This window comes from Tamlana sp. s12 (genome assembly GCF_016767215.1).
Lineage (GTDB): Bacteria > Bacteroidota > Bacteroidia > Flavobacteriales > Flavobacteriaceae > Pseudotamlana > Pseudotamlana agarivorans.
The window spans coordinates 1-57,671 of the sequence record NZ_CP068547.1; the positions used below are offsets into that span (position 1 = coordinate 1).

General features: G+C 35.7%; 50 protein-coding genes and 2 riboswitches (1 of these 52 running past the window's edge). Of the genes, 7 read left to right on the forward strand and 43 right to left on the reverse strand.

Annotation, left to right across the window (positions count from 1 at the left end; translation table 11 throughout):
* Positions 1–454: 454 nt before the first annotated feature.
* From queA to JJL45_RS00060, 12 genes are all read right to left on the reverse strand, one after another.
* Entirely contained in the window at positions 455–1,504 is a 1,050-nt protein-coding gene (queA, locus tag JJL45_RS00005) for a tRNA preQ1(34) S-adenosylmethionine ribosyltransferase-isomerase QueA (RefSeq protein ID WP_068601642.1), read from the reverse strand.
* A gap of 80 nt (positions 1,505–1,584) precedes the next feature.
* On the reverse strand, positions 1,585–2,808 hold the full coding sequence (locus JJL45_RS00010) for a 3-phosphoshikimate 1-carboxyvinyltransferase (RefSeq protein WP_068601640.1): 1,224 nt from the start codon (positions 2,806–2,808) through the stop codon (positions 1,585–1,587).
* A gap of 33 nt (positions 2,809–2,841) precedes the next feature.
* Positions 2,842–3,168, reverse strand: a complete 327-nt coding sequence (locus tag JJL45_RS00015; RefSeq protein WP_067144689.1) for a nucleotide pyrophosphohydrolase — start codon at positions 3,166–3,168, stop codon at positions 2,842–2,844.
* Positions 3,125–3,679, reverse strand: coding sequence for a metal-dependent hydrolase (locus JJL45_RS00020; protein ID WP_068601638.1), 555 nt, complete (start codon positions 3,677–3,679; stop codon positions 3,125–3,127). The genes JJL45_RS00015 and JJL45_RS00020 overlap by 44 nt, the downstream gene beginning before the upstream one ends.
* Complete coding sequence (gene dtd / locus JJL45_RS00025; protein ID WP_068601635.1) at positions 3,679–4,131, reverse strand: D-aminoacyl-tRNA deacylase; 453 nt, start codon at positions 4,129–4,131, stop codon at positions 3,679–3,681. The genes JJL45_RS00020 and dtd overlap by 1 nt, the downstream gene beginning before the upstream one ends.
* A complete protein-coding gene (gene rsgA / locus JJL45_RS00030; protein ID WP_067144698.1) occupies positions 4,128–5,078 on the reverse strand; it encodes a ribosome small subunit-dependent GTPase A in 951 nt (316 codons plus the stop codon). Before rsgA ends, dtd begins: the two co-directional genes overlap by 4 nt.
* 178 nt (positions 5,079–5,256) lie before the next feature.
* Entirely contained in the window at positions 5,257–8,577 is a 3,321-nt protein-coding gene (locus JJL45_RS00035; protein ID WP_068601633.1) for a proline dehydrogenase family protein, read from the reverse strand.
* Between the two features lie 458 nt (positions 8,578–9,035).
* Positions 9,036–9,551 (reverse strand): hypothetical protein, encoded by a 516-nt coding sequence (locus JJL45_RS00040; RefSeq protein WP_068601631.1) that lies wholly within the window; start codon positions 9,549–9,551, stop codon positions 9,036–9,038.
* 146 nt (positions 9,552–9,697) lie between these two features.
* Positions 9,698–10,780 carry a bifunctional 3-deoxy-7-phosphoheptulonate synthase/chorismate mutase type II gene (locus JJL45_RS00045; protein WP_067144705.1) on the reverse strand — a complete coding sequence of 361 codons (1,083 nt, stop codon included), beginning with the start codon at positions 10,778–10,780 and terminating at the stop codon, positions 9,698–9,700.
* 10 nt (positions 10,781–10,790) lie between these two features.
* On the reverse strand, positions 10,791–11,642 hold the full coding sequence (locus JJL45_RS00050) for a prephenate dehydrogenase (RefSeq protein WP_068601630.1): 852 nt from the start codon (positions 11,640–11,642) through the stop codon (positions 10,791–10,793).
* A 2-nt stretch (positions 11,643–11,644) separates the two neighbouring features.
* The gene (locus tag JJL45_RS00055; RefSeq protein ID WP_068601627.1) at positions 11,645–12,790 is read right to left on the reverse strand and encodes a pyridoxal phosphate-dependent aminotransferase; all 1,146 of its coding nucleotides are present in this window, start codon (positions 12,788–12,790) and stop codon (positions 11,645–11,647) included.
* Complete coding sequence (locus JJL45_RS00060; RefSeq protein ID WP_068601625.1) at positions 12,787–13,614, reverse strand: prephenate dehydratase; 828 nt, start codon at positions 13,612–13,614, stop codon at positions 12,787–12,789. Before JJL45_RS00060 ends, JJL45_RS00055 begins: the two co-directional genes overlap by 4 nt.
* A 337-nt stretch (positions 13,615–13,951) precedes the next feature.
* Here JJL45_RS00060 and gldA point away from each other — a divergent pair, with 337 nt between their 5' ends.
* The 4 genes from gldA (at position 13,952) to JJL45_RS00080 (ending at position 19,439) form a co-directional block, all read left to right on the forward strand.
* Positions 13,952–14,848, forward strand: a complete 897-nt coding sequence (gene gldA / locus JJL45_RS00065; RefSeq protein WP_068601623.1) for a gliding motility-associated ABC transporter ATP-binding subunit GldA — start codon at positions 13,952–13,954, stop codon at positions 14,846–14,848.
* A 151-nt stretch (positions 14,849–14,999) separates the two neighbouring features.
* Positions 15,000–17,090, forward strand: a complete 2,091-nt coding sequence (gene pta, locus JJL45_RS00070; RefSeq protein WP_068601621.1) for a phosphate acetyltransferase — start codon at positions 15,000–15,002, stop codon at positions 17,088–17,090.
* A gap of 2 nt (positions 17,091–17,092) precedes the next feature.
* Positions 17,093–18,280, forward strand: coding sequence for an acetate/propionate family kinase (locus JJL45_RS00075; RefSeq protein WP_068601620.1), 1,188 nt, complete (start codon positions 17,093–17,095; stop codon positions 18,278–18,280).
* Positions 18,281–18,842: 562 nt separating this feature from the next.
* Positions 18,843–19,439: a YceI family protein gene (locus tag JJL45_RS00080; RefSeq protein WP_068601618.1), complete on the forward strand. Its 597-nt coding sequence runs from the start codon at positions 18,843–18,845 to the stop codon at positions 19,437–19,439.
* Between the two features lie 90 nt (positions 19,440–19,529).
* On the opposite strand, the gene JJL45_RS00085 is transcribed toward JJL45_RS00080, so the two are convergent.
* The 23 genes from JJL45_RS00085 to JJL45_RS00195 form a co-directional block, all read right to left on the reverse strand.
* The gene (locus tag JJL45_RS00085) at positions 19,530–20,276 is read right to left on the reverse strand and encodes a head GIN domain-containing protein (protein ID WP_068601616.1); all 747 of its coding nucleotides are present in this window, start codon (positions 20,274–20,276) and stop codon (positions 19,530–19,532) included.
* Complete coding sequence (locus JJL45_RS00090) at positions 20,273–21,370, reverse strand: acyloxyacyl hydrolase (RefSeq protein ID WP_068601614.1); 1,098 nt, start codon at positions 21,368–21,370, stop codon at positions 20,273–20,275. Before JJL45_RS00090 ends, JJL45_RS00085 begins: the two co-directional genes overlap by 4 nt.
* A 34-nt stretch (positions 21,371–21,404) precedes the next feature.
* The gene (metF, locus tag JJL45_RS00095) at positions 21,405–22,361 is read right to left on the reverse strand and encodes a methylenetetrahydrofolate reductase [NAD(P)H] (protein ID WP_067144725.1); all 957 of its coding nucleotides are present in this window, start codon (positions 22,359–22,361) and stop codon (positions 21,405–21,407) included.
* Positions 22,362–22,761: 400 nt separating this feature from the next.
* Complete coding sequence (gene metH, locus JJL45_RS00100) at positions 22,762–25,464, reverse strand: methionine synthase (protein ID WP_068601612.1); 2,703 nt, start codon at positions 25,462–25,464, stop codon at positions 22,762–22,764.
* Positions 25,465–25,466: 2 nt separating this feature from the next.
* On the reverse strand, positions 25,467–25,823 hold the full coding sequence (locus JJL45_RS00105) for a four helix bundle protein (RefSeq protein ID WP_068601610.1): 357 nt from the start codon (positions 25,821–25,823) through the stop codon (positions 25,467–25,469).
* A 46-nt stretch (positions 25,824–25,869) separates the two neighbouring features.
* The gene (locus JJL45_RS00110; protein ID WP_068601608.1) at positions 25,870–26,166 is read right to left on the reverse strand and encodes an antibiotic biosynthesis monooxygenase family protein; all 297 of its coding nucleotides are present in this window, start codon (positions 26,164–26,166) and stop codon (positions 25,870–25,872) included.
* 12 nt (positions 26,167–26,178) lie between these two features.
* Positions 26,179–27,192 carry a homocysteine S-methyltransferase family protein gene (locus JJL45_RS00115; RefSeq protein WP_068601606.1) on the reverse strand — a complete coding sequence of 338 codons (1,014 nt, stop codon included), beginning with the start codon at positions 27,190–27,192 and terminating at the stop codon, positions 26,179–26,181.
* A gap of 56 nt (positions 27,193–27,248) precedes the next feature.
* Positions 27,249–27,375, reverse strand: a riboswitch (SAM riboswitch).
* 107 nt (positions 27,376–27,482) lie between these two features.
* The gene (gene cysM, locus JJL45_RS00120; RefSeq protein ID WP_068601604.1) at positions 27,483–28,373 is read right to left on the reverse strand and encodes a cysteine synthase CysM; all 891 of its coding nucleotides are present in this window, start codon (positions 28,371–28,373) and stop codon (positions 27,483–27,485) included.
* Complete coding sequence (gene epsC / locus JJL45_RS00125; protein ID WP_068601602.1) at positions 28,357–29,103, reverse strand: serine O-acetyltransferase EpsC; 747 nt, start codon at positions 29,101–29,103, stop codon at positions 28,357–28,359. The genes cysM and epsC overlap by 17 nt, the downstream gene beginning before the upstream one ends.
* 18 nt (positions 29,104–29,121) lie before the next feature.
* Positions 29,122–30,174: an NAD(P)/FAD-dependent oxidoreductase gene (locus JJL45_RS00130; RefSeq protein ID WP_068601600.1), complete on the reverse strand. Its 1,053-nt coding sequence runs from the start codon at positions 30,172–30,174 to the stop codon at positions 29,122–29,124.
* A gap of 17 nt (positions 30,175–30,191) precedes the next feature.
* Complete coding sequence (locus JJL45_RS00135; RefSeq protein ID WP_068601598.1) at positions 30,192–30,770, reverse strand: bifunctional precorrin-2 dehydrogenase/sirohydrochlorin ferrochelatase; 579 nt, start codon at positions 30,768–30,770, stop codon at positions 30,192–30,194.
* 3 nt (positions 30,771–30,773) lie between these two features.
* Positions 30,774–31,535, reverse strand: a complete 762-nt coding sequence (cobA, locus tag JJL45_RS00140; RefSeq protein ID WP_067144739.1) for a uroporphyrinogen-III C-methyltransferase — start codon at positions 31,533–31,535, stop codon at positions 30,774–30,776.
* 26 nt (positions 31,536–31,561) lie between these two features.
* Entirely contained in the window at positions 31,562–33,652 is a 2,091-nt protein-coding gene (locus tag JJL45_RS00145) for a HEPN domain-containing protein (RefSeq protein ID WP_068601596.1), read from the reverse strand.
* A gap of 197 nt (positions 33,653–33,849) precedes the next feature.
* Positions 33,850–35,097 (reverse strand): sulfate adenylyltransferase subunit 1, encoded by a 1,248-nt coding sequence (locus tag JJL45_RS00150; RefSeq protein WP_068601594.1) that lies wholly within the window; start codon positions 35,095–35,097, stop codon positions 33,850–33,852.
* Between the two features lie 179 nt (positions 35,098–35,276).
* On the reverse strand, positions 35,277–36,200 hold the full coding sequence (cysD, locus tag JJL45_RS00155) for a sulfate adenylyltransferase subunit CysD (RefSeq protein WP_262509410.1): 924 nt from the start codon (positions 36,198–36,200) through the stop codon (positions 35,277–35,279).
* 4 nt (positions 36,201–36,204) lie between these two features.
* Entirely contained in the window at positions 36,205–36,825 is a 621-nt protein-coding gene (locus JJL45_RS00160) for a phosphoadenosine phosphosulfate reductase family protein (RefSeq protein ID WP_068601591.1), read from the reverse strand.
* A gap of 10 nt (positions 36,826–36,835) precedes the next feature.
* Complete coding sequence (locus JJL45_RS00165) at positions 36,836–37,093, reverse strand: DUF2061 domain-containing protein (RefSeq protein ID WP_067144748.1); 258 nt, start codon at positions 37,091–37,093, stop codon at positions 36,836–36,838.
* A gap of 160 nt (positions 37,094–37,253) precedes the next feature.
* Positions 37,254–37,673: an RrF2 family transcriptional regulator gene (locus JJL45_RS00170; protein ID WP_068601589.1), complete on the reverse strand. Its 420-nt coding sequence runs from the start codon at positions 37,671–37,673 to the stop codon at positions 37,254–37,256.
* A 281-nt stretch (positions 37,674–37,954) separates the two neighbouring features.
* On the reverse strand, positions 37,955–38,980 hold the full coding sequence (locus JJL45_RS00175; RefSeq protein WP_242521400.1) for a polysaccharide lyase family 7 protein: 1,026 nt from the start codon (positions 38,978–38,980) through the stop codon (positions 37,955–37,957).
* A 111-nt stretch (positions 38,981–39,091) separates the two neighbouring features.
* Entirely contained in the window at positions 39,092–39,886 is a 795-nt protein-coding gene (locus JJL45_RS00180) for a PhzF family phenazine biosynthesis protein (RefSeq protein ID WP_068601585.1), read from the reverse strand.
* Between the two features lie 12 nt (positions 39,887–39,898).
* Entirely contained in the window at positions 39,899–41,068 is a 1,170-nt protein-coding gene (locus JJL45_RS00185) for a trans-sulfuration enzyme family protein (RefSeq protein ID WP_067144755.1), read from the reverse strand.
* 229 nt (positions 41,069–41,297) lie between these two features.
* Positions 41,298–44,696 carry a bifunctional aspartate kinase/homoserine dehydrogenase I gene (gene thrA / locus JJL45_RS00190; protein WP_202664200.1) on the reverse strand — a complete coding sequence of 1,133 codons (3,399 nt, stop codon included), beginning with the start codon at positions 44,694–44,696 and terminating at the stop codon, positions 41,298–41,300.
* A gap of 220 nt (positions 44,697–44,916) precedes the next feature.
* Positions 44,917–46,191, reverse strand: a complete 1,275-nt coding sequence (locus JJL45_RS00195; RefSeq protein WP_202664201.1) for an O-acetylhomoserine aminocarboxypropyltransferase/cysteine synthase family protein — start codon at positions 46,189–46,191, stop codon at positions 44,917–44,919.
* Positions 46,192–46,380: 189 nt separating this feature from the next.
* A riboswitch (SAM riboswitch) is annotated at positions 46,381–46,480 on the reverse strand.
* A gap of 166 nt (positions 46,481–46,646) precedes the next feature.
* Between JJL45_RS00195 and JJL45_RS00200 the strand changes: the two genes are divergently transcribed.
* Positions 46,647–47,048 (forward strand): hypothetical protein, encoded by a 402-nt coding sequence (locus tag JJL45_RS00200; RefSeq protein WP_202664202.1) that lies wholly within the window; start codon positions 46,647–46,649, stop codon positions 47,046–47,048.
* Positions 47,049–47,052: 4 nt separating this feature from the next.
* Here the strand turns inward: JJL45_RS00200 and JJL45_RS00205 are convergent, their stop codons facing one another.
* Positions 47,053–48,609 carry a hypothetical protein gene (locus tag JJL45_RS00205; protein ID WP_068601577.1) on the reverse strand — a complete coding sequence of 519 codons (1,557 nt, stop codon included), beginning with the start codon at positions 48,607–48,609 and terminating at the stop codon, positions 47,053–47,055.
* 148 nt (positions 48,610–48,757) lie between these two features.
* On the opposite strand from JJL45_RS00205, the gene JJL45_RS00210 reads away from it, so the two are divergent.
* Together JJL45_RS00210 and leuB are read left to right on the forward strand one after the other, a co-directional pair.
* The gene (locus tag JJL45_RS00210; RefSeq protein WP_082935840.1) at positions 48,758–49,933 is read left to right on the forward strand and encodes a 2-isopropylmalate synthase; all 1,176 of its coding nucleotides are present in this window, start codon (positions 48,758–48,760) and stop codon (positions 49,931–49,933) included.
* Between the two features lie 57 nt (positions 49,934–49,990).
* Positions 49,991–51,109, forward strand: a complete 1,119-nt coding sequence (gene leuB / locus JJL45_RS00215; RefSeq protein ID WP_202664203.1) for a 3-isopropylmalate dehydrogenase — start codon at positions 49,991–49,993, stop codon at positions 51,107–51,109.
* A gap of 155 nt (positions 51,110–51,264) precedes the next feature.
* On the opposite strand, the gene JJL45_RS00220 is transcribed toward leuB, so the two are convergent.
* The 7 genes from JJL45_RS00220 to argB all read right to left on the reverse strand — a co-directional run.
* Complete coding sequence (locus tag JJL45_RS00220; RefSeq protein ID WP_068601573.1) at positions 51,265–51,876, reverse strand: MarC family protein; 612 nt, start codon at positions 51,874–51,876, stop codon at positions 51,265–51,267.
* A 1-nt stretch (position 51,877) separates the two neighbouring features.
* Positions 51,878–52,387 carry a DUF3124 domain-containing protein gene (locus tag JJL45_RS00225; RefSeq protein ID WP_068601571.1) on the reverse strand — a complete coding sequence of 170 codons (510 nt, stop codon included), beginning with the start codon at positions 52,385–52,387 and terminating at the stop codon, positions 51,878–51,880.
* Positions 52,388–52,500: 113 nt separating this feature from the next.
* Positions 52,501–53,187: a potassium channel family protein gene (locus JJL45_RS00230; protein ID WP_068601569.1), complete on the reverse strand. Its 687-nt coding sequence runs from the start codon at positions 53,185–53,187 to the stop codon at positions 52,501–52,503.
* A 7-nt stretch (positions 53,188–53,194) separates the two neighbouring features.
* Positions 53,195–54,943, reverse strand: coding sequence for a TrkH family potassium uptake protein (locus JJL45_RS00235; protein ID WP_068601567.1), 1,749 nt, complete (start codon positions 54,941–54,943; stop codon positions 53,195–53,197).
* Between the two features lie 124 nt (positions 54,944–55,067).
* The gene (argH, locus tag JJL45_RS00240; protein ID WP_067144770.1) at positions 55,068–56,342 is read right to left on the reverse strand and encodes an argininosuccinate lyase; all 1,275 of its coding nucleotides are present in this window, start codon (positions 56,340–56,342) and stop codon (positions 55,068–55,070) included.
* 183 nt (positions 56,343–56,525) lie between these two features.
* Positions 56,526–57,596, reverse strand: a complete 1,071-nt coding sequence (locus JJL45_RS00245) for a M20 family metallo-hydrolase (RefSeq protein ID WP_068601565.1) — start codon at positions 57,594–57,596, stop codon at positions 56,526–56,528.
* Positions 57,593–57,671 carry the final stretch of an acetylglutamate kinase gene (gene argB / locus JJL45_RS00250; protein ID WP_068601562.1) on the reverse strand. It continues 704 nt past the right edge of the window, so 79 of the gene's 783 nt are visible here — the last part of the coding sequence; its start codon lies off the right edge, out of view — the gene reads right to left on this strand; its stop codon occupies positions 57,593–57,595. Before argB ends, JJL45_RS00245 begins: the two co-directional genes overlap by 4 nt.

A 57,671-nucleotide genomic window follows, 5' to 3' on the forward strand; every position in this document is an offset into this window, starting at 1 on the left:
TTAGGAGGGAAACTGTTGTGCTTGAGTTTCCCCTCTAGAAAGAGGGTACTAAGGGGGTGTGTCTGCGAAAAGTTTGTTAGTATCGTCATTTAAACAACAATTAAACCTCTAAAAATCTTCGACACGAATACAGAAAGAAATTACCTAACTTAATTAAACATTGTAAATACAATGTCTCTTATTCTTTAGATGAAAATCAAAACACCTCCCTTAATCCCTCCTTGTTAGGAGGGAAACTGTTAGGTTCAAATGCATTTAAATTGAAGCAGTGTGTGGCATTAGGCCTGCCTACCGGCGGGCAGGGATTGAGGCCTTGTTGGAGCTCTTTAATTTAATATAGAAAACAGTGAATAAAGCCCGCCCCTTGGGTAATGCCCTAATCATTAAAATAGAAATATATAGGCACAAAAAAAGCCCCTTAAAAAAGAGGCTTTATCTTTTAATTATTTTTTTATTAGATGATTAACATCGCATCACCGTAACTGTAGAATTTGTACCCTTCTTTTACAGCTTCATCGTAAGCACGTTTCATGAAATCGTGACCTGCAAAGGCAGACACCATCATTAATAATGTCGATTTTGGTGTATGAAAGTTTGTAATCATACTGTTGGCGATACTAAAATCGTAAGGAGGGAAAATAAATTTATTAGTCCAACCTTCAATCTCGTTTAATCTACCGTTTGAAGAAACAGCACTTTCGATAGCACGCATCGCAGTAGTACCAACGGCACAAACACGACGTTTTTCATCGATACCTTTATTTACGATACTTACGGCTTTCTCGTCAATTTTAAGCTCTTCGCTATCCATTTTGTGTTTCGACAAATCTTCAACCTCAACTGGATTAAAAGTTCCTAAACCAACGTGTAAAGTAACTTCTGCAAAATTAACACCTTTAATTTCTAGACGCTTTAATAAGTGTTTTGAAAAGTGAAGTCCGGCAGTTGGAGCCGCTACAGCACCTTCATTTTTAGCAAAAATGGTTTGGTAACGCTCTTCATCTTCTGGTTGTACTTCTCTTTTAATGTATTTTGGAAGTGGTGTTTCACCAAGTTCATTAAGTTTTAAACGGAATTCTCTATAAGATCCATCGTAAAGGAAACGTAAAGTACGTCCTCTAGAAGTTGTATTATCGATAACCTCCGCTACTAATGTATCGTCGTCACCAAAATATAGTTTGTTTCCAATTCTAATTTTACGTGCTGGATCAACCAAAACATCCCAAAGGCGTTGCTCTTCATTTAATTCTCTTAATAAGAAAACTTCAATTCTAGCGCCAGTTTTCTCTTTGTTTCCATATAACCTTGCTGGAAAAACCTTCGTGTTATTTAAGATTAAAACATCGTCCTCGTTAAAGTATTCGATTAAATCTTTAAACATACGGTGCTCAATGGTTTGCTCTTTTCTATTTAAAACCATTAAACGAGATTCGTCTCTATTTTCAGCTGGAAACTCAGCTAATAATTCATCTGGTAAATCGAAACCAAAGTTTGATAATTTCATAGGGGTTCTGTGTTATTTTATATGAGAAAGCTGCAAATATACAATCTGCAGATAGGCGTTGTCAAGTAATTGGATGATTATTATTTAGTTATTTCAAATCCGAGTGTGGTTAAATCGTCCCAAAACGTAGGATATGACTTTGAAACCACCATGGCATCTTCAATAATAATAGGCACTTTTAAAGCTAAAGGTGCAAAGGCCATGGCCATTCTATGATCGTTGTAGGTTGCTATGGACACCAAGCTTTTTGCTTCCGAAGATCCCTTTAAATGTAAAGAATCATCGGTAATTCTAACTTCGCCACCTAGTTTTTCGATTTCGGTTTTTAAAGCCACTAACCTATCAGTTTCCTTAATTTTAAGTGTATGTAACCCAGTTAAATAACATGGCATCCCTAAAGCAAAACAAGATACGGCAATGGTTTGGGCAATATCTGGCGCGTTTCTTAAATCGAGGTGTAAACGGCCATCATCTAAACCTTCTTTTTTTATGGTTAAAGCGTTACCGTTAAATGTTGCCGAAACGCCGAAGCTTTTATAGATATCGATTAATGCCGAATCACCTTGCAGTGAATTTTCTTTATACGATGAAATGGTTACTTCTGTGCCAATGTCGCTTAATGCTACAATACTGAAATAGTATGATGCAGAAGACCAATCGGACTCTACGGTTAAGGTTTTTGGTGTTAAAGCTTTTGTGTTTGGTTGCACTGAAATGACGTTCCCTTCAAAGGATGACTCTACTCCTATTTCGTCTAATAAAGCTAAAGTCATTTTAATATATGGCACCGAAGTTATTTCACCTTCTAAGGTTAACTCAATTCCATTTTCTAACTTAGACGCAATTAATAATAGTGCAGAAATATACTGACTGCTTACATTAGCGTTTAAGGAAACTTTATTTTTTAGGAGTTTTTTTCCTGTAATTTTTATTGGTGGAAAGCCCTCATTTTCAACATAGCTAATTTCTGCTCCTAAACTTTGAAGCGCTTCAACTAGAATTTTAATCGGACGCTCTTTCATACGTTTTGAGCCCGTTAATATGGTTTCACGACCTTCTTGAATTGAAAAATAAGCCGTTAAAAAACGCATGGCCGTTCCGGCGTGATGGATATCTACTATTTCTTCCGAAGCACTTAATGCATTAGTCATTAAGTTACTATCGTCTGAATTTGATACATTTTCCAGTTGAAACTCTGGATATAAAGCTTGTAGCAATAACAACCGGTTCGATTCACTTTTAGAACCTGTAATTTGGATAGAAGATTGTTTTGCTATTTTAGATTGTTGAAGTGTAAAGTGCATACTTAGTCGTTCTTTTTTAAAGAAGTGGCTAATTTACTTTAATTTTTCGTTATTATGATGCCTATCGTGATCTCGTTTTCCTTTCTTGTACATTCTAGCATCGAAAGCTTTTTGTAAATCGACTCCCGTTTGATTAGCCAAACATAAGACTACGAAAAGCACATCGGCTAATTCTTCACCTAAATCTTTATCTTTATCGCTTTCTTTTTCACTCTGCTCGCCGTATCTTCTTGCAATGATACGGGCCACTTCACCAACTTCTTCGGTAAGCTGAGCCATATTGGTTAACTCATTAAAATAACGGACACCGTGTTCGTTAATCCATTCGTCTACTGCTAGTTGTGCGTTTTTTATATCCATTGTATTTTTTTATTGCGTATAAAATTACTAAAATCAAGATACACGGTAAGCCGATATAGAAAAATTCACTATAAATAACTTTAACTCCCCATTCTGAAAAAAAGCGTTCTACTCCAATAGGGGACACTTTTATGGGGCGAATTGGGAAGAAATAACGGCTATTATCTACAGGAATTAAAAAGCCTACGCCCTTACCTCCTGAAGTCATCGCATCTAAAATACCGTGTGATAAGGTGGAAAGAAAAATAACTAGGAACCAAACGATTTTACTTTTTCGTCCCACGGTAAATGTCAATAACAAGGCCCAAAGCACTGCAAAAAGTATAGAATGAGTAAATCCACGATGCCCAAAAGGATCTTCATAGGGAATCCCAAAACGAAAGGCCAACACATCGAAATCAGGTAGAATGGTTGAAAAAATTGCGCACAGCAATAACCATTTCAAATTCTTCTGGTTGATGATTTTGGATAAAGTATATCCCACCATACCGTGTCCAAATATGGAAGCCATTATTCTTTGTTTTTTGAATCGATGATAATAGTAACAGGGCCATCATTAACAAGAGCCACTTTCATATCGGCACCAAACTTACCGGTTTGAACGGTTTTTCCTAAATCGGCATTTAGTTGTTTTACAAAATCTTCATACAGAGAAATTGCAATATCTGGCTTTGCGGCTTTAATGTAGCTGGGGCGATTTCCTTTTTTAGTAGCCGCATGCAGTGTAAACTGACTCACTACAATGGCATCTCCTCCAACGTCCAAAAGCGAAGTATTCATGACGCCTTGGTCATCTTCGAAAATACGCAAATTCACGATTTTATTCGACAACCATTTGATATCGTCTAAAGTATCGTCGTTCACGATACCCAATAAAACTAATACGCCTTGATTTATTGCCGCTACTTTTTCGTTATCAATGGTAACACTGGCTTCAGAAACCCTTTGAATTACTACTTTCATACTTTATCCCAAATATCGGTTCTGTAATGCTCGTCTTCACCTTCAATAATTTGCAAATAACTTCGGTATCGAGAATATTCAATATCGCCATCCTCTAAAGCTTGCTTCACGGCACATTGCGGTTCTTGAACATGCAGACAGTTATTAAACTTACAATCCTGTTTGAGTTTAAAAATTTCAGGAAAATAATCGCCAACCTCTTCTTTGTCCATATCCACAACACCAAAACCTTTAATACCTGGGGTATCTATAATTTTAGCTCCAAAATCTAGGTCAAACATTTCAGCAAAGGTTGTGGTGTGCTGCCCTTGCATATGTTGGGTAGAAATCGCTTTGGTTTTGATATTCAATTCAGGCTCTATGGCATTCACTAGTGTAGATTTTCCCACTCCTGAATGTCCGGAAAACATGCTCACTTTATCTTTCATAAGTGCCTTAACTTTATCGACATTCTTACCCGTTACAGCCGAAACACCAACGCATTCATAACCTATTTTTCTGTAGATATGTGCTAGGTAACGAACTTCGTCTAAAGTCTCTTGATCGTAAACATCAATTTTATTGAAAAGTAAAACTGTTTTAATCGAATAGGCTTCTGCAGTAACTAAAAACCGGTCGATAAAACTACTTAGGGTAGGCGGATTGTTAATGGTAATCATTAGGAAAACCTGATCTAAATTCGCTGCAATGATATGAGTTTGCTTAGATAGGTTTACCGACTTCCGAACAATATAATTACTTCTATCATGGATATTATAAATAACACCCGACTCCTGATTATTATCGGTTTCAATTTCAAAATCTACAATATCACCAACAGCAATGGGATTGGTGCTTTTAATGCCTTTTAAACGGAATTTGCCTTTGATACGACATTCGTAAACATGCCCCAATTCGTTTTTAACTGTGTACCAGCTTCCTGTAGATTTATATACTTGTCCTGTCATTTATTAACTCTATTACTGCAAATTAACAACTTTTAATTTTATGATATAAAATAAAGGGCTTTTCATAAGCCAAAAAAAATTCCCTGAGCGTTTGTCTCAAGGAATTCTTTTCAATTTATATTTATAATTTGGTCACTTAATTGCTTAAGCTAGCCCGAAATTACTTTAAGTTTTATAACTAGTAATATTTTGGTCGCTCTTCAGGGTTATATGCTACACCCATTAAGTTTCCATAACGGTGGTAGTTATGTGAATAACTCTGTTCTATTAAATAATTTAACAACTCAATACGTCCACTATTTCTAGGTTCATTTTGATAAACAGGAATCGCGTTTTGGTGACATCTAATTAAAAAGTGATCCGATAAAACACCTAAAGCTCTAACACAAGTGAAATCTTTTGGATGATGTTTTAATGCGTTTCCACAGGTGTCTTTTATTACAGGGATATCTAAAAACTCAGCAATAAACTCAATTTTATCAATATGTTTTTGAGGTGTGTGTACATCATAAAGTAGTAAAATTTCTTTGTACTTCGTGTAACTACAAATATTAGATTGCCCACGAAGATTTACATAATCGATTTTTTTACTAAACAGTTCATCATACCATTTTTTATAATCGGCTTTCCAATCGGTTACCTTAGAATGGATGTTTGTAAACTGAAGCACATAATTGATACCCCCAGCCTTCATTCCGAAACCGAAACAAGATGCTTTAATACCTCCAAAAGGTTGTCTTTGTACGATAGCCCCTGTTGTAGATCGGTTTACGTATTTGTTTCCAGCTTCAATATGCTCGTTCCAATATTCTATTTCATTATGATCTAAAGACTCTAATCCAGCTGTTAAACCATAGTCCACACTATTAGCGATTTCTACAGCTTCTTTTAAGTCTTTCGCCTTTAATACTGAAAGTATAGGGCCAAATAACTCATTTTGAAACGGGTAATCATCGGTGGTTACATTCCAAATCACACCAGGTGTTAACATGTGATTTCCGTTTAATTTAGGTTTGACTAACCATTGATCGTCCGGCGTGTTTCTAATAACATGCTTTAATTTCTCAGATAATTGAACAGCTAACGGTCCGATTTCCGTGGCATAATCCCAAGGATTTCCAAAAGTTTTACTTTTAGTAGCGTCCTTTAAAAGGGCTTTAAATTCCTTATCGTTAAACACATCTTCCGTTAAAATCAACAATGAAGTTGCCGAACATTTTTGACCTGCATTACCAAAAGCAGATTGCACAATATTGATAGCGGCTTGTTCCTTATCGGCTAAGCTTGTAACAATGGTACTGTTTTTACCACCTGTTTCAGCATATAAATTTAACTGCGGATTTCTCTCTAAAAGGAAATGCGCTGTTTCTGTACCACCTGTTAAAATAACAGCATCAAAAACATTTCCAGTCGTTAAAAAGTCATCAAGAATAGACTCTTCACAAGGTAAGAAGTATAAGGCATCCTTAGGAATACCAGCAGCCCATAGACACTTACAAGTTAAATACGCACAAGCTGAAGCATTCGTTGATGGTTTTAATATCACTTTCTTACCAGCCGCTAACGATGCTAAAGCGCCTCCAATAGGAATCGCAATTGGGAAATTCCATGGAGACAATACTAAGTTAATTCCAACATCTTCACTGGTAAATTCTTTAGCAATGTCCAAGCTACTTTCAGCATAGAAATTCGCAAAATCTATAGCTTCAGAAACCTCAACATCGACCTCTTTAACGGTTTTACCAAGTTCGGCTACAGCCACACCAATTAAATCGGCTCTCTTTTTTTCTATTTCTACAGCTGCTTTCTTTAAAAGCTCTGCTCTTTTTTCAACGCTATAATTTTGCCATTCGGAAGTAACATCAATAGCTTTTTGGTAATCTTCCTTAACAGACATTTCATAATCCCAAGGTGGTGTACCAGACCAGTTACTTACTTTTACAGTATAGCGCTCATTATCATCTAAAACACCAACAACTGGAATGGTTTTTCCAATGATATTTTCTGGAGTTTCCCAGTCGGTTTTAATTTTTTGAGCCCATTCGATATTTTGTGGTAAATTCCAATCGGTATTAGGCACATTATGGAAACCTTCCATAATTTGAGGCACATCGTTATTTCTGTCCTGCTTTCTACTAGGCGTAGTATTTAAATTTTGCATTAAAGACAATGAATGTAAGAACTCATCTTTTAATTCATGCCATTTCTCCGAGCCCACTTGTAAATCATAACCTTCTTTTAAAAAGTTACCTGGTTGGGTTCCTTCATCCAGACGTCTTACTAAATAAGCAATCGCCGCATTATATTGATTCTCCTTTACTGTTGGTGTGTACAATAATAGGTGTACTTTTTCTGCTAATAAATTGTCTACGGTCTGATTGGCCATACCTTCTAGCATTTCAAAATCCACACAATCTTCAAGCTGATTTTCTTTCACCAAATTTAAGGCGTAAGAGATGTCGAAAATATTATGAGACGCCACCCCTACGTTTACAACACGAGCAGAATCGGTTGTTAACATTTCAGACAGAATCTTTTTATAGTTAGCATCGGTTTCAGGCTTTGTACTATATGTAGCTAATGGCCAATCTTCAATAGAAGATTCGGTCATTTCCATTTCCATATTAGCACCTTTTACAAGTCTTACTTTTATGGAAGACCCTCCATTATTCACACGTTTTTGAGCCCAAGTAAAAAGCTTACGATAATAGTGAATCATTTCAGGAATATAAGCCTGAAGCACGATTCCTGCTCTAATGTTCTTATATGCTGGTAAAGACAACGTTTTGATAAAAACATCAAAAGTGATTTGTAAATCCTTGTACTCTTCCATATCAAGATTTACAAATTTTTGTACACCCGTTTCTTTTTCTATGCGTAAGATTTCATCATAAAACATGGCTAATCTAATCGATAGTTTTTCAACGGTATCTTCATGAGCCAGTGATGAGATTTGAGAAAAAATAGTAGAAACTTTAATAGAAATGTAATTAACATCCTTTCTATTAAGCAAAGCCAAATACCCTAAAATTCTTTTTTGAGCATCGTCTTCTCCAATTAAAGCTTCCCCAATAAGGTTAACATTTAAGGTAATATTTTGCTCTTTTCTTTTCTGAGCATGCTTTTTAAACTTTTTACTATTGATAAAAAACACCACATCACTAGAGGTTGCTTGAATTTTTTTAAGCATCACCGACACACTAAGTGAAGGCAATAGTTTACCGGCAACCGCAAAAGATTTTAGCATGGCGTTTTCTACCGGTGTAAACAACGACTCATAATTCTTTTTGGTATTTAAAAGGTAAATAACATGATCGGCAACCTTTTTGTAATTTTTAGAACGAAAGGCAACATCCATCATTTGAATTAAAAAATGCTTACTCTCGGGCTCGTCAATAATTGTTTTGAGGCGATCTGCAAAAGGATTTTTTTTCGCTCCGCTTTGATTGCCCTGTAACTTTTCGGCGAGTTTTAGTGTGTTTTCTACCGCTTTATCCATAGATTTTCAATTTAAACAAATGGCTCCCATAGCCAATTTGGGTGATTAATTTTAAATTTATAAGCAACGTACTATACTCTACAGCAGTAAAATATATTAGCGATACCTATACTATGTAACCTGAATTTCAGTTCGGCAAATTAAAGTCATTTAAAGTGATTTTATTTAGCGGTAAAAAAATATTAACATATTTTTAAATATTTTAAAAAAAATTAAGCTAAATCCTCACAATAACAATTAATTTTAAACCATTACAAGTGCGAAATATAAAAAACTATTATTTGAATTTGAGCCGTATCCATTAAATTTTAAACACATTTACGTTTATTAATTAGATTATTTCCATAAAGTATAAAAACAAAAAAACACCTTAATAATCAGGTGTTTTGAAATTATTATAGGACATCTGGGATAGTATGCCCCTTACTCTTGTAATAAAAAAGAAAGTAATAAACAGATTAGAAACGCTTCCCTAGCCCAACACTGAGCCCCCAGGTCACATACTCTTCTTTAAAATCAAAGTTCAATGCTGGTAATAATAACCAAGATTTGCCCAAATCAATTTTGTATTCTGTTGCAAAACGCATTACAAAGAGGTCCTTATTTTCTTCAAATTCTATAGCTGGACCAGCCATAACTCCCCAATGCTCAGAAAGCTCGTAACCTGCAAGCACGCCTATTAAAAGTGCGCGATTACGCTCTAGGTCTTCCCTGTTGAATTTCACCAAATAATTGGCGAGCTCTAAATCTAAAACAGCTCCTACAACCCATTTTTCATTTAATTCTCGAAAATAGTCTACACCAATAGTTGGCACTAAAACTTCCTTTTCGTATTCACCTTCTTCATATGCACTAGGAATGTGGGTGTAACCAAAAACAAAATTTATTTGATTTCTTTTCTCCTCACCTTCTTGAGCTGAAGTCTGAAATATAATGAGTAAAAAAAATAAAGCGGTAAGTATTGTTCTTTTCATAATTGAGGGATTTATGGATGAAAATCATGACTAATTTAGCCATAATTGATGTAACAGAAAGCCTAAAAACAAAAAAAACACATCGTCTGTAATAAAAAAAGCCTTCCGGAATGGATGGCTTTTTTTATTCGATAATTCTTAAAAGTTTATCCGTTAAGAATCTTTTCTTGATGATTAATAGATTCTTGGTGAATGGCTTTAAACATTTTTAAAATAAACTCTTCACTTAAACCATATTGTTGTCCTTCAAGAACCATTTTTCCTAAAATTTCATTCCAACGCTTAGATTGAAGTACCGCTACGTTTTTGTCCTTTTTTAACTGTCCGATACCATCAGCAGCCTTCATACGTTTTCCTAACAATTCGATGATTTGATTATCCACCACATCGATTTGCGCTCTTAAATTCTCTAAAGAATTATTGTAATCTTCTTCAGCGTTTGATTCTTTTCTAATTTTTAAATCTCTCATGATTTGAACTAAAGTAGATGGCGTTACTTGCTGTGCTGCATCACTCCATGCGTTTTCAGGATCGTAATGCGTTTCTATCATTAATCCGTCGAAATTTAAATCTAAAGCCGATTGAGACACATCAAAAATCATATCTCTTTTTCCAGTAATATGCGACGGGTCGTTAATTAATGGAATATCTGGGAATTTATTTTGAAATTCGATAGCCAATTGCCACTCTGGATTATTTCTATATTTTGTTTTCTCGTAAGTTGAGAACCCTCTATGGATGGCTCCAATATTTTTAACACCAGCTGAATAAATACGCTCAATACCACCTAACCATAAAGCTAAATCTGGATTTACTGGATTTTTAATTAATACAGGCTTGTCTGTACCTTTTAAGGCATCGGCAATTTCTTGCATGATGAACGGGCTAACTGTAGAACGCGCACCAATCCATAACATATCAACGTCGTGCTCTAAAGCTAATTTTACGTGTGCTGCGTTGGCAACCTCCGTACAAATTTTCATACCTGTTTCTTCCTTAACCTTTTGTAACCATTTTAAGCCTAAAGCTCCAACGCCTTCAAACATTCCTGGACGTGTTCTTGGTTTCCAGATGCCTGCTCTAAAATACGTGACATCGGTGTCTTTTAACTCGTGTGCAATTTTTAATACTTGCTCTTCAGTTTCTGCACTACATGGTCCAGCAATTACCAATGGATGATCTAAATTTAAATCATCTAACCATGCTCTCATTTCTTTGTTGTTTTCCATAATTTTAAGCTTAACTTATTCCTTTTAATATCTCTTTAATATAATTGGTGTTTTCCATCTCACTAAAAATCGCATCAAAATCATCTTTTTTCATGAGATCTTTAAATTGCGTGAGATTATTAATATATTCTTCTAATGTTTCAATAACATTGGTTTTATTTTGTTTGAAAATTGGGGTCCACATTTCTGGTGAACTTTTTGCCAAACGTACTGTAGATGCAAAACCACTGCCCGCCATATCAAAAATATCGCGTTCATTTTTTTCCTTTTCTATCACCGTTTTCCCTAACATAAACGAACTGATATGCGATAAATGCGACACATAGGCAATGTGTTTATCATGAGCTTCGGGATTCATATAACGAATACGCATCCCAATATCGGAGAACAGTTTCAAAGCTTTTTCTTGGAGCTTAAAAGTTGTTTTTTCGACTTCACAAACAATATTAGTTTTACCCACAAACAAACCTTCTAAAGCAGCCGTCGGACCAGAGTGCTCTGTACCAGCAATAGGGTGCATCGCTAAAAAGTTTCTACGTCTTGGATGATCTTCAACAGCTTTACAAATATCAACTTTTGTAGATCCAGCATCAACAACCAATGTGTCATCAGATATTTTATCCAAAACGGTTGGCAACAGCTTAACGGTAGCATCAACTGGAATCGAGATAATAACCAAATCGGCATTTTCTAAATCATCTAATGTCGCTTTTTTATCGATAATATTAAGCTCTAATGCTTTTTCTAAAGTGCCATCTTTTCTACTGATACCGTGAATAATCGCATCTGGATTATTCTTTTTGATATCGATAGCCAAACTTCCTCCTATTAAACCAACGCCTATGGCATATATGTTTTTCATAATTATTTTACTCTTGCTATGGTTTCTTTAATGGCTTCGCTTGTAGCGCATAATGAAAACCTAATATATCCTTCACCTTGGGTTCCGAAAACGGTTCCCGGTGTTATAAAAATATTTTTTTCTATTAAAATTTTATCGATAAACGCTTCCGACTTCACACCTTCTGGTAACTTCGCCCAAATAAACAAACCTGAAGCATTTTTATCATAAGTACAATCTAATGCATCGGCTAATTCCCAAACTAATTTTCGGCGTTCTTGGTATACTTTATTCAATTCAGAATACCAGGTATCAGCACAATGTAAAGCCTCGATAGCTCCTTTTTGAATTCCGAAAAACATTCCAGAATCCATATTACTCTTCACTTTTAATATGTGATTGATATGCTCTGCCGATCCCATAACCATACCTACACGCCATCCAGACATGTTGAAAGTTTTACTTAAGGAATTAAGCTCTAAGCACACATCTTTTGCGCCTTCAACGGCTAACAAACTTTTTGGAGCATCGTTTAATATGAAGCTATAAGGATTATCATTTATAATTAAAATATTGTGACGTTTTCCAAAGGCAACCAATTCTTCAAACACGGTTTCTGTTGGTTTTGCTCCTGTTGGCATGTGCGGATAATTCACCCACATAAGCTTCACTTTACTCAAGTCTGATTTTTCTAAAGCCTCAAAATCTGGCATCCAATTGTTTTCCGCATCCAGATTATAAAACACCCCCTTAGCGCCTACCAATTTTGTAACCGATTGGTAAGTTGGGTACCCTGGGTTCGGAATTAAAACGGCATCACCTTCATTTAAGAAAGCCATAGAAATATGCATAATCCCCTCTTTGCTCCCCATTAAAGGTAAAATTTCGGATGTCGGATTTAAATCTACCGCAAATTGGGTTTTATAAAAAGTCGCCATTGCTTCACGCAATTCTGGCAAGCCTTGATAACTCTGATATTTATGCGCATTAGGGTGTGTAAAACTTTCAGAAATCGCTTCTAAAACTTTTGCTGGAGGTGCCAAATCTGGACTCCCAATTCCTAAACTGATAATCGGTTTTCCACTAGCCGCTAGGGCTGCAACTTCCCGTAATTTTTTTGAAAAATAGTATTCTTCAACCGTTTGTAACCGATTTGCTACTTCAATCATAACTTCGCATTTTTATATTCTCCTAACACTTTAAAAGCATCGCCCATAATATCAATAATGGCTTTGGCTTTCTTAAAATCTTCGTAACTCTCAAATGTAACATCTACAAAAAAGGCGTATTTCCAAGGTGTTTCAATGATTGGAAGGGATTGAATTTTAGTTAAATTCAACCTGCAATCACTCATTACATTTAAAATCGTTGCGAGACTCCCGCGTTTGTGGTTGGCTTCAAATTTCACTGAAGCTTTATTTATTTCATGTTCTGGCACAGCCGAATTCTTTCGAGTTACTATAACAAAACGTGTTTCATTATTTTTAATCGTTTGAATACTCTCTGCTAGAATATCTAAATCAAAAATTTCTGCGGCTGCCACACTAGCAATCGCGCCGATACCTTTAAGTTGCTTCTCTTGAATACGTTGTGCCACTTCGGCCGTATCCTTATCTTCAACCAACTTAATATGTGGATATTGTCTGAAAAACTTTTTACATTGCAACAAGGCCATAGGGTGCGAGTACACTTCTTTAATATCATCTATACCCTGCCCTTTTAAAGCCATCAAATTATGCTGGATATCTAAATAATGCTCCCCAACAATGTGTAAAGCATTTTTATCGATTAAAGCATAATTTGGAATTATAGAACCAGCAATCGAGTTCTCTAAAGCCATGACTGCGGCATCACTTTCTTTGGTTAGCAATGAATCTACAACGCTATCGAAGGTCATACATTCGATAGAATTTACTGGATTTTCAAAAAATTGTTGGGTAACAATATGATGAAAAGATCCTTTTACACCTTGTATGGCAACTGTTTTAATCAATGTTCAAATTTTTATTAATATCTAGCAACACTACACTCATTTTTTTGTAATACTTAGACAAAAAAAAGTCTCGATTTTCATCGAGACTCATATCAATAATTTATGTTTATAAATTATACATACAACGCCTCGTTTCTTTTGCTAAAAAAGAAATAGTTGTTAAAATATGTATAATATACTGTTGTTGTCATAATTACGACGCTAAAGTAATTATTATTTCGAGAAATCAAAACGCAAAAAAATATTTTTTACGCAATTATTAAAAGTTTTAAAGATTTTACAGTAAAACTTCCATTACATTATATATTCATTTATTTTTGAATAAATAAATTTAATTATGTCCATTGAAGTCCTCGGTGTTTCAAAACTTTACGGAAATCAGAAAGCGCTTAACAACATTTCATTTCGTGTTGGCAAACCCGAAATCGTAGGTTTCTTAGGCCCTAACGGTGCTGGAAAATCTACTTTAATGAAAATTTTAACCACATATATTGGTGCCAACGACGGACAAGCCATTGTAAATGGTTATAATGTTAATCAAAACCCCAAAGCAGTACAGCAAAGTGTGGGTTACCTCCCCGAACACAACCCTTTATACCTCGAGCAATACGTTAAAGAGTATCTTGCTTTTAATGCGCAAGTTTACAAAGTAAACAAACAACGCATTGAGGAGGTTATTGAGCTTACGGGATTAAGACCAGAGGCTCATAAAAAAATCGGACAATTATCTAAAGGATATCGCCAGCGTGTTGGTTTAGCCAATGCCCTCTTACATGATCCTGACGTTTTAATTTTAGACGAGCCTACCACAGGTTTAGACCCTAATCAACTGATTGATATTAGAAATCTCATTAAATCTATTGGAGAAACTAAAACCGTTTTTCTTTCTACACACATTATGCAGGAAGTAGAAGCCATGTGTGACCGTGTTATCATTATTAATAAAGGTGAAATTGTAGCGGATAAAAAGCTAAAAGACCTTAGAAATGATGCCGAACAAGTGGTTATTGTAGAATTCGATTATCGTGTTGAAAACGCCTTTCTACTAAAGATACCTAAAGTAGAAAGCGTAAAAAACACTTACGATTTTGTTTACGAAATCACCTTTAAAACCACAGAAGACATGCGATCTCATGTTTTTGATTTTGCTCATGATAATGAATTAAAAATTCTTCAGCTTAATCAAAAAAATGCCAGTTTAGAAACACTATTTAGGAATTTAACCTCAAAATAGTTACCTTCATTAGCGATTATGATAAATATCATCTTTATATAAACAACTACCTACTAATTTTGCTTCAGGAAATAATCCTTTAGCAATTTCAATTCATTCATTTAATTTTAAGTGACATAAATTAACTTGTTAAACTAGTAAACAAAAAAAAATGAGTAAAGGAATTTATGTAGCAACTATTGAACCCAATAGCGGAAAATCTGTTGTTGTTCTTGGTTTAATGCGTATGCTACTAGGTAAAACAGCGAAAGTAGGATACTTCAGACCTATTATTGAAGACACTGAAGAAGGCGAAGTAGACAACCATATAAACACGGTGATGTCTTATTTCGAAATCGACATCAATTACAAAAAAACATATGCCTTCAAGCGAAGTGAAGTCCTCGATTTATACAACAAAGGAAAATCGGGAGATGTTATAGATGAAGTTATAAGAAAATATAAATACTTAGAAGAACGCTTTGATTTTATATTAGTTGAAGGCACCGATTTTTCTCATGAAAATTCAAGTTTAGAATTAGACATCAATACGCTTATTGCTAAAAACTTAAGCTTACCAGTCATTCTAGTATCTCGTGGTGATAAGCCTGTCATTTCTGAAATTGCCGACAATGTACAATTGGCTTATGACACTTTTAAACAAGAGGTCGAGGTGATCTCCATTATGGCAAATAAGGTAACACCAAGCTCTGTTACCGAGTTAAAAAAACAACTAAAAGAACGCATTCCAGAAGGTACCGATGTTTCGGTTATTCCTAATATACCAAGTTTAGCCAACCCAACCATCAAGGAAATTATTAACCAAGTGGATGGCGAAGTACTTCTTGGAAAAGACTCGCTAAACAACCAAGTTGATAGCGCTATTTTAGGAACCATGCAGTTACGCAACTTTTTAAAACACATAAAAGATAACTGCTTAATTATTACTTCTGGTGATAGAGCCGACATTCTTTTAGGGGGTATGCAAGCTCATGTTTCCAAAAACTACCCTAAAGTTGCTGGTATTGTGCTTACTGGTGGTTTAATTCCAGAAGACACCATTTTAAAATTAGTAGAAGGTCTTTCTAGTGTGATTCCTATTATTAGTGCTAAAGAAGGGACTTTTAGTACGACCAATAAAATTGGAAAGATTAAAACAAAAATATACGCCGATAATATTGAAAAGATTGAAACAGCCATTGCTTCTTTCGAAAAACACGTTGATACCGACAAATTGGCTAATGATTTAATCACCTTTAAATCTGGAATTTTCACACCAAGAATGTTTCAATACAACTTGCTTCAACGTGCCTTAAAAAACAAAAAACATATTGTTTTACCAGAAGGTTACGACGAGCGTGTATTAAGAGCTGCTGCTCGATTAATTGATGCTCATGTTGTTGACTTAACTTTAATTGGTGAAAAAGATAAAATTCAAGAGATAATTACAAGACAAGATATACCTTTAAATTTAGAGGATGTTAATGTAATTGTCCCTCAAGAATCTGAACATTTTGAAGATTACGTCAACACTTTTTATGAATTAAGAAAGCATAAAAACGTTAACCTTCAAATGGCTAAAGATACCATGTGTGATGTTTCGTATTACGCAACTATGATGATTTATAAAGGACATGCCGATGGTATGGTTTCTGGTGCCGTTCATACTACACAACACACATTAAGACCTGCGCTTCAGTTCATTAAAACCAAACCAGGTGTCAATATTGTGTCTTCAGTATTCTTTATGTGTTTAGAAGACCGTGTATCAATTTTTGGTGACTGTGCCATTAATCCGAACCCGAATGCAGAACAACTAGCTGAAATCGCCGTATCATCCGCACAAACCGCTCAAGACTTTGGTGTAGAACCTAAAGTGGCTTTACTGTCTTACTCATCGGGTTCATCAGGAAAAGGTGAAGAAGTAGATAAAGTAAGAAAAGCAACAGAACTTGCTAAAGAAAAAGCACCTCACATGAAAATTGAAGGCCCTATTCAATATGATGCTGCTGTTGATATGCGTATTGGTAAAAGTAAATTACCAGATTCTGAAGTTGCCGGACAAGCTAGCGTGTTAGTTTTCCCAGATTTAAACACAGGAAACAACACCTACAAAGCCGTACAAAGAGAAACTGGCGCCTTAGCCATCGGCCCAATGTTACAAGGTTTAAACAAACCGGTTAACGATTTAAGTAGAGGTTGTACTGCCGACGATATTTACAGTACAGTAATAATAACAGCTATTCAAGCTCAAGATATATAACAATGCAAGTATTAGTATTAAATTCTGGGAGTTCATCCCTAAAGTATCAATTAATTTCAATGCCAGAAGAAACCATTTTATGTTCAGGAATTATTGAACGTATTGGTTTAGATGATGCCATTTTTAAATATAAAACCGACAAAGATTCTGTAGATCTTGTCACTGCTATTCCTAATCACAAAGTAGGATTAGAGTTAGTAGCAAAACAATTATTAGATGCCGAAACAGGTATTATTAAATCGACCGACGATATTGCTGTAGTAGGACATCGTGTGGTACACGGTGGAAAATATTTTAGTGACACCACTGAAATTACCGCTGAAGTTAAAGAAAAAATAAAAGCTTTAATTTCATTAGCACCGCTTCACAACCCTGCAAATTTAGAGGGTATTGAAGTCGCTGAAGCTATTTTCCCTAACGCAAAACAAGTGGCGGTTTTTGATACGGCTTTCCATCAATCTATTCCTGAGAAAGCGTATTTATATGCGATTCCTAAAGCCTATTCAGACGAACATAGCATCCGTTTATACGGATTCCATGGCACCAGTCATAAATATGTTTCTGAAAAAGCTACCGAATATTTAGGCGAAAAAGCTTCAAATGTCATTACCATTCACTTAGGTAATGGTTGTAGTATGTCGGCTGTAAAAGACGGAAAATGTATCGATCACTCATTAGGCTTCTCCCCTGTTAACGGTTTAATTATGGGAACGCGTTCTGGTGATATCGATCAATCCATCATCTTCTATTTAGCTAAAAAGCTGAATTATTCTTTAGATGAGATCAACACGCTTTTACAAAAGAAAAGTGGTATGCTTGGTTTAACCGGTTATAGCGATTTAAGAGATATTCAAGCTGAAGCTGAAAAGGGCAATAAGGATTGTCAGCTTGCATTAGCCATGAACACCTACCGCATTAAAAAATACATTGGTAGCTACGCTGCGGTGTTAAACGGATTAGATGCTATCGTTTTCACGGCTGGAATTGGTGAAAACTCTGATTTAGTTCGAGAAATGGTATGTGAAGATATGGAGTTCTTCGGTTTAGAATTAAACAAAGAAGAAAATGCAAAACGATCTGGTGAGATTCGTGAGATTAACTTGCCTACATCGAAAGCTAAGATTTTAGTGATTCCAACTAATGAAGAGCTAGAAATCGCAAAACAATCGGTTGATTTATTCGAAAATTAATCATCTCAAACTGAATTTACTTCTTTTTGTAGCATAGATCAATCCTACATAATAAACCCGCAGCTAAAAATTTTAGTTGCGGGTTTCTTTTTTGGGTATAATAGCAATCCTAATGTTACACCAGTTTTTAGTTGAAATTACTGTAAAAGAAAATAGCTGGTTTTATATGAGGAATAAAAATAAAGAATAGCCTTAGTTATAGTTTCTTTTTATTCTGAAAGGAAAATTAAAATATGAGTATTGAACTATACCATAACATTCTGCAAGTGGCGTACTCGATAAACTTTTGCTGCTTGTTGCATTTCAATAACAATACAAAAGCTTTTTTTTAAACCAAATTTAACTTTATAAAAAAGTTATCTGTCATGGTAATAGCTTAGTCTTATAAACCATTAACACACAGGACTTAAGTTAAAAATAGATTTAAAAATTATGCAATTCATAAAAACAAACCAAAAAAACAACCATAAATTACGAATACAATAATTAAAATATGATAAAAATCATAATATAACAATAACAAAGAACTGATATTTGCATCATAATCTAAACCCATTAACTCATGAATACGCAAAATATCATAAAAAGACTAGTAAGCTTAATCGTTGTAGTAGGTTTTACAATGAATCTCTCTCAAGCACAAATGTTACAGCTTGAAAATCAAGAATCACATCTTACTGTATTTGGAAGTTCTAATCTGCATGGCTGGAAAGTAGATGCTAAAACTAAAAATGGTTCTATCGGTTTTAATGATTTAGAATCTTGTGATATTACCCATTTATCACTTGCTGTATCAGCCGAAAGTTTAAAGGGAGTAAAATTAGGAATAACTGAAACAGCAACTGTGACACTAAAATCAGATCAATACAAATACATTTTATTTACTTTAAAGGAAGTGACCAATGTAACTCCTAAAGGAAATGGTCAATTTGCTGTTCAAGCTATAGGCGATTTGGTAATTGCAGGAACCAGTAAAACGATACCATTAGATTTTAATGTAGACATAAAAAAAGGAAATGTAACCCTTGCAGGAAACGCAAAATTAAAACTATCTAGCTTTAACCTAACACCTCCAAAAAGGTTAATGGGAACTATCAAAGCCAAAGATGATATTGTATTAAGATTTGAAACTAACTTCACTGAATCCCCAATATTATAAACCTTAAAAGCCTTTACTTCTGTTATTTGAATTAGTCTATGAAGTAAAGGTTTTTTTATGTCTAAATTTAAGGTCTATCCTCACGATAACCTACTCAAAAATTAATCGGCCTTTATAATCTTCTTCAACATCAACAACAGGAGGTTTATTAATAGAAATTATATCACCCGTACCCACGATCTTTCCTTTAAGTTCTAGGTACGGGTTTACTATGATGTCATTAGAACTTCGATTATAGGCCCATACTTTTTGCGCTACCAATTCCCGACCTTCAAAACGAGAAGTTCCCGAATAAAACGACACACTCAGACTTTCTGTTTTTCCCTTCACATATGCATTTGAAAGATTGTTAAACACAAATTTTAAACTCCTGTTATCAACTTCCAAATAAAACTCACCATTGGTATAGGTGCCTGGAGCACCATAATTTTCAGATAAAAGAGTGAGTTCTGGGTAAGTTAAAACCCCATCAGATTGAATACCTCGCTGGGTAGAACTTCTAATTTCTGTAATATTAGGAGCCGTGACATAAACAATTGTGGTATGATAATCTCGAATAAGATTACAGCTATTGGCATCGGTAAGGGTTAATTGACCATTTTCAACAATAGCACTCACATCGGGCATTAAATTTTTTCCGGTTTCAATAAGGACCTTTTGAGGCGAACCTTCTTTGATGATCAGTTCAATATCTTTGTTTACCAATATGGTTTCAAAAGGATCTACAGATACCTCTTCTTGAATTACCGTTCCTGCTGTTTGAAAACAGTCATTTGCCGATTCGCTATCACAAGCGAAAATCAAAATAAAGCTAATTATATAGAACAGTTTTTTCATAATCTTACTCCCAGTCCAAATTCAACAGCTTCCGCTTTAGCGCCATGTGATTTAATACTTACTTTTCCGAAAAATTTGTTTCCAAAATATTGCTTAATACCTAACCTCAAGTAAACACGACCTTCAAAATCGTATGGATAATAAGCATAATACCCTAGTTGCCCAATAACCGACATCTTATTTACAAATAATTCATGACCGACAAATATACCAACGCGCTTATAATCTTCGTCACCCGAAACATCAACTTCAGGAAAAGCCACGCTGTAATATTCAATTAACTCTTTTAAAGCTTTGGTTATAAATACTTCGGTTCCTAATTGAAAAGCACTTTTTCTAGTGATGCGTTTATCTACAGCAAAGGAGAGGTTATAAAACGGAAATTGTCCACTGCCCACCACATCATTTTCAGAAACCCCGCTACTAAAGGTAATGTTATAGCGGAACGGCTCGGTAAACTTCCTATCATTTTCAGCCAAAGTATGTTGGTATGGCAAAGGTTCCTCGTCAATATTATAGGTAAGACCTACATTGAATAATATAGAATTGGTACTGGTATTTGGCGATTTCACACTACCGTTAGAATAGTGAATTAAGGTCAAACCAGCTTGAACCCCAAAACGATTAAAAAGGCGTTCCTTTCTATAATTAAGCATCACAAAAGTACTGCTTAACAATTTTGAGCCAAAAGCCACATTTCTATAGTTTTCGACTTTATCGTATGGATTTTCGGTATAAGCCACCCCTTGCCCGACACGGAACATGAGATGACGCTTTAAGAAATATAGATTATAATGTGCATATAAGGCTGCTAAACTCCCCAGATACTCATTTTTCATGTTTTGATACGCATAAGTTACCCCAAAATCTGGATAATTATAACGCTGTTCCCAGTCTTCAAAACCGAAAGTTTTTCGATTCCAACTTAACATATAGCCTTCAGGATGCCCAGTAATTAAATGAGCTATATCCGGATTATGTTCAGCAATATTTCCGTAGAAATAATTTAAATCGATCGTAGACGTATGTTTTTTTTCTTGTGAAAATCCAACAGAAAAAATTAAGCAACACAAACAAACATAAAGAAACTTCATTTACAGACCTCTAAAACGACAAATGTAAATGAATTTAAAATAAAGCCGACGCTATAGACTGTATGTTGTCGCTCTTACCCATCGAATAATAATGTAAAAACGGCACACCAGCATCTCTTAATTCTTTAGACTGCTGAATAGCGAATTCAATCCCTACTTCACGTACAGCCTTGTTGTCTTTACAGCCTTCAACAGCCTCAATTAATTCTTCTGGTAAGTCAATTTTAAAAACCTGAGGTAAAATTTGTAAATGGCGTTTTACAGCTATAGGTTTAATTCCCGGAATAATAGGCACCGTAATACCAATTTCACGCGCTTTATCTACAAACTCAAAGTACTTTTTATTATCAAAAAACATTTGGGTCACCACATAATCTGCTCCGGCATCTACCTTAGCTTTTAAGCGTTTTAAATCGGTATTAAGCGACGGAGATTCCATGTGTTTTTCAGGATAACCTGCTACACCCACACAAAAATCATAATTGTGTTCTACCTGAATATCGTCATGTAGATACTGCCCTTTATTTAAATTTGAAATTTGCTGAACCAATTCGCTAGCATAGGCATTTCCGCCTTCAGTTGGTACGAAATACGATTCATCCTTTCTAGCATCACCACGTAAAGCCACCACATTATCAATGCCTAAATAATGGCAATCAACCAACACATATTCGGTTTCTTCTTTAGTAAACCCACCACAAAGCAAGTGCGGAATAGCATCCACCTTATATTTATGCATGATAGACGCACAAATACCGACGGTTCCCGGACGCATACGCGTAATGCGCTTGTCCAATAAACCATTACCTCTATCGACATACACATATTCTTCTCTAGAAGTCGTGACGTCTATAAATGGCGGATTAAACTCCATTAACGGATCGATATTATTGTATAAATCTTGAATGTTTTTTCCTTTTTGAGGCGGAATAACTTCAAAAGAAAATAATGTTTTACCGTTTGCTTTTTTAATGTGATCTGTTACTTTCATTTTACTGAATTACAATATATTATGTGAAATAAGCAATTGTTAAAGCAGTAAGTGTAAGCATCAAAAGTTGAATAAAGAAAACAATCTCTGTTCTAAGTTTTTTCATGTCTATATTTTTACTGCAATATTCTTATTTCATTTATTCTGATTCGTTAGTTTAATTAAAACAAATTGTTAAGTTAAATGCCTTTTCTTTTCCAAAAAGAGACTTCTAAATATCTTTTCATGGGCGTTACCACAAGGGTCGGGCTTTACGTTACAAGTCCTCGCTCGTACCTCGCTGTGGGCTTTCCACTGCAATCCCTAACGCAAGCTGCACGTATTAAAGACCTTTCAGCTTTTTACAGAACCTATCCGCACGCAGCTCCTCCCCTTCGAGGAGGCTAGGTGGGGCCTTTTTTTATTGATCGGCAATATTAGCGTGTAACCACTTTCTAGCTTTCTCCTTAGTAATCCCTTTACGTTCGCAATAATCGGTTACCTGGTCGTCGGTAATTTTACCTAAACCAAAATATTTAGCTTCTGGATTTCCAAAATAGTAACCCGAAACAGCTGCTGCTGGCCACATGGCTAAACTTTCGGTAAGGGTCACACCTATTATTTTTTCAACATCTAACAATTCCCAAATGGTTTCCTTCTCTAAATGATCAGGACATGCTGGGTAACCTGGCGCCGGACGAATACCTTTGTAACTTTCTTTAATTAAATCGTCGTTACTTAAATCTTCATTAGCGGCATAGCCCCAATGTTTCGTTCTTATTTGTTTGTGTAAATATTCCGCGAAAGCTTCCGCAAAACGATCGGCAATAGCTTGTGCCATAATACCGTTATAATCGTCATCTTTTGCTCTATAACTATCCGCCAACTCTTGTGCTCCAAAAATACCCACACAAAAAGCGCCCATATAATCGGTTTTTCCAGATTCTTTAGGCGCTATAAAATCGGCTAAAGCATGATTAGGAATCCCTTCACGTTTCTTTAATTGCTGACGCAAAGTTCTAAAAACAGCGATTTCCTCACCTTTTTTCTGAATAGAAATATCGTCATCATTTATCGAATTCGCTTCAAACAAACCAAAAACAGCTTTTGCTTTTAAAGATTGTTTGGCTATGATTTCTTTAATCATTTCCTGAGCCTCGTTGTACATGATAGTCGCTTGCTCGCCAACCACCTCGTCAGTCAAGATATCAGGATATTTTCCGTGTAAATCCCAGCTTCTAAAAAACGGACTCCAATCTATAAAAGGCTCTAAGTCCTTCAAACTAATTTGTTTCAACATCTGAACTCCTAATTCGTTAGGTTTTACAATTTCAGAGGTTTCCCAATCAATTTTATATTTTCTTTTGCGGGCTTCTTCTATAGAGATATATGATTTTTCTTTACCACGTTTTAAAAACTTGGTTCTAAAATCATCATAATCGGCCTTCATTTTCGCCACGTATTCGTGCGATGTTTTCTTGTTCAGTAAATCACCAACAACAGTTACTGCCCTCGACGCATCGTTTACATGCACTACAGCATTGTTATACTGCGTATCAATTTTAACAGCCGTATGTGCTTTTGATGTCGTTGCCCCACCAATAAGTAAAGGCAATTTGAAATTTTGACGCTGCATTTCCTTAGCTAAGTACACCATTTCATCAAGCGATGGCGTAATCAAACCTGATAGCCCGATAGCATCTACACGTTCTTTAATGGCTGTTTCTATAATTTTTTCTGGTGGCACCATAACCCCCATATCTACAATCTCGTAGTTATTACAAGCCAAAACAACACTTACAATATTTTTACCAATATCGTGTACATCACCTTTTACTGTGGCCATTAATATTTTACCAACAGGTTCTTGTTTGTCTGTTTTTTCAGCTTCAATAAACGGATTTAAATAAGCCACGGCTTTTTTCATCACACGTGCCGATTTTACCACCTGAGGCAAGAACATTTTTCCTGCTCCAAATAAATCACCAACAACGTTCATCCCGATCATTAAATGACCTTCAATAACATCAATGGGTTTTTCGGCTTCTTGTCTGGCTTGCTCGATATCTTCAATAATAAAAGCATCAATACCTTTAACTAAAGCATGAGTGATTCTATCTTGTAATGGGTTTTCACGCCAAGTTAAATCGACTCCTTTTTCTGTTTTTGATCCTTTTACGGTTTCAGCAAAGTCCAATAAACGCTCGGTAGCATCATCGCGACGGTCTAAAATCACATCTTCAACATGCTCTAATAAATCCTTAGGAATATCATCATAAACCTCTAAAAGTGCTGGATTCACAATCCCCATATTCATACCAGCCTGAATAGCGTAGTATAAAAACACCGAGTGCATCGCCTCACGAACACCATCATTTCCTCTAAACGAAAACGATACGTTACTCACCCCACCACTCACACTTACATTTGGTAAGTTCTCACGAACCCAACGTGTGGCTTCAATAAAATCGATAGCGTTTCTGCGGTGTTCTTCCATTCCTGTTGCTACAGGAAATATGTTTAAATCGAAAATAATATCTTCAGATGGGAAACCTACCTCATTAACTAAAATATCATACGAACGTTTTGAAATTTCAATACGACGCTCGTAATTATCGGCTTGACCAACCTCATCAAAAGCCATAACAATTACAGCGGCACCATAACGTTTTATTAATTTGGCTTCTTGAACGAATTTTTCTTTTCCTTCTTTTAATGAAATGGAGTTAACCACACATTTTCCTTGCACCACTTGAAGACCAGCTTCGATAATTTCCCATTTCGAACTATCAATCATGATAGGCACACGACAAATATCAGGCTCAGCAGCAATTAAATTCAAGAAACGAATCATGGCTTCCTTACCGTCAATTAATCCGTCGTCGAAATTAATATCAATAATTTGCGCACCACCATCAACTTGATGACGTGCAATATCCAAAGCTTCATCGTACTTTTCTTCTTTAATTAAACGAAGAAATTTACGAGACCCCGCTACGTTAGTACGTTCTCCTACATTTATAAAATTGCTGTTTTCGTTCAGAACTAAAGGTTCTAAACCGGACAATTTCATGTATTTACTTTGGTTAATAGTTACTCGTTTTTGGTTATTAGGCTCACTCATACTTATAATTTCTTGTAATAGTTGATAAATCCGTTTAGCAACTTTTTACAAGTTTCTATTTGTGATAATACATTATTTAATTTTTCTTCCGAAATAAAATTCAAATCGCTTGAAATATACAATTGAGTTTCTAATTCATATAAAGAACCTCTTGAAATATATAAAAAACGAATAATATCTTTTGGTGTTTGCCTCCCGCAACCTTCAGCTATGTTAGAAGGAATGGAAACTGAACATCTTCTAATTTGGTTTGTAATTCCATATAGTTCTTCTTTTGGAAAGTCATTAGTTATAGCATAAATTACATTAGCAAGTTTTCTAGCTTCTATCCAAACATCAAGTTCTATATATGATTTCATTTTTTTCTTCTCAAACAACCATTAACTAGTAACTAATAACCAGTAACTACAATTCTTCAACCAACTTATAATGTTCTACTGTTGGAAACGGTTCGTAAAAATGGTGTAATAATGCTTTCCATTGTAGATATTCCTCAGATTGTCTAAATCCGATTTCATGATCTTCGATTGTTTCCCAGTTTACTAATAAAATATATTTATCGTCTTGCTCTACACATTTTTTTAATTGGTGTGAGACATAGCCTTTCATTGATGAAATGATTTTTTCTGCTTTTTTGAAACTGATTTCAAACTCAGTTGAAAGTCCTACTTTTATGTTTAATATGGCTACTTCTAATATCATTTTGCTGCTCTTTTAGTGAGATGCTGAAACAAGTTCAGCATGACGGCGTGGCTTATATTTAGCGGCTAATTTTGCAATAACGCTAATATGTTCTGGCGATGTTCCGCAACAGCCACCAATAATATTTATTAAATTTTTCTTTAGGTATTCTTCAATTTGCTCACCCATTTCCTCTGGTGTTTCATCGTATTCCCCAAAAGCATTTGGTAAACCTGCGTTAGGGTGTGCTGAAATAGCAAAATCGGTTTTATTCGCAATCGCTTCCAAATGCGGTTGTAATAAATTAGCTCCCAAAGCACAATTAAATCCGATAGACAGTAACGGAATGTGCGATACTGAAATTAAAAAAGCTTCGGCCGTTTGCCCCGAAAGCGTTCTTCCTGAAGCATCGGTAATCGTACCACTTAACATAATTGGAATATCAATATTGCGTTCGTCCTTTACTTCTTCAATAGCAAATAAGGCTGCTTTCGCATTTAAAGTATCAAAAACGGTTTCCACTAAAAGTAAGTCTGCACCACCATCCATTAAAGCTTCCACTTGTTGCTTGTACGCGATGCGTAATTCATCAAAAGTAACCGCTCTATAACCAGGATCGTTAACATCTGGCGACATACTTGCTGTACGGTTTGTTGGTCCGATTGAACCTGCTACAAAACGTGGTTTGTGTGGTTCTTTAGCGGTGAATTTATCGGCAACTTCCTTGGCTATTTTAGCCGACTCGTAGTTGAGTTCGTAAACCAAATCCTCCATTTGATAATCAGCCATAGCAATCGTGGTTCCCGAAAAGGTATTGGTTTCAACTATATCGGCACCAGCTTCAAAATATTTGGCGTGAATGGTTTTTATGGCTTCAGGCTGCGTGATAGAAAGCAAATCGTTATTACCCTGCAAAGGCGTTGGGTAATCTTTAAAACGCTCACCACGAAAATCTTCTTCGGTGAATTTATAGGCTTGTAACATGGTACCCATAGCACCATCTAAAACCAAAATGCGCTCTTTTAAAGCCTGTTTTATGTCTGACATTTGTTTGATATTATTTAAAGTCTATAATATCATCAAGAAAAGTAAATAAATACTATTCGTTATCTGTCTGATTGATTCCTGAAATAAACTCAGCACAAGCAGTAGAACGTAGCACCTTCTTTACAAGATAAAGGGTTGCCAAGGTTTCTCTGGGTCTAATCCCTCTACCTTTCTTGATAACATTAATACGTTAATGAACTAGCGCACAAAAGTACTAACTATATTTTTGTTTTCCTACTTAATTTCCAGCTCAGACCGGTATGGGTAAAAAAGCTAAAAATCTTTAAGTGCTATTCAAATAAAGTAGACGATAAATAGCGATCACCCCTATCGCAGATAATGGCCACAATAATGCCTTCTTCGATAGTTTCAGCAATTTTTAAGGCACAAAAAACAGCACCTCCGCTACTCATCCCAGCGAATATCCCTTCTTCTTTTGCTAAATTAATGGTTGTTTGTTTGGCATCTTCTTCCGAGACATCGACAACAATATCTACCTTTTTAGGTTCAAAAAATTTAGGCACGTATTCTGGTGACCATTTTCTAATCCCTGGAATTTTTGCACCATCGGCAGGCTGAGCGCCAACAATGGTAATATTTTTATTTTGCTCTTTTAAGAATGTAGACACACCCGTTATCGTTCCGGTTGTTCCCATAGCAGAAACAAAATGTGTGATGTTATGATTGGTAGCCTCCCAAATTTCAGGACCAGTCGTTTTATAATGCGCTTTCCAATTGTCTGGATTTTCAAACTGATTTAAAAGCACATAACCTTTTTCATCACGAAGTTTAAAAGCCAAATCACGAGAACCTTCAATACCAATATCGGCAGGAGTTAAAATAACCTCAGCACCATAGGCACGCATGGTTTTAACACGCTCTTCCGTAGAATTTTCAGGCATGATTAGCACCATATTTAAGCCTAACAACCTAGCAATAAACGCTAAAGCAATACCGGTGTTTCCGCTAGTAGCTTCAACCAGAGTGCCCCCTTTTTTAATGTCGCCACGTTTTAAGGCTTCATTAATCATGTTAAAAGCGGCACGGTCTTTTACACTTCCGCCAGGATTATTGCCTTCTAATTTTAAAAACAAACGCACCCCTTTTTTAGAAATTAGGTGCGTTGCTTCTACTAATGGTGTATTTCCTATTTGGCCAATGATACTATGCTCGTATGCCATTTTTTCGTGGTCTGATTTTTATTTCGGTTTGATAAGTAACCAAAGAGTCTTCTGGCACAGATTGGGTAATCCAAACGTTGGCACCAATGATGGAATTTTTACCAATAACGATATCACCGCCTAAAATGGTTGCATTCGCATAAATGGTCACATTCTCCTCTATGGTTGGGTGTCTTTTGGTTGACGCCAAGTCTTTAGAAACTTGAAGTCCTCCAAGTGTTACCCCTTGATAAATTTTCACGTTTTTTTCTATAATGGAGCTCTCTCCTATTACAATCCCTGTTCCGTGATCGATATAAAACGATTCGCCAATGGTTGCTCCTGGATGAATATCGATACCTGTAATACCATGAATGTATTCACTCATCATTCGAGGTAAAATATGAATATCTAATTTATAAAGCGCATGGCTTAACCTGTAAACAGAAATGGCATGAAATCCTGGATATGCCAAGTAAATTTCCTCTAAACTGTGTGAAGCCGGATCGTTACACTCAAATGCGATGGCATCTAAATCTAACTTACGTCTTACTTCAGGAAGTTGTGTTTCAAACTGCTCCCAAAGGTTTTCGCCGTCTTCGATAGACAGTTTTTTAAGGATTTTTAAAAATGTTTTTTTTAAATAAGGCTTTCGGTCTTTAGCTTGTTCTTCATCGAACAGAGCATAAAACAAACGTTTAGTAAACGTTTTTACGGTGTCTTTTAAGCAAACATTATAACTTTTATTCACAGGTTAGCTTGTTTTTATCTAATTAATAGCTTGAACAACTGCTTTTGGAGCTTCTTTACGAGAACCATCGAAACCATCAATACCACTTACTGTAGTGTATTTTAACACATACTTTTTCCCTGGATTGATAATTCTATAGGCTGCTTGACACATTAATGTTGCCTCGTGGAAACCACAAAGAATCAGTTTTAATTTTTCTGGATATGTATTCACATCTCCAATGGCAAATATACCTGGAATATTAGTTTGGTAGTTTAAGGAATTGTCAACTTTAATAGCATTTTTCTCTATTTCTAAGCCCCAATTTGCAATAGGCCCTAATTTTGGAGACAATCCGAATAAAGGAATAAAGTGATCGGTTGCAATCTGACTTGCTTCACCATCTTTTACAACAGTTACCGCTTCAATTTTTCCGTTACCATGTAATTCTTTTACTTCAGCAGGTGTGATTAAATTGATTTTTCCAAGTTTGGTTAATTCACCAACTTTTTCAACAGAATCTAAAGCACCTCTAAATTCATTTCTTCTGTGAATTAAAGTTACTTCTGAAGCGACATCCGCTAAGAAAATACTCCAATCTAAGGCTGAATCTCCACCACCAGAAATCACTACTCTTTTATCTCTGTAAAATTCTGGGTCCTTAATGATGTACTCCACACCTTTATCTTCATAATCGGCGATTCCTTCGATGGCAGGTTTTCTAGGTTCGAAAGACCCTAAACCACCAGCAATAGCCACTACTGGTGCTTGGTGTTTTGTACCTTTATTAGTCGTAACAATAAAAGAACCATCTTCTTGTTTTTCGATTGTTTCTGCACGCTCACCTAAAGTAAATCCAGGTTCGAATTGTTTTCCTTGCTCTAACAAATTGTTTGTTAAATCACCTGCTAATACTTCTGGAAATCCAGGAATATCATAAATCGGTTTTTTAGGATAAATTTCTGAACACTGTCCACCAGGTTGTGGTAAAGCGTCAATTAAATGACATTTCAATTTTAATAATCCAGCTTCGAATACTGTAAATAATCCTGTTGGCCCCGCGCCAATTATTAGTATATCTGTTTTAATCATCGTATGGTTACTTTTACTTATTTTTCAATTAATCCTTTAGTGAACTCGTTAAGTTTTTCAACTTTTTGTTCGAAATCACCTTTTATAGTTTTTCTATATTCATTTAAGTTCTTCACTAAATCATCTACATTTTCGGGGATGACATCTTCAAAAAACTGACGTAAACGTTTTGCTGTTGTTGGCGATTTTCCATTGGTTGAAATCGCAACTTTCACGTTTCCTTTAGTAACAATTCCACCCATATAAAAATCGCAATATGGCGGATTATCGGCTACGTTTACTAACAAGCTTTTTGCTCTACAGTGTTTATGAACTTTAATATTTACTTTAGGCTTATTGGTCGTTGCGACTACAATATGTTGGCCTTTTAAATATTTTTTCTTGTACTTATCTTTAATTAAGGTGACATCACCATTTTTCGCTAGGGCTATGGTTTCTTCGCGAAACATTTTAGACACCATCGTCACATGAGCATCGGGGCTAGATTTTAAAAGAAAAGTTAATTTCTCTTCGGCCACATAACCACCACCCACAATAAGAATATTTAAACTTTTAGCTTTTAAGAATATCGGATACAGGTTGTTTCTTTCTTCCATCACCTAGGCTTCTTTTACTTCAGAATAAATACGACTTAAAACGGCGCGTTCCTTTACCACATCACCAATTACGATAATGGCTGGAGAAGAAAGCTCCTTTTTAGCAACAATGTCTTGAATGGTTTCTATAGTACCAATACCTACCTTTTCATCTTCTCGTGTACCATTTTGAATGATCGCAATGGCCGTATTTTGTTTGTTTTCAGCTGAAAAAATACTTACAATTTCATCCAGTTTACTCATCCCCATCAAAATCACAACCGTTGCTGTCGATTTAGCCGCTAAGGCCACATCGCCAGAAATTTGATGTTTTTTCGTGGTTCCAGTAATCACCCAAAAACTCTCTGATGCCCCGCGTTTTGTAAGCGGAATTCCTTGGTATGCTGGTGCTGCGATAGACGATGATATACCAGGAACCACAAAGGTTTCTAACCCGAATTGTCTCACATAATCAATCTCCTCGGCCCCGCGACCAAAAATGAATGGATCACCACCTTTTAAGCGTACTACATGTCCTTTTTCTTTGGCTTTAGCAACAATTAAATCGTTAATTTGTTCTTGCTGAAACGCATAACACCCTTTACGTTTCCCTACAAAAATAAGTTCTGCATCTTTGGCAGCATATTTTAATAAGGCTTCGTTTATAAGCGCATCGTATAAAATCACATCTGCAGCCTCAATAGCTTTTATGGCTTTTAATGTAATTAAATCTTCGTCACCTGGGCCGGCGCCTACAACAGTTAATATGGGTGTTTTTTTACTCATCTTTTTCTTTTACAATGCTGGTTATATTATATAGCAGCAGTATCTTTTTCTCTAAACGCTTTTACTTTTCCTAAAAAGTCATTCGCATTATCAATATACTTTGCCGCAAACTCTTGGGTTGGTGCAAATTTATTTATTTGATATATTAAATCAGCGAAAGTAACGCCTAAATTAATTTTTCCACTAGCTACAAACTTTTCATCAAAATCTTTAATGATTCCTGCATGTGTATTTGTTTTCGCATTATCGGCCAATAATAACGCTTTCGCGGAATTAACTAGCGATTGATAAGCGTAATAAATAGCACCTGAATACACTTTGTTATCGAATGATTCTTTGGCATTATCAATTTTTTCTTCACTTTCTAAAAATAAAGTGGCAATTAAATCGATAACAACACCAGCACATTCACCTACTCCAATTTCCTTAACGTATTCTTCTTGTGTTCCCCAATCGATAAAATCTTCTGGAGTTAAATTAGACACATCTTGTAAATCATTTAATAAATCGTAGAAATAACGATCGCCAGTTTCTTTATAATACTCAACAAACTTCTTACCGTTAGCATTGGCTTCAAAATCGTTTAAGATTCTTCTTAAAGCTTCAGGTCCTCTTTTACTTGGTACTTTCACCACTTTATCTGCAAAAGTAGCATGACCATCTCCTAAATTACCACCACCAAGTAACACTTGTAAAGCCGGGGCAACTAATTTATCTGGCGTACGAACCGACATCCCTTGGAAACCAATATTGGCCATATTGTGTTGGCCACAAGCATTCATACAACCACTAATCTTAATAACAACATCATCGTTTTTAAGATATTGTGGGTATTCTGCTTTGATAACGCGTTCTAATTCATCGGCAATACCTGTACTACTCGCAATACCTAAATTACAAGTATCTGTTCCAGGACAAGCCGTAATATCTACCGCTTTATTATATCCAGCTTCTACGAATCCTAATTTTTCTAATTCGGTGTAGAAAAACGGTACTAAATCTTCCTTAACAAATGGAATAACGATGTTTTGACGTAATGTTAAACGAACTTCACCAGCAGCGTACTTATCAATTAAATCGGCTAATAAACGTGCTTTATCGGTATAGAAATCACCCAATAACACTTTAATACCAATCGCTACATATCCTTCCTGCTTTTGCTGAATTAAGTTTGTAGATTTCCATAAATCGAATGCAGCTTGGTCTTTTATATCAACTTGAGGCGCTTCAACCGAAACTGGTTTTGAAGGTACATAAGCATCGGCATCAATAGCCACCGATTTAAACTCTATAGCATTTTGTTCTTCATCAATTAATGCTCTAAAAGCCTCTAAACCGATATCTTTTACTAAGAATTTCATACGGGCTTTAGCACGACTTTTACGCTCACCAAAACGATCGAAAACTCTTAAGATCCCTTCCATGATTGGAATGATTTTATCGGTTTCAACAAAATCATACAACACATCGGCATGACGTGGCTGTGACCCAAGTCCACCAGCAACCATAACTTTAAATCCGCGAACACCATCTTTTTCTTTAGCGATATACCCGATATCGTGTAAGTAAGACAGCCCAGTATCTTCATCTGTAGAAGAGAAAGACACTTTAAATTTACGTCCCATTTCTTGACAGATTGGGTTACGTAAGAAGAATTTAAAAATGGCATCAGCATACGGTGACACATCGAAAGGTTCGTTAACATCGATTCCAGCTGTTTCTGAAGCCGTAACGTTTCTTACCACGTTACCACAAGCTTCACGAACCGTAACTTCATCTTTTTCTAATTCTGCCCAAAGCTCAGGAGTTCTATTTAAATCCACATAGTGAATTTGAATATCTTGACGGGTTGTGATGTGTAAACGACCACGAGAATATTCATCAGAAACTTCAGAAATTCTGCGTAACTGATTACTTTTAAGTTTTCCGTAAGGAATCTTAATACGAATCATTTGTACGCCTTCTTGACGCTGACCGTAAACACCACGAGCCAAACGAAGACTTCTAAATTTTTCCTCATCAATTTTACCATTGTTGAAAAGCTCGATTTTTCTAGCTAATTCAATGATATCCTTCTCTACAATTGGGTTCTCTATTTCTGATCTAAATGTTTGCATACAATAGCCCCTCCTAACCTCCCCGTTTCGACTGCCTTCAATGCAGGCTTAAGGAGGAATTCTTACTCGGGCGGAGTAAGAATATTGTTAATAGTTTTATTTTTCAATACTTACAAAATATTTAAACTTTATAAGTTGTTTGGTCTGTTTGGTTTTATCCGCCTAGCTAATTCCCTTAGGGGCTAGGGTGCTTTTCTCTACTGAATAAACCCTGCTGCTACCGTGTTGTTACTTTGCGGATCGATTAAAATAAAAGACCCATTAGTACGGTGGTTTTTAAATTGGTCGTAAAAAATTGGTTTATTTAACTTAAAAGTTACCGAAGCAATATCATTTACGCCTAAAGAGGTAGCTCCTTCTTCAATCCCTGAATAATCTGGGTGAATTTTATGATTAATCTTATCTACCTTAGCTAATACTTTATTAACACCGTGTTGTACAATGTACTTCCCACCAGCTGTTAAGTTAGTCGCATCCATCCAACAAACGTTTGCTGTAAATTGCTTTTCAATCGTTGGAAGATCGTCTGCTTTTACAATCATATCGCCACGACTCACATTAATATCGTTCTCTAAAGTAATGGTTACCGAAGAACGTCTTGAAGCTGTTTCGTACTTTTCGTCGTAGAAATAAATATCTTTAATCTTCGATTTCGTTTGTGATGGTAAAACAACAATATCATCACCAACGCTTAAATTTCCACCGTAAACTTTTCCAGCATAGCCTCTAAAATCGTGAAACTCTTCAGTTTTAGGACGGATTACATACTGCACTGGGAAACGAGGGGTTCCAACGTTAAAGATGTCTTTTTTATCCAATTGCTCTAAATGCTCCAATAAAGCTTCACCTTTATACCAAGGCATTTTATCGGTTTTGTTTACAACATTATCTCCTTTTAAAGCACTTACTGGAATGAACGTAATTTTTTGATCTTGATAATCACGTTTGCTCATTAATTCTGAAAAATCTGCTTTAATTTTATTATAAGTTTCTTCAGAATAATCTACTAAATCCATCTTGTTTATCGCTACTACTACGTCTTTAATACGTAATAAGTTATTGATAAAAAAGTGACGATTTGTTTGCTCGATCACCCCTTTTCTAGCATCGATTAAGATGATAGACGCTTGCGATGTTGAAGCACCAGTTACCATGTTACGTGTATATTCTACGTGACCCGGTGTATCGGCGATGATGTAACTTTTCTTTTTAGTTGAAAAATAGATATGCGCCACGTCAATGGTAATACCTTGTTCTCTTTCTGCAACTAATCCATCGGTTGCTAAAGAAAAATCTAAGTAGTCGTATCCACGTTGCTTACTTGTTTTTTCAATAGCCTCTAATTTATCGGTAGTTAATGATTTTGTATCGTAAAGAATACGTCCGATTAACGTACTTTTCCCATCATCTACACTTCCTGCTGTTGCTATTTTTAATACTTCCATAAATGAAGCCCCTCCTAACCTCCCCTAGGGGAGGAATCCTTACTCGGGCGAAGTAAGAATATTGTTAATATTTTTTACTTAGTATCAATACTATAAAATTGTATCTATATTAAGTTTTTAGTTTAGTCCTTTTTATCCGCAAACTTGCTAATCCCCTTCGGGGGTTAGGGGGCTTTACTCTAGAAATACCCTTGTTGTTTACGTTTCTCCATGGCGGCTTCCGATCTTTTATCATCAATACGAGCACCACGTTCTGAAATTGAAGAATCTCTAATCTCCTCAACAACTTTGGTAATGGTAGACGCTTCCGATAAAACGGCTGCTGTACAACTCATATCACCTACGGTTCTAAAACGCACCATTTCTTCAATCACTTCTTCATGGTCATCTCTGTAAACTACTTCATCTTCCGCAGACCAAATCATACCGTCTCTTAAAAATACTTTACGTTTGTGTGCGAAATAAATTGAAGGAATTTCAATATTTTCCTTCTCGATATACGACCAAACATCTAATTCTGTCCAGTTTGAAATTGGGAATACACGTACATTTTGACCATGCTCGATATCACCATTTAACATATCGAATAACTCTGGACGTTGGTTCTTTTCATCCCATTGTCCGAAATCATCACGAACAGAAAAAATACGTTCTTTAGCTCTTGCTTTTTCTTCATCACGACGTGCACCACCAATACAAGCATCAAACTTAAACTCTTCGATAGCATCTAAAAGCGTCGTAGTTTGTAGCATGTTTCTACTCGCATATCTACCAGACTCTTCTTTTACTTTGCCTTCATCAATAGAATCTTGAACGTTTCTTACAATCAATTCTAAACCTAGCTCTTTACACAAACGATCTCTAAATTCGATAGTTTCTGGAAAATTATGCCCTGTATCGATATGCATTAAAGGAAATGGCACTTTTGCAGGATAAAAGGCTTTTACCGCCAATCTTACTAATGTAATAGAATCTTTTCCTCCTGAAAATAATAACACAGGCTTTTCAAACTGTGCTGCTACTTCTCTCATAATATATATCGCTTCGTTTTCTAGCGAGTTTATATTTGATGTGTCTTTTTTCATCGTATTCTTTTTATCAATTTTATTAAGCGTGTAAACCACACTCTCTATTTTCTAATGCTTTTGTTGGGTCGAAATATTTAAACTCGTTTGGCAAGTTATTTTCCTTTAAATAGCCGTCTAATTTTTCATCAGACCAAAAGTAAAACGGACTCACTTTTAAAACGCCATCTTTACTGAGGCTAAAAATACCAATACTATTTCTAAATGCCGTTTGACCCTGACGTAAATTTGTAAACCAAACTTTAGGCTTATGCTCTGCCATCGCTCTAGCAAAAGGCTCTAGCTTTACTTGCTCTGTAAATAAAGCGTGCTCTGGCTGGTCAACGGTAGGAATCCCCATAACCACATCACGGTGCGCCGAAGTTTGTTTTGGCACATATAAAAACACATTTAAACTTAAATCTTTTATAACTTGCTCTGCGTGCTTATAAGTTTGAGGTGTATTATAACCGGTATCACACCATATCACTGGAACATCAGCTTTTACCGTACTCACCACATGTAAAATTGCAGCTTCGTATGGTCTAAAATTTGTTGTTACCACCGCCTCATTATTAAGCTCGTAAGCTTTAGCAATAATTTCAGCTGGTGTAGCATCTTTAAATGCCTCGTTTAATACCTCTATTTGATCTTCTGTAAACATAATTCTTTATTTATTTTCCCCATTTTATAGAATTCCAAACTCTTTCATGGAAAAAGTACAACACCATTTTTGTTACTAATTCGATAGATCCTATCGAAAACGCTAAAGTTAATTCCCCGGTTACTAACCAAGAAATTAAAATCGTATCTAAAGTTCCGATAGTTCTCCAACTAAGTGATTTTACAACACTTCTTAGTGGTTTTTCACTCGCACTATCTTCTTTGTACGTAGACTTTTCTTTATTTTTCAATAACATTTGCGCAATCATTTGTTGATGTATTACATTAACCCTATCGATTTACTAGGGAATACAAATGTACTATATTTTGTTACATAAAAAAATTAATTTCAAATTTTTAGCATATTGAAAATAAATCCAACAATAGCCTAAAAATTAGTATAGAAAAGCAATAAATATTAGGAATATTTTAGTCTTTTGGACGAGACAAATCTGCTAAAGTGGTATTTCTGAAGACATTAAGTGTACTATCACGTACTTGAAGCATCAATTTATTTACGCTACAAGTTTCCTCATCTATGCAGTCGTCACACTTTTCATAGTAGTTCAAACTCACACAAGGCACCATAGCAATGGGGCCTTCAAGAACACGCATCACATCGGTCATTAAAATTTCCTCAGGCGGCTGTCTTAAATAATAACCACCATGTTTCCCTTTTTTAGAGCCTAGAATACCCGATTTACGAAGGGTTAATAAAATACTTTCTAAAAATTTCTGTGGAATTTGCTCATTTTTGGCAATTTCAGCAACTTGTAAAGGCGAATCTCCTTCGGTTCGCGCTATAAATGTAAGCGCTTTTAATCCGTATTTGGTTTTTTTAGATAGCATGATGCGAAGATAAAGATTTTAACAATGAACTGATTTAAACTTTTTGCGATTAAGCGAAAATTAGACATTTTTTGACTATTTGAAAGTTTTTTTGAGTTCCATAGCTGAGCTACGGAAAGAAAAAAAGGTGAAAAATTGGTGAAAAAGGGCCATTTTTTAGCAAATGGAAAAAGTTTAAATCAGTTCAACCCTATGGCCAAAAAATTATGAGACAGAAAAAACCGTTATATTTTGAGTTGAAACACAAAACATAACGGTTTTAATTTTATACCGATCGGCTACTATAACGTGGTATGCGATTTTTCTAAAGCATAAAAAGTTGCTTGCACATAGTCGTTATCATCACCTGTATTGTTCTGATTATAAACACCGGCTTTAAAATACATGTATTGTCCGCCTACATTAAATCCGCTATTTGTCATATCTACCGTTTTAGACACATCATCTTTTCCTTCTCTAGAAATGGTAACCGTTAAAGCATCACCTTCCACATGTATTTTATAGCTAAATTTTTCATTTAAAGCAATACCATCAGAAGGGTTAGAAGCACTATTACTTCTAGATCCAATAAGTTCATGCCACTGTTCTGAACCATTTCCATCGGTAGGTTCGTGAGCAAAATATATAGAACCCAATTCGTTATTTGGTAATTTTCTATAATAAATTCGAACAGGCTCGTCGTCGTTAGCATGAATTTGACCAACAATTACACGACCAATATGGCTATTACTTCCTGTAGTTGTTACATAGTTTACAGCTAATGTCGCTGTCATTTCTCCGTCGTAGCCATAAGCAGCATTGATATCGGCATTAGGTGCTGTTCCAAAAACCCAGTTGTTTTTGGTCACCCCTTGGGTAGGAATGCTTGTGTTTGTTCCTCTTAACATTTCACGAAGCTCTACACGCGTATATGAAGTATTTGTTGAAGTTTTAAAACCTTTATTCGGACATTTAAACACCATACCACCATCTTCGGCCGTATAAAAATACACGCCATCTTTATAACCATTGTTCAATGTTGCCACACTAATGTTAAGCGCTGTACCATTTCCGTTATTCACAGGCACACTTAAATTCCAAGTTGATAAATCAAAATTCTCAGAAGGTGCTAGGCTCGGGTTCAGCTCGCCGTTATCGTTTTCCTCTTCTGGATCAGTCTCTCCCTCTGGTTCTTTATCCTCTTCAGGATCAGGAGTTGTAGGTATTTCTTCTTGTTCATCCTCAACTAAATCATCAGTAGAACTACTACAATTAAAGGTTAAAAAGGAAACCAAAAGTAGGACAAAAAGGTAGGGCAATTTCTTCATAGCTAAGTGCATTTATTATAAAAATAAAACGGTGCAAAGATACAAATAACTGGTTGACCAATTTGCAAGCCTTCTGTTAAAATCTTTGTAAAGTTCACAAAGCCTTATTTCTTAAAATGTCCAATCAATGAGCATTTCAGACATGATAACGCAGTCACCTCGAAGTAAAACCCTTTGATTATCAACAATCTCACAATGAACAACCCCGCCACGTGTCGAGGCTTGATATCCTACAAGCGTAGATTTATTAAGTTTTTTAGCCCAAAAACTAGCTAAATAACAATGTGCTGAACCCGTTACAGGATCTTCATCTATTCCTATCGCTGGCCCAAAAACTCGAGACACAAAATCGTAGTGCTCATGTTCCGATTTTGCTGTAATCACAACTATTTTTTTATGATGCGATAATAGCAAATCAAAATCTGGCTTGAAGGTTTTCACATGATCTTCATCGGCTAACTCTAAAACACACCAATCTTTATCAACGTTTATAGATAAGGGTTTTTCATTTAGAAATTTCTCAAGAAGCACATCTGGTTCATGTACAAACTCCAAGTGCCCTAAGGGGAAATTCATTTCTAGTACAGTATCCTTCTTTTCAACCTTTAAAATCCCACTTTTAGTTTCAAACTCCAAAACTTTATTTGGCACCTGAAGTTTATCAAACAAGATTTTAGCCGTCGCCAAGGTAGCATGACCACATAAATCAACTTCGTTAGTAGGCGTAAACCACCTTAATCGAAATGTCTCGCCTTTAGGCACAACAAAAGCGGTTTCCGAAAGATTAACTTCCTGAGCTATTTTGAGATAATCCTCATCGGAAAGTTCCTGTTCCAGAATACAAACCCCTGCAGGGTTTCCGCAAAAAGGGGCATCTGTAAAGGCATCAACTGTAAAAAGTCTCATGATTAATAGTTCTTAGCCTAAAGCCTGTTTTAAATCAGCAATAATATCATCGACATGCTCTAATCCTGCCGAAATACGCACAGAACCATCGGTAATCCCAACAGCAGCCTTAACTTCTGGCTCTACTTTAGCGTGTGTGGTACTTGCTGGATGCGTTACAATAGTTCTGGTATCACCTAAATTGGCTGAAAGCGAACACATTTTTATATTATCGAAAAAGGCGCGACCGCCTTCTACCCCACCTTCTACTTCAAAGGCTACAATACTACCACCTAAACGCATTTGTTTTTTAGCAATATCGTACTTAGGGTGTGATTTTAAAAACGGATATTTCACCCATTTTACCTTGGGATGTGCCTCTAAAAATTCGGCTATTTTTAGTGCATTTTCACAATGCTTATCGGTTCGTACAGCCAAAGTTTCAAGAGATTTTGATAACACCCAAGCATTAAAAGCACTCATTGCAGGCCCTGTAAGGCGTGAAAACAAGTAAATTTCTCTAATTAATTCCTTTGAACCCACCGTAATACCACCAAGAACACGCCCTTGACCATCCATTAATTTAGTTGCCGAATGGATCACTAAATCGGCGCCATGTTTAATCGGATTTTGTAAATAAGGAGTAGCAAAACAGTTATCGATAACCAATAAAAGTCCGTGCTTTTTACAAATAGCACTAAGCAAATCTAAATCTAAAACATCCACGCCAGGGTTGGTTGGTGTTTCAGCATAGATAAATTTAGTATTCGGTTGAATCAAACTTTCTATGGTGTCTACTTCATTAATATTAAAGTATGAACATTCTATATTCCATTTTGGAAAATATTTGGTAAACAAACCGTGGGTAGCCCCAAAAACTGAACTACAAGATACCACATGATCGCCAGCATCTAATAAGGTTGCAAACGTTGAAAACACAGCTGCCATACCACTAGCGAAAGCATAACCAGCCTCAGCCCCTTCCATTAAACAAACTTTTTCTACAAATTCGTTCACATTCGGGTTGCTATAGCGGCTATATAAATCACGTTGTTTCTCTTCAGCAAACGAAGCACGCATTTCTTCGGCATCATCAAACACAAAGCCTGAGGTTAAATACAAAGGCACTGAATGTTCAGAAAACTGTGTGGTTTCAGATTGGGTTCGTACTGCTAAAGTTTCAAATTTCTTGTTATTACTCATAGTTCGTTTTAATCATTTATTTTATGGCATTTCCCTATAGGGGTGGGCTATCCTCTAAATCTTTTTTCGTCCTTTTGGAGGCGAAAAAAGGCTCCCTAATGCGCTTATCTACAAAGTTAGTTTTTTATAATCCAGCTTACTGTTTATCTAGTAAACTCTTGATATTTTCTAAACCTTCTTTGGGCATATATTTTTTACACTTCTTGAGATTCCCGCCTTCGCGGGAATTTTAATTAATGTGTTTCGATAATCGTAAAATATCTCCAAACACGCCTCTTGCGGTTACTTCGGCTCCTGCTCCTGCACCTTGAATGACGATAGGCTGCTCGCCATAGGATTCGGTAAAAATTTCAAAAATAGCATCAGAACCTTTCACGTGGCCTAAGGTACTGTCTTCTGGAATGGATACCAATTTCACTTCTAGTTTTCCTTTGTCTTTGGATAAATCACCAGACAAATCACCTACATAACGCAATACATGATCTGGTTTCTGGTTGTTTTTGATTTCCTGATACTGGTCGTCTAAAACATCTAACTGCGTTAAAAACTCGGCAACAGAAATATTTTGATACGCCTCAGGAATAAGGTTTTGTACCGAAACATCTTCAAATTCATTTTGTAAATCTAACTCTCTGGCAAGGATAAGCAGTTTTCTAGCCACATCATTTCCAGAGAAATCTTCACGAGGGTCAGGTTCTGTAAAGCCTTTATCAATCGTTTCCTGAATAATCTCACTAAACGGCTTGTCTTCCACAGAAAAATTATTGAACAAGTAACTTAAAGTTCCAGAAAACACGCCACGAATTCTAGTGATATTTTCTCCCGATTCGTGTAATAATTTGATGGTATCGATAAGCGGAAGTCCTGCTCCTACTGTCGTTTCATATAAATACTCTTTGTTATTCTCCTTTAACTTTACACGTAACGCTTTATAAAAATCATGCGATACTGTATTGGCTACTTTATTAGAAGACACCAAGTCGAAACCTGCTTCAATAAGTGGCACGTAATTTTCGTAAAACTTCTGACTAGCCGTATTATCAACCGCGATTAAGTTTTCTAAATGATGCTTTTTTGCAAAGGCAATGATATCGGCAATCGAGCTTTCGTTGGTTGTTGTTTTAATATCATCTTCCCAAGTGAGTTCAACCCCATTTTTAGATAACAGTTGTTTTTTAGAATTCGCAATAGCAAACATATTTAAGTTGATGCCTTTACGTTTTTCTATATCATCTTTAGATTTTAAAATCTGATTAATTAGCGCACCACCAACACCGCCGTGTCCAAAAATAACAATGTTTATCTTTTTAGAAATACCAAAAACTTCTCCGTGAATCACGTTAACGGCTTTATGAAGATCGTGTTTTTTAACCACCAAACTCACGTTTTTACCTGTTACCGTGTTATTAAATAATAGCGGTGTAATTTGGTTTTTAATTAAGGCATTGAAAGGTTTGTGAAATGAACTCAGTTCAATACCAACAATGGAAATCACCGAAACATCGTCAACCACATCAATTTTATTCACGTCTTGCGAATAGAAATCACCTTCAAACTCGCGTTCTAAAGCAATAACCGCTTGAGTGGCTTGATCGGAATTGATAATCAATCCGATTCCACGCTCCGAAGAACCTTGAGACACGATACTCACACTAATCCCGTAATTACTTAAGGCCTTAAAAATTCGGGCATCAACACCAATTTTACCAAGTAATCCGCGGCCTTCAAAATTTAAAAGCGCTACATTATCTAAAACCGATAACGAAGTCACTTCTTTAGTACTAGGTCTTGCAGTAATTAGAGTTCCTTCATCATCAGGATTGAAGGTATTTAAAATACGAAGGCTTATATTTTTTTCAACTAAAGGAATAATGGTTTTAGCGTGTAATACCGACGTCCCGAAGTTAGCCAGCTCGTTAGCTTCACTAAATGATAGTTCTCTAATTTGTTGCGCATCGGCCACCATACTTGGGTCTGCAGTATAGATACCGTTAACGTGGGTATAATTTTGAAGCTCTTCAGCATCTAAATAATTAGCAATTAAAGCGGCTGTATAGTTGCTTCCATTTCGCCCTAAAGTTGTTGTTTCATTCTTTAAGTTAGACGCGATAAATCCTGTAATGATATTCACGGCGTCTTTATGCTTTTTAAAATAAGCTTGGGTATTTTCTTTAGATAATTTCGCTAAAGGTTGGGCATTTCCAAAGACCTCATCGGTTTTAATCAAATCACGAGAATCGGTGGCATTTGCCTTAATACCGCGCTCGTTTAGAATGCTTGTAATAAGTTTTACCGATAGCAATTCGCCTTGGGCCAGAATATTATCTTTGGTTTTACTACTGTAATCCCCTAATAAGCTCACGCCCTCAAAAAGCTTGTCTAATACAGCAAATTCTTCTGAGAAATCTACCGTTTTAGAAGGTTCGGTTTGGTATGCTTTAAAAGCTTCTAAAGCTTCCTTATACGATTCACCTTTGGCGGCTTTATTTAAAATCGCTTCCAAATCGTCGGTAGCCGATCCTCTTGCAGAAACCACCACACTAATACGATCACCTGCAGCTACTTTATTTTCTATAATGGAAAGCACGGTATTTAAACCTGTGCCGTTTGCTAAAGATTTGCCTCCAAATTTTAATACTTTCATTCTTTTTCTTTTAGAATTTGGCACAAAAATGCCTTCTATTATTTTTTCAAGTTGGTCGTACTCCATTAAAAACGCATCGTGACCATGAACCGAATTAATTTCGTTGTACGTCACGTTAGGATGCGTTAAAGCCAACTGTTTTTGAGTTTCTCTATTTTCTTCTGCGGTAAAAAACAAATCGGAATCCACACCTATAATATGGATATTAGCCTCAATATTTTCTAACACATTAAAATTTTCAGTTCTCCCTTTGGTAACATCAATGGTTTTAAGGAGCTGATTCATCAATTTATAAGCTGAAAGCTGAAAACGTTCTTGCAGCTTATCGCCATGATGCAGCAACCAGCTTTCCACATTAAAAATCTCTAAATCATCATTTTTTGAACGCTGAAAACGCTCTTTAAACGATTCCGGCGTGCGGTAACATAACATGGCATGCATACGCGCATCGTGAACCGGATGTTTGGAGTTTAACAAGAACTGCTCCTGAATCTGACAATTTGCAATAAGCCAGTCGGTAGATTTCCAATCGGTTGCTACCACGACCAAATGCTCGGTTAAATCGGGTTTTAAAACAGCCATTTCCCAAGAAATTCCGCCTCCTAGAGACCCGCCAATTACAGCAAACAATTTTCCTGTTTTTAGCTTTTCTAATCCGATTAGAAATATGTTGGCTATATCGCGAGCTACAAAATCCTTGTAGTTATCAATAACAAATCCATCAAATCCATTTCCAGGGATATTAAAAGCCAAAATGGTATAAAGCTTCGTATCGACCACTTTATCATCACCAATTAAATCGCTCCACCAGCCGCCTTTTCCGGCTACATGACTATTCCCCGTAAGGGCGTGGTTTACTAAAATAATGGGAGCTTCACCAATGGGTTTACCAAAAACTTGATAACTTAAATTGATTTCCGAGTTTACCGTGTCATTTTCGGTTACAAAATCTTTAATCTTAATATGTTGCAAAGGATGCTCCAATGAGTTATGTTTTATTAGGTTTATTATATGAACTGATTTAAACTTTTTCCATTTGCTATAAAATAGCCCTTTTTCACCTATTTTTCACTTTTTTTTCTTTACGTAGCTCAGCTATGGAACTCAAAAAAACTATCAAATAGTCAAAAAATGTATAATTTTCGCTTAAACGCAAAAAGTTTAAATCAGTTCTCTCGCTTTCGCGGAATTAAAAATCTTTTATTTAAATGGTTTTAAAAGCTTGAACTAAATCTGCTTTTAAATCTTCTATATCTTCAATACCCACAGACAATCTAATCAAATCACTAGACACCCCTGCTGAAGCTTGTTCTGTTTCATCAAGTTGCTGGTGCGTTGTACTGGCTGGATGAATAATTAAAGATTTAGTATCGCCAATATTAGCCAATAAAGAGAACAATTTGGTGTTATCTGCTATTTTTTTTGCTGCTTCAAAACCGCCTTTATGTCCGAAAGTTATAATACCACTTTGTCCTTTAGGCAAATATTTATCGGCTAACTTTTTATAGGCGTTACTTTCTAGTCCGGGGTAATTCACCCATGCAACCTCATCTTGAGCCTCCAGCCATTTAGCTAGTTCCAAGGCGTTTTCACTATGCTGCTTAATTCTAACCGGTAAAGTTTCTAGGCCTTGTAAAATTTGAAAGGCGTTAAACGGACTTAAAGCACCGCCAAAGTCTCTTAAACCTTCCAAAATTAATTTGAAAGTATACGCTGCAGCACCTAAAGCCTCATGATATACTAAGCCGTGGTATCCCGCTGAAGGTTCTGTAAATTCTGGAAATTTTCCATTAGCCCAATCAAAAGTACCTGCATCAATAATGGCTCCTCCTAAGGAAGTTCCTTGTCCGCCAATATATTTTGTTAACGAATGAATTACAATATTCGCTCCGTGCTTAATAGGGTTTAGCAATGCTGGTGTGGCCACGGTATTGTCTACAATAAATGGCACCCCCGCCGCCTTAGAATGCTCGGCAATGGCCTCTAAGTCTAATACATCCAATTTTGGATTCCCTAATGATTCTACAAAAAAGGCACGGGTATTATCTTTTACAGCATCCTTAAAATTATCAGGTTCTGATGCATCTACAAAGGTCGTTGTAATACCTAACCTTGGCAAAGTTACGCTTAGTAAATTATAGGTCCCACCGTATAAACTACTAGAAGCTACGATATGGTCACCGGCTTTCAATAAGGTTAACAATCCAGTTGAAATAGCCGATGTTCCCGAAGCAAAAACCACAGCGCCAATTCCGCCTTCCACAGCCGCTAAACGGTCTTGTAAAATTTGATTGGTAGGGTTGTTTAATCGGGTGTAAATAAATCCTAATTCTTTTAATGAAAAAAGGTTCGCCGCATGATCTGAATCATTGAAAACATACGAAGACGATTGGTAAATTGGAACCGCACGTGTTCCGCCATTGGCTGCAAAATCATGCCCTGCGTGTAAGGCGTCTGTTGCTAATTTTTGTGTACTCATTTTTCTAGTTTTTTTTAGTTAATAATAATCCCCGAAATGGCGAGGATGAAAATTTCAAAGGATTCAGAAAAAATAAACATTCCTGAAAGGCTTTGAGAAACCAAAAAGCCAAAATGCACGGTTTTAAGCGTGTACCTAATAGAAAAATGTTATAAAGAATTTAGAAATTATAGAAAAAATAATTTCGTTTTGTTATCTATCCGTTAGGGTAGAATTTAGCACCTTCTTTACAGATAAAGGGTTGCTAAGGCTTCATTGGGTCTAATCCCTCTGCCTTTCTTGATAACATTTCAGTAAGTTTTTTTGAACTTTGTGAATGCAAATATTCGTTCAGAAAAAGTTAATATCCAAATTTTTTAGGGGTTATTTTAGTTTTTAAGATTTAATTATGAAAAAACAAAGTCCTAAACGCAACCTTTTTGATAATAGAACATCTTCTCTTAAAATCCCAAATTATGAATGCTATTTTCAATAAAATAATCTTACTATCTCTCTTTATTGCCGTTTTAAGTTGTGAAAAAAATGACGATTTCGACACGACTTTTGAAGAAGCTTCTCCAGCCCGTTGGGAACTAATCGCCACTTACATAGAAGGCCAGGATACTAAATATATGATTGAAATCGAAGATGGCATTCACTACAATTTTTCAAACAATGGCACCTTTACATCTAATCATACCGAAGGCACCAAATCTGGAGTCTTCTACATGGAAGCCAATAATTTGATTTTAAGCTTTGCTGATACAACCGATTTAGAATACAGAAACAGTGAAACACAACCCTTAACATTAGCTAAAAATACTGTTATTTCGGTGGAAGGACAACGCTATATTCATAAAAAAGCCATCTCCTTCTAAACTATTATTCGTTGGTGTTTTGCTGCATTAAATGAAACTTGTTACGAATTATCTCGCCTATAGGTTTGTTTTCAATTTTGGATTCTAACCAAGAAATTATATCTAAATATAAAAAAGCACGACTTTGGTAAGGGTCATTCTCAAACTCCTTTAATTTCTTATGTAGTTTGATAAATTCATTCTTAACCTCATGCGGATAAATATCACCTAGTCCACGTAAAAACTTAATAAACTCCTTCTGCACCTCATATAAATCTTCCATTTTAATTAAAAACTTATAGGTACTTTTTATTAAGACATCAAGGTTATAATCTAAGCCCGCTTCATAATGAGCCACCAAGTTTAGGATGCGCGAAAAACACAATAAGTCTTCTCGCATTTGAAGTGATTTATTACTTATAATCTTTTCCAAGTAGTAAATACATTTACGATTATCGCCAGCTCCAAAATACATGCTCGCCATTTTGTAATAAAACACCATAACGTGATGCTCATCAACACGGTCTTTAAACTTTTTTAGGCGCTCTAAAACCTCATCTATTAAAGGTAAGCCTTCATTAAAACTTCCTTCAATAAAATGTAAATTGAATTTATTATTATAAATGAACAAAAAGCTTAGGCCTTCCAAGTTATCATCAACAGGAAACCATTTTTCTTGGGTTATGGCTTCAAATCGAAATAAGGCCTCTTTAAACTTTTTATACTGTCTTAAGTAATAAAGTGATTCTAACAAATAGTTATTGCCTCTTAAGAAAAACACAGGATTCAAAAGAATCATATCTTTATTTTCGTAAAACAACTCCACCCATTTTTTAGAATATTTATAGCAGGCTAAAAAATCATGAATTAAAAAACTATACCATAGTCGGGCTTTGTACAGCCATAACTTTTCTCTGAATCCTAATTCGTTTATATCGAATTTTGGCAATCGGGCGTTAAAGTATTCGGTGATACGTGTGGTTTCTGCTTTATTCTTAACGTACCCTGTTTTTAAAAACTGACCGTATAACTGAAGTGATAAATTAGACAATTTACTCGCCAATACATTCTGGCGGCTTAATTCTTTGGCTTCAATAGATAATTGGTCGGCTCTATTATTAAGACTGCGCGTGATGTATTGCGACTCTATAATTTTTTCAAGATCAACAATTTCATAAGCCGCATTTTTTTCTTCATTAACAATAGCAAGATTCTTCGCCTTATCCAATATTTTCAAACTTTGCTTATAAAGTCCTTTATGATATAGAATGGTTGCAAAATCGAGCTGTTCACGAATTTGTATACGAATGTCTTGATGCGACGGGTTTAATCGTAAGCTAATTAAAATCTGCTTATACAAATGCGCCTTTAAATTAGACAGTTGTTGTTTTTTTACGATGCCTTTTTTTAATATCGCAGCTTCATCATAAACCGATAGCTTATCTAAAATATTAAATAGCATCAAAAATTTAGAATCTTCATTTACCCCCAAACGACCAACATAAAGCTTAAATTGGCGTTTTTCGGATTTAGAAAGTGACTTAATTAAAACAAATAAATTATCTTTTTGATCTCTTGTCATAGTTATAAAAACAGATGTAAATCTCTGTTTTACAGAATGTTAAATGTTATATCAATGTGTTTAACATCGTAAAAAACAAATGTAGAATTCAATTTTTACAAAACCAAAATATACATTCGTAGCACAATACGAAAATATATTTTAATAAATGTCTGATAATAAAGTCCAAATTTTTGATACAACCCTTAGAGACGGTGAGCAGGTCCCAGGATGTAAACTTAACACTGAACAAAAATTAATTATAGCTGAGCAGCTTGATTATTTAGGCGTTGATATTATTGAAGCTGGTTTCCCTGTGTCTAGTCCGGGTGATTTTAAGTCGGTTGTAGAAATTTCAAAAATTGTAAAAAACGCTACAGTTTGTGGTTTAACACGCTCTGTAGAAAACGATATAAAAGTAGCTGGTGAAGCTTTAAAGCTAGCCAAAAAAGGGCGTATCCATACTGGAATTGGAACTTCCGAATCACATATAAAATTTAAGTTTAACTCAACGCAAGACGCGATTATTGAGCGCGCTGTTAATGCCGTTAAATACGCTAAGACTTTTGTTGAAGATGTTGAGTTTTACGCCGAAGATGCTGGTAGAACCGACAACGCTTATTTAGCACGTATCTGTGAAGAAGTGATTAAAGCAGGCGCTACGGTTTTAAATATTCCTGATACAACAGGATACTGTTTACCTAGTGAGTATGGTGCTAAAATTAAATACCTTAAAGAAAATGTAAAAGGTATCGATAAAGCAATTTTATCATGCCACTGCCATAACGATTTAGGATTGGCTACAGCAAATTCTATTGAAGGTGTTATTAATGGTGCGAGACAAATTGAATGTACTATCAATGGTATTGGCGAGCGTGCAGGAAACACGGCTTTAGAAGAAGTGGTAATGATCCTTAAACAACATCCTTACTTAAATCTTGATACAAACATAAAAACTGAAATGCTTTACGGTTTAAGTCAGTTAGTTTCAGATAGCATGGGTATTTACACGCAACCAAACAAAGCGATTGTAGGAGCTAACGCTTTTGCTCATAGTTCTGGTATTCATCAAGATGGGGTGATAAAAAATCGTGAAACTTACGAAATTATCGACCCTAAAGATGTTGGTGTAACCGAATCGGCTATTGTATTAACAGCACGTTCAGGTAGAGCAGCCCTTGCATACCGAGCAAAAAACATAGGATATGAATTAACAAAACTTCAGTTGGATGAAATCTATACGAGCTTTTTAGATTTCGCCGATAAGAAAAAAGAAGTTGATGATAATGACATCCACAAAATCATAGAAAGCAGTAGAATTTATAAAGAAATTATTTCTGCTTAACATGCAAATCTGTTTGTTTTCGCTTTCGCGGAAATAGACAATTAAAAAGAGTACGATATGAAGTTAAATATTGGCGTTTTACCGGGAGATGGCATAGGACCAGAAGTTACAGCTCAAGCCGTTAAGGTTTTGAAGGCTATCGCTATTGAATTTAACCACATATTTACTTTTGAAAAAGCACTGGTTGGGGCCGTGGCTATCGACAAGACAGGCTCGCCTCTACCAGATGAAACTATTGAAATTTGCAAAAAATCGGATGCCGTTTTATTTGGGGCCATTGGCAACACCAAATACGACGAAGATCCTGATGCTACGGTACGTCCTGAGCAAGGCCTTTTAGGGCTTCGTAAAGCCTTGGGCTTACATACCAACATTAGACCAGTAATTGCTTACGAAGATTTACTTAATAAATCCTCGTTAAAAGTAAAAGCTATAAAAGACACCAATTTGGTTATTTATAGAGAGTTAACTGGTGGTATCTATTTTGGAGAACAGAAACTAAGTGCCGATGGCAACACTGCATCAGACACCTGTGAATACCAACGTTTTGAAATTGAACGCATTGCACATAAAGCATTTAAAGCCGCTCAATCACGAAAACGCAAATTAACCTTGGTAGATAAGGCTAATGTTTTAGAAAGTTCTAGACTTTGGCGCCGTGTAGTGAAAGATATAGGCAAGCAATATCCCGATGTGAACATAGATTACACATATATCGATAATGCGGCCATGGATTTAATCATCAATCCGAGACAGTTTGATGTGATTTTAACCGAAAATATGTTTGGTGATATCCTTTCGGAAGAAGCCAGCGTTATTGTTGGGTCTATAGGTCTATTAGCTTCAGCATCTATTGGCGACGACCATGTGATGTTTGAGCCTATTCATGGTGCTTATACTAAAGCCGCCAACAAAGGTATTGCAAACCCTATAGCTTCCATCTTATCGGCAGCTATGTTATTGGATCATTTTGGGTTAGATGAAGAAGCAAATCGTGTGAGAGAAGGTGTAGACAAATCGTTAAAGCTTCATATAACCACACCAGATTTAAACAACAAATACGATCATATCAGCACAACGAAAGTTGGCGATTTTATAGAGGATTTCATTCATAATCCTGATGAAACCAATCTAAACTTTACTAATATACATTTAGGGCAATCCACTATTATTTAATTATTTGAGTTAGTCAACAAACAAATTAAACTAAACTAGAGAAAGTCCTTAAAAGCGCATTTAACCAATGCGCTTTTTTAATTTATTAACTTTTCAATAGTCTTTAATGGCATAGATTTAAAAGTTTCGTGAAGACTCTTTTTGGACCAAAATCCTTAGGTATTCTGAAAATAGCTACTAATACCTGTTAAAATGTTTTGAACGGCATATGCGGCAAGAATTAAACCCATAATTTTACTAATTACTGTAATACCGTAGTCGCCTATGCGTTTTTGAAGATGATTGGCGCCTAGCAAAATTAAACAAGTTACCGCTATAATAACCAATACCAAAAAAGTGGTTATGGTTTGCTGTTGTATGGTATACAAATGGTTATCGGTTAATAAAACCACGGCCATTATAGCTCCTGGAGAAGCAATAGAAGGTATCGCAATGGGGAAAATCGTTACGTGTTTATAATCGGTAATCCCACTTTTTTCTTGTTCTGGTTTGCCGTCCCCGAAAATCATGGTCAATGCAAAAAGAAAAAGGATCACACCTCCAGAAATCTGAAACGCATCTAAAGAGACGGACATACCTTCTAAAATGAGTTGTCCGATTATTATAAAAAACAACAAAATAAAAAAGGCGACGATGGTAGCTCGAATAGCGACTTTCTTCTTTTTCGAAATATCTAATTCTTTGGTTGCTTCTAAATACACAGGAATAGATCCAATAGGATCGATTACTGCAAAAATGAAAAATAATTTTGTAATGTATTCTGCCATATTATTTTATACGTACTGCTTGTGTGGTAAATGACAAGCCTTGTTGCCCCACAGTTGAATTCATAATACCTTCAAATAAAGGTACTGAAGCATTTTGAGGTATTTTCCATTCAAAGATAAAGTTAGAACCCGTACCTCCAGAAACATCAACCTCGTCGATAATAATTTCAGCGGTTTCTAGAGGCGCTAAGAAAATCGTCTTTTCAAAATAGGAACGGACTAAAGTGCCGTGCGTATCATAATAATCGGCTTTTTCAATATAAATGGTATCATTTAAACTCGTGTTTCTCAAACTTACCATAGCCGTTAAATTATGCGTTTTGCTTTCCGATAGGCTAAAAATCTGAGAATAAATAGACAAATAGGACGCTCCTACTTGTAAGCTATCTTTATGGCTGATATCAATGGTGCGTTTTGACCAATTTTCAGGATGAATGGAACTCACTTGCTGTTGCTTTTCGCAAGCCACAAAACTGAAAATAAAGACTATAAAAAGAAAATACTGCTTCATAATCCAAAGATAGGAAAAGTGTTGGGACTATAAGACATGCCGCCCTTTAGATGTTTAATACGTTCAAAATAAGTGATGGTTTCACACATTAAATTCGACAAGGGGATTGATTATCAATCTTTATTTAAAAACCTTTTAATGTCTTTATTCGCACCATAAACAACCAAAATATCATCTTTATACAGGATATCTTCGGCACCAGCTACACCCTTAACCTTTGTAATATTTCTAGTTTTTCCAACCGCACTTTTAATTTCTGTATTTGCAATAGTAGTTAAAACCAATAAGTTATATACTTTTCTAATATCGATCTCTCTAATGGTTTTTTGATCAAATTTTTCGGGAACATGAACCTCAACGATACTGTAATCATCATTCAATTCAAAAGAATCTACAACACCTTTTAGAGATAGCCTTTTTGCCCATCTTTCGGCCGATTCTTCTTCGGGATGAACAATAGCAGTAACACCAATAGCATTAAGCACCTTTTCATGCAAACCATCAATCGCCCGACTTATTACGCGTTTTACTTTAAGGTTTTTAAGTAATGCTGTTGCCATAATATTGGCACCCGTATCTTCACCAATAGCTACAATAACCACATCGGTATCACTTAAAGGAAGGCCAGATACTGTAAATTCATCGGTAGCATCTAAACAAATAGTATGTGATAAATCCTCTTTAAGCAAATCAACTTTTTCCATTTTGCGATCCACACCAATCACCTCATTACCCTGTGCTGTTAATTTCTTTCCTAAGGATGCGCCAAAATTTCCAAGACCTACAATAATATATTTCATGCTATTTTTAATTTATGGTGATTTCTTCGCTAGGGTAGCGATAATTTTTATGTTTTATTTTTTTGAACACCGCAACTATGATGGAAAGCATACTAACCCTTCCAATAAACATAATAGCAATAATTACAAATTTACTAACTGTATCTAAATCCCCTGTAACCCCTAAACTTAAACCTACAGTACTATATGCAGAAAAACACTCGAACGCAATGTTTAGCAATCCCATTTCTGGATTAAAAACACTTATAATCACGATTCCAAGACCGATAACCATTAAGGACAATGCAATGGTTGCGAATGCTCTTCTCACCGAAATATCGGCTATTTCTCTTCTGTAAACTTCAATACGCTGTTTCCCTTTTGCTAAGCTTAAAATATTTAGCGTCGCTATAGCAAAGGTACTGGTTTTAATACCACCACCTGTTGATGTTGGCGAAGCTCCCACCCACATAAGTAAAATTGTGATGACTACGGTAGGAAATGCCAAATCGCCCATATCTACAGCGTTAAAACCAGCTGTTCGTGGTGTTGTAGCTCCAAATAATGCGTTTACTAATTTCCCTGACAAGGTGTGTTCAGCGAGTGTATTATGATATTCAAAAACCAGATACAAAATAAAACCTACTACAGTTAAGAAGGTCGTAGTTACTAGAGTAATTCTACTATTTATGTTTAACACCCAGGGTTTATAAGTTCTATTTTTTGAATTGAAAAAGAAAATTTGAATGAATTTGAATTTGATAAATCTAATGATATTAACCACAATAGGAAAACCTAAACCTCCTAAAACAAACGTGGCTACAATAATGAGTTGCAAGGCATAGTTAAATCGGAAACCAACGTCATAAATACTATTAGATAAGGTTGAAAAACCGGCATTACAAAATGCTGAAATGGCATGAAATATTGAAAAAAATACTTGATAAGAAAAACTACTAAACAAATTCTTATCCAAGGAAAAGAAAATAAATATAGCGGCTGTCAATTCAACTATAGCCGTAATAACTATAATATTCTTTAGTGTACTAAATACATCGCTAATTTTAGCGGAGTTGGTCATTTCCCCTAAGGTCAATTGATTTTCGTAGGTACTTCCTCCTTTAAAAAAGTAACTGAAATAGCTTGCAAAAGTTAGGATTCCTAAGCCTCCAATTTGTATTAAAAACATGATGATGGCTTGTCCGAAATGCGTAAAATAAGTTCCAGTATCGACCACAATCAATCCTGTTACACAAACCGCGCTTGTTGATGTAAACAAGGCATCTATGAATGACAAACCTTCGTGTGTTGCCTTTGGCATCATTAATAGAAAGGAGCCTAGTAAAATAATGACTAAGAAGCTTAATATGAAAATTTGTGCCGGGTTAAGATAGGTTCGATGCAGATTTAGTTTTTGTTCTGAAAACTCCCTAATAAAAGATAGAATGACAGCCAAAACCACCCATATGGGGTTTTCTAATATCAAATCGGTTTTAAATGCTTCACCGTGAAAGAGGTACATATAAAAAACACACAAGGTATAAACCACTGAAATCACATCGAAAACAGCAACCCTCCGTTTTAACAGCTCCTTATTTTCAAAATATCTAGCAAAAGTTGCCGCTAAGCCTAAAGCAATAACTATAAAGTAAAACGCATCAATGATTTGTTGCGTTAATACCGTTTTCGAAAAACCAAAATCAAAAATAAAGGCGAGCATTCCAAAAACGCTCGCCCAAAATGCAATGCTATATAGTTTTTTTAGATTGTAGTTCATTGCTCAAAAATAGTTTATTCTTTTTCTCTGATGCTCATTTTTTTTAAGCTGTATGCTTGTCTACCAAAACTAAGCCTACTACAATAAATAAACAATAAAAAAACCTATTTTCAACAATTACGATCTACCCAGGAAACTTATCACGAATTTTATCTAAGCATAAATTGTGAATACTTCCTGCATGGGTGTGTTTTTTAGATGTGTCTGGCACATAGGTACCGTCTTGCACTTGACCACCAATTTTTTGATAGGCTTCTCTAAAAGTTTGTCCTTCGACTACTAAGGTATTGATGTTATCTACAGTAAATAAGTATTTGTATTTATCGTCGTTGATATCGATATCCTTCACAATAATTTGTTGGATCGAATAATTAAAAATATCCAAAATGTCTTTAATATCCTCGAAAGCTGCAATGATATTTTCTTTTAACAACTGAAAATCGCGGTGGTAACCACTAGGCAAGTTGTTGGTTATTAATATCATTTCACTTTGCAAGGCTTGTATTTTGTTACATTTCCCTCGGATTAACTCAAACACATCAGGATTCTTTTTATGCGGCATGATACTACTTCCTGTAGTTAACTCGTCTGGAAAGGAAATAAACCCGAAATTCTGACTCATATACAAACAGGTATCCATAGCAAAACGAGCCATAGTGTTGGCCAAGCTTCCTAAAGCTGCAGCAATGGTACGCTCGTTTTTACCTCGTCCCATTTGTGCGGCAACAACGTTGTATTTTAGAGTTGCAAAGTCCATTTCTTTAGTGGTAACCTCGCGATCGATAGGAAAAGAACTTCCGTATCCAGCTGCCGAACCTAGCGGATTTTGATCCACCGTTTTTATGGCCGCATCTAATAAAAACACATCATCAATCATTAATTCGGCATAGGCTGAAAACCATAACCCAAATGATGATGGCATAGCTACTTGTAAATGCGTATAGCCAGGAAGCACCTTATCTTTATAAGTCTCTGCCTGATTAATTAAGGTATCGAAAAGTGTTTTTGTTTTGGATTTTACAGCTTGCAACTCTTCTTTAAAATACAAATGAAGGGCTACTAAAACTTGATCGTTTCTAGAACGGGCCGTATGGATTTTTTTACCCACATCACCTAAAGACTTCGTTAATTCAAATTCAATTTTAGAATGCACGTCTTCAAACTGTTCGTCGATTACAAAAGTTCCGGCTTCAATTTGATTGGCTAAGACCTGAAGTCCAGAAAGCAATTTCTCTAATTCTATTTCAGAAAGAATGCCAATTTTTTGAAGCATTATGGCATGCGCTCGCGATGCAATAACATCGTATTTTGCAATATGAATATCTATTTCTCGGTCGTTCCCAATAGTAAATTGCTCTATTTTTTTATCTATCGATATGCCTTTATCCCAAAGTTTCATTGTTAAAAATGTTTATGTGTTTAATCGTTTAATGGTTTAACTGATTGCCTATTCACAACATATCGGTTTGCCTTTTAAACGAAGGGCTACTATTATTCTTTTTTATTCTGGGTTTTCTTTTTTGTTTAGATGTTTATCCGAAACCGATTAAACAACTAAACAGTTCAACGATTCCACATATTCCTACGCAGGAATAAGGACGCGATTTAACAGTTCGATGTAAATCTGAACGCCTTCTACTATTTCACTAATATAAATAAATTCATCAGCCGAATGTGATCTCGTACTATCTCCAGGGCCTAATTTTAACGACGAACAGCTCAATACCGCTTGATCAGATAAAGTTGGCGACCCGTAAGTCGATCTTCCCATAGCTATTCCTGCTTTTACCAAATCATGATCCATAGGAATGCTTGAAGAGTTCAAACGCAAGCTACGAGGTATAATTCGTGTTACTGGCGCCTGACTTTGTAAAATCTCGGCAATTTCGGCATTTGAATAAGCATCATTCACACGAACATCAACTACCATATCTACATGACCAGGAACCACATTATGTTGTGAGCCTGCATTAATTTGAGTTACCGTTAGTTTCACATCACCTAAAGCTTCAGAGCTCTTTTCAAACTTGTAATCTTTAAACCATTGCAGCGCCTCAATACTGTTGTAAAGGGCATTATCATCATTTGGATGCGCGGCATGACTTGGTGTACCTTCAACCACAGCGTCAAAAACGACTAAACCTTTTTCAGCAACAGCTAAATTCATCAATGTAGGTTCACCCACAATTGCCACATCCACTTTAGGAATGATAGGAAGCATACTGTTTAGTCCGTTTGGACCACTGCTTTCTTCTTCCGCGGAAGCGACAATAACCAAATTGTATTTTAAGTTTTCATGATTGTAAAAATACACAAAGGTGGCCATAAGCGACACCAAACAACCGCCGGCATCGTTACTTCCTAACCCAAATAATTTCCCATCTTCAACAATGGCTTTAAACGGATCTTTGGTATAGGCCGAATTGGGCTTTACGGTATCGTGATGTGAGTTTAGCAACAAGGTTGGCTTGCTCTCATCAAAGTGCTTGTTAAGCGCCCAAATGTTATTTTTAGTACGATTATAAACTATATTGTGATTTGTAAACCATGCTTCGATATGCCCTGCTGTCTGTTCTTCTTCGGAAGAAAAAGACTGGGTTTCGATGAGCTTTTTTAGTAAAGCAATGGCATCTTGTGTTAACTGCTCTATCATAAAAATAAGGTGGTAAACTTTTGATTCTTGTTACTTATAATGCTTGGGTTTCCAATAAAAACTCTAGATACACCA

Bases quoted from the DNA above. Each gene is read 5' to 3' on its own strand.
- JJL45_RS00055 (WP_068601627.1), bottom strand. From the start codon at position 12,790: ATGATTGAAGTAGCAAATCGGTTACAAACGGTTGAAGAATACTATTTT.
- JJL45_RS00165 (WP_067144748.1), bottom strand. From the start codon at position 37,093: ATGATTGCGCAAATGTTATTGAAAAATAAAGAAAAGTCTACGTACAAA.
- leuB (WP_202664203.1), top strand. From the start codon at position 49,991: ATGAAGTTAAATATTGGCGTTTTACCGGGAGATGGCATAGGACCAGAA.
- JJL45_RS00035 (WP_068601633.1), bottom strand. From the start codon at position 8,577: ATGGATAAAGCGGTAGAAAACACACTAAAACTCGCCGAAAAGTTACAG.
- JJL45_RS00170 (WP_068601589.1), bottom strand. From the start codon at position 37,673: ATGCTATCTAAAAAAACCAAATACGGATTAAAAGCGCTTACATTTATA.
- JJL45_RS00145 (WP_068601596.1), bottom strand. From the start codon at position 33,652: ATGCAAACATTTAGATCAGAAATAGAGAACCCAATTGTAGAGAAGGAT.
- JJL45_RS00045 (WP_067144705.1), bottom strand. From the start codon at position 10,780: ATGGAAAACAACAAAGAAATGAGAGCATGGTTAGATGATTTAAATTTA.
- queA (WP_068601642.1), bottom strand. From the start codon at position 1,504: ATGAAATTATCAAACTTTGGTTTCGATTTACCAGATGAATTATTAGCT.
- JJL45_RS00200 (WP_202664202.1), top strand. From the start codon at position 46,647: ATGAATGCTATTTTCAATAAAATAATCTTACTATCTCTCTTTATTGCC.
- JJL45_RS00010 (WP_068601640.1), bottom strand. From the start codon at position 2,808: ATGCACTTTACACTTCAACAATCTAAAATAGCAAAACAATCTTCTATC.
- JJL45_RS00160 (WP_068601591.1), bottom strand. From the start codon at position 36,825: ATGTTTACAGAAGATCAAATAGAGGTATTAAACGAGGCATTTAAAGAT.
- JJL45_RS00105 (WP_068601610.1), bottom strand. From the start codon at position 25,823: ATGAAATCATATATAGAACTTGATGTTTGGATAGAAGCTAGAAAACTT.
- metH (WP_068601612.1), bottom strand. From the start codon at position 25,464: ATGAGTGAGCCTAATAACCAAAAACGAGTAACTATTAACCAAAGTAAA.
- gldA (WP_068601623.1), top strand. From the start codon at position 13,952: ATGTCCATTGAAGTCCTCGGTGTTTCAAAACTTTACGGAAATCAGAAA.
- JJL45_RS00020 (WP_068601638.1), bottom strand. From the start codon at position 3,679: ATGGCTTCCATATTTGGACACGGTATGGTGGGATATACTTTATCCAAA.
- JJL45_RS00090 (WP_068601614.1), bottom strand. From the start codon at position 21,370: ATGAAGTTTCTTTATGTTTGTTTGTGTTGCTTAATTTTTTCTGTTGGA.
- JJL45_RS00080 (WP_068601618.1), top strand. From the start codon at position 18,843: ATGAATACGCAAAATATCATAAAAAGACTAGTAAGCTTAATCGTTGTA.
- JJL45_RS00085 (WP_068601616.1), bottom strand. From the start codon at position 20,276: ATGAAAAAACTGTTCTATATAATTAGCTTTATTTTGATTTTCGCTTGT.
- JJL45_RS00195 (WP_202664201.1), bottom strand. From the start codon at position 46,191: ATGAGTACACAAAAATTAGCAACAGACGCCTTACACGCAGGGCATGAT.
- cobA (WP_067144739.1), bottom strand. From the start codon at position 31,535: ATGAGTAAAAAAACACCCATATTAACTGTTGTAGGCGCCGGCCCAGGT.
- argH (WP_067144770.1), bottom strand. From the start codon at position 56,342: ATGAAACTTTGGGATAAAGGCATATCGATAGATAAAAAAATAGAGCAA.
- cysM (WP_068601604.1), bottom strand. From the start codon at position 28,373: ATGGCATACGAGCATAGTATCATTGGCCAAATAGGAAATACACCATTA.
- JJL45_RS00050 (WP_068601630.1), bottom strand. From the start codon at position 11,642: ATGAAAAACATATATGCCATAGGCGTTGGTTTAATAGGAGGAAGTTTG.
- JJL45_RS00115 (WP_068601606.1), bottom strand. From the start codon at position 27,192: ATGTCAGACATAAAACAGGCTTTAAAAGAGCGCATTTTGGTTTTAGAT.
- JJL45_RS00175 (WP_242521400.1), bottom strand. From the start codon at position 38,980: ATGAAGAAATTGCCCTACCTTTTTGTCCTACTTTTGGTTTCCTTTTTA.
- JJL45_RS00180 (WP_068601585.1), bottom strand. From the start codon at position 39,886: ATGAGACTTTTTACAGTTGATGCCTTTACAGATGCCCCTTTTTGCGGA.
- JJL45_RS00205 (WP_068601577.1), bottom strand. From the start codon at position 48,609: ATGACAAGAGATCAAAAAGATAATTTATTTGTTTTAATTAAGTCACTT.
- JJL45_RS00075 (WP_068601620.1), top strand. From the start codon at position 17,093: ATGCAAGTATTAGTATTAAATTCTGGGAGTTCATCCCTAAAGTATCAA.
- metF (WP_067144725.1), bottom strand. From the start codon at position 22,361: ATGAAAGTAACAGATCACATTAAAAAAGCAAACGGTAAAACATTATTT.
- rsgA (WP_067144698.1), bottom strand. From the start codon at position 5,078: ATGACAGGACAAGTATATAAATCTACAGGAAGCTGGTACACAGTTAAA.
- JJL45_RS00015 (WP_067144689.1), bottom strand. From the start codon at position 3,168: ATGGATATAAAAAACGCACAACTAGCAGTAGACGAATGGATTAACGAA.
- JJL45_RS00230 (WP_068601569.1), bottom strand. From the start codon at position 53,187: ATGAAATATATTATTGTAGGTCTTGGAAATTTTGGCGCATCCTTAGGA.
- pta (WP_068601621.1), top strand. From the start codon at position 15,000: ATGAGTAAAGGAATTTATGTAGCAACTATTGAACCCAATAGCGGAAAA.
- JJL45_RS00245 (WP_068601565.1), bottom strand. From the start codon at position 57,596: ATGATAGAGCAGTTAACACAAGATGCCATTGCTTTACTAAAAAAGCTC.
- JJL45_RS00185 (WP_067144755.1), bottom strand. From the start codon at position 41,068: ATGAGTAATAACAAGAAATTTGAAACTTTAGCAGTACGAACCCAATCT.
- dtd (WP_068601635.1), bottom strand. From the start codon at position 4,131: ATGAAAGTAGTAATTCAAAGGGTTTCTGAAGCCAGTGTTACCATTGAT.
- JJL45_RS00135 (WP_068601598.1), bottom strand. From the start codon at position 30,770: ATGGAAGAAAGAAACAACCTGTATCCGATATTCTTAAAAGCTAAAAGT.
- JJL45_RS00040 (WP_068601631.1), bottom strand. From the start codon at position 9,551: ATGAAAAGAACAATACTTACCGCTTTATTTTTTTTACTCATTATATTT.
- JJL45_RS00150 (WP_068601594.1), bottom strand. From the start codon at position 35,097: ATGGAAGTATTAAAAATAGCAACAGCAGGAAGTGTAGATGATGGGAAA.
- JJL45_RS00225 (WP_068601571.1), bottom strand. From the start codon at position 52,387: ATGAAGCAGTATTTTCTTTTTATAGTCTTTATTTTCAGTTTTGTGGCT.
- JJL45_RS00210 (WP_082935840.1), top strand. From the start codon at position 48,758: ATGTCTGATAATAAAGTCCAAATTTTTGATACAACCCTTAGAGACGGT.
- JJL45_RS00235 (WP_068601567.1), bottom strand. From the start codon at position 54,943: ATGAACTACAATCTAAAAAAACTATATAGCATTGCATTTTGGGCGAGC.
- JJL45_RS00220 (WP_068601573.1), bottom strand. From the start codon at position 51,876: ATGGCAGAATACATTACAAAATTATTTTTCATTTTTGCAGTAATCGAT.
- JJL45_RS00130 (WP_068601600.1), bottom strand. From the start codon at position 30,174: ATGATTAAAACAGATATACTAATAATTGGCGCGGGGCCAACAGGATTA.
- JJL45_RS00110 (WP_068601608.1), bottom strand. From the start codon at position 26,166: ATGATATTAGAAGTAGCCATATTAAACATAAAAGTAGGACTTTCAACT.